The sequence below is a fragment of the Type-F symbiont of Plautia stali genome, from assembly GCF_059731105.1.
The window spans coordinates 2,965,635-3,021,255 of the sequence record NZ_AP035909.1 but is presented as its reverse complement, the minus strand read 5'-3'; the positions used below and the strand labels follow the sequence as shown (position 1 = coordinate 3,021,255).

At 57.1% G+C, this 55,621-nt stretch carries 54 protein-coding genes and 6 tRNA genes (2 of these 60 only partly in view); 29 read left to right on the top strand and 31 right to left on the bottom strand.

Going from position 1 to position 55,621, the window contains the following annotated elements:
- Both AC6I7A_RS14370 and ypfH read left to right on the top strand, forming a co-directional pair.
- Window positions 1–1,528 carry the 3' portion of a tRNA(Met) cytidine acetyltransferase TmcA domain-containing protein gene (locus AC6I7A_RS14370; protein WP_058957418.1) on the top strand. 455 nt of this gene lie to the left of the window's left edge, so the window shows 1,528 of its 1,983 coding nt (coding positions 456–1,983); the start codon falls outside the window, past its left edge; it ends in the stop codon at window positions 1,526–1,528.
- Window positions 1,529–1,601: 73 nt separating this feature from the next.
- Complete coding sequence (gene ypfH / locus AC6I7A_RS14365; protein WP_009088803.1) at window positions 1,602–2,282, top strand: esterase; 681 nt, start codon at window positions 1,602–1,604, stop codon at window positions 2,280–2,282.
- A 30-nt stretch (window positions 2,283–2,312) separates the two neighbouring features.
- Here ypfH and AC6I7A_RS14360 read toward each other — a convergent pair whose 3' ends face one another.
- Genes AC6I7A_RS14360 through AC6I7A_RS14350 form a run of 3 tightly spaced genes read right to left on the bottom strand, consistent with a single transcriptional unit; the run spans window position 2,313 to window position 4,021 of the window.
- Complete coding sequence (locus AC6I7A_RS14360; protein ID WP_009088805.1) at window positions 2,313–2,501, bottom strand: YpfN family protein; 189 nt, start codon at window positions 2,499–2,501, stop codon at window positions 2,313–2,315.
- 22 nt (window positions 2,502–2,523) lie between these two features.
- On the bottom strand, window positions 2,524–3,651 hold the full coding sequence (gene dapE / locus AC6I7A_RS14355; RefSeq protein ID WP_009088806.1) for a succinyl-diaminopimelate desuccinylase: 1,128 nt from the start codon (window positions 3,649–3,651) through the stop codon (window positions 2,524–2,526).
- 1 nt (window position 3,652) lies between these two features.
- Window positions 3,653–4,021 (bottom strand): ArsC family reductase, encoded by a 369-nt coding sequence (locus AC6I7A_RS14350; protein WP_058957430.1) that lies wholly within the window; start codon window positions 4,019–4,021, stop codon window positions 3,653–3,655.
- A gap of 312 nt (window positions 4,022–4,333) precedes the next feature.
- On the opposite strand from AC6I7A_RS14350, the gene AC6I7A_RS14345 reads away from it, so the two are divergent.
- Window positions 4,334–4,495 carry a hypothetical protein gene (locus AC6I7A_RS14345; RefSeq protein WP_489753317.1) on the top strand — a complete coding sequence of 54 codons (162 nt, stop codon included), beginning with the start codon at window positions 4,334–4,336 and terminating at the stop codon, window positions 4,493–4,495.
- Between the two features lie 104 nt (window positions 4,496–4,599).
- Here AC6I7A_RS14345 and acrD read toward each other — a convergent pair whose 3' ends face one another.
- The 3 genes from acrD to narQ all read right to left on the bottom strand — a co-directional run bounded on the left by acrD (window position 4,600) and on the right by narQ (window position 10,270).
- Window positions 4,600–7,716, bottom strand: a complete 3,117-nt coding sequence (gene acrD / locus AC6I7A_RS14340) for a multidrug efflux RND transporter permease AcrD (protein WP_058957419.1) — start codon at window positions 7,714–7,716, stop codon at window positions 4,600–4,602.
- Between the two features lie 167 nt (window positions 7,717–7,883).
- The gene (locus AC6I7A_RS14335; RefSeq protein ID WP_058957420.1) at window positions 7,884–8,513 is read right to left on the bottom strand and encodes a response regulator; all 630 of its coding nucleotides are present in this window, start codon (window positions 8,511–8,513) and stop codon (window positions 7,884–7,886) included.
- A 68-nt stretch (window positions 8,514–8,581) separates the two neighbouring features.
- The gene (gene narQ, locus AC6I7A_RS14330) at window positions 8,582–10,270 is read right to left on the bottom strand and encodes a nitrate/nitrite two-component system sensor histidine kinase NarQ (RefSeq protein ID WP_009088812.1); all 1,689 of its coding nucleotides are present in this window, start codon (window positions 10,268–10,270) and stop codon (window positions 8,582–8,584) included.
- A 253-nt stretch (window positions 10,271–10,523) separates the two neighbouring features.
- Between narQ and AC6I7A_RS14325 the strand changes: the two genes are divergently transcribed.
- From AC6I7A_RS14325 to AC6I7A_RS14310, 4 genes are all read left to right on the top strand, one after another.
- Window positions 10,524–10,796, top strand: coding sequence for a YdgH/BhsA/McbA-like domain containing protein (locus AC6I7A_RS14325; RefSeq protein WP_058957421.1), 273 nt, complete (start codon window positions 10,524–10,526; stop codon window positions 10,794–10,796).
- Between the two features lie 280 nt (window positions 10,797–11,076).
- A complete protein-coding gene (gene ansP, locus AC6I7A_RS14320) occupies window positions 11,077–12,573 on the top strand; it encodes an L-asparagine permease (RefSeq protein WP_009088814.1) in 1,497 nt (498 codons plus the stop codon).
- Between the two features lie 135 nt (window positions 12,574–12,708).
- Window positions 12,709–13,287 (top strand): GDP-mannose pyrophosphatase NudK, encoded by a 579-nt coding sequence (gene nudK / locus AC6I7A_RS14315; RefSeq protein ID WP_046102349.1) that lies wholly within the window; start codon window positions 12,709–12,711, stop codon window positions 13,285–13,287.
- A 182-nt stretch (window positions 13,288–13,469) separates the two neighbouring features.
- Complete coding sequence (locus AC6I7A_RS14310) at window positions 13,470–14,543, top strand: DUF1176 domain-containing protein (protein ID WP_033736150.1); 1,074 nt, start codon at window positions 13,470–13,472, stop codon at window positions 14,541–14,543.
- On the opposite strand, the gene ampH is transcribed toward AC6I7A_RS14310, so the two are convergent.
- The gene (ampH, locus tag AC6I7A_RS14305; protein WP_046102347.1) at window positions 14,540–15,703 is read right to left on the bottom strand and encodes a D-alanyl-D-alanine-carboxypeptidase/endopeptidase AmpH; all 1,164 of its coding nucleotides are present in this window, start codon (window positions 15,701–15,703) and stop codon (window positions 14,540–14,542) included. The two genes, AC6I7A_RS14310 and ampH, sit on opposite strands and share 4 nt — an antisense overlap.
- On the opposite strand from ampH, the gene AC6I7A_RS14300 reads away from it, so the two are divergent.
- Window positions 15,702–15,881: a hypothetical protein gene (locus tag AC6I7A_RS14300; RefSeq protein WP_058957422.1), complete on the top strand. Its 180-nt coding sequence runs from the start codon at window positions 15,702–15,704 to the stop codon at window positions 15,879–15,881. The genes ampH and AC6I7A_RS14300 overlap by 2 nt on opposite strands.
- Window positions 15,882–15,961: 80 nt before the next feature.
- Here the strand turns inward: AC6I7A_RS14300 and tkt are convergent, their stop codons facing one another.
- The 4 genes from tkt to hemF all read right to left on the bottom strand — a co-directional run bounded on the left by tkt (window position 15,962) and on the right by hemF (window position 21,421).
- A complete protein-coding gene (gene tkt / locus AC6I7A_RS14295; RefSeq protein WP_009088825.1) occupies window positions 15,962–17,962 on the bottom strand; it encodes a transketolase in 2,001 nt (666 codons plus the stop codon).
- Between the two features lie 57 nt (window positions 17,963–18,019).
- Complete coding sequence (tal, locus tag AC6I7A_RS14290; RefSeq protein WP_009088826.1) at window positions 18,020–18,970, bottom strand: transaldolase; 951 nt, start codon at window positions 18,968–18,970, stop codon at window positions 18,020–18,022.
- Window positions 18,971–19,467: 497 nt separating this feature from the next.
- On the bottom strand, window positions 19,468–20,310 hold the full coding sequence (locus tag AC6I7A_RS14285) for a class I SAM-dependent methyltransferase (RefSeq protein WP_058957423.1): 843 nt from the start codon (window positions 20,308–20,310) through the stop codon (window positions 19,468–19,470).
- 196 nt (window positions 20,311–20,506) lie between these two features.
- Complete coding sequence (gene hemF / locus AC6I7A_RS14280; RefSeq protein ID WP_009088828.1) at window positions 20,507–21,421, bottom strand: oxygen-dependent coproporphyrinogen oxidase; 915 nt, start codon at window positions 21,419–21,421, stop codon at window positions 20,507–20,509.
- 183 nt (window positions 21,422–21,604) lie between these two features.
- On the opposite strand from hemF, the gene AC6I7A_RS14275 reads away from it, so the two are divergent.
- Entirely contained in the window at window positions 21,605–21,814 is a 210-nt protein-coding gene (locus AC6I7A_RS14275; protein WP_033736154.1) for a hypothetical protein, read from the top strand.
- 185 nt (window positions 21,815–21,999) lie between these two features.
- Here AC6I7A_RS14275 and amiA read toward each other — a convergent pair whose 3' ends face one another.
- On the bottom strand, window positions 22,000–22,848 hold the full coding sequence (gene amiA, locus AC6I7A_RS14270; protein WP_009088831.1) for an N-acetylmuramoyl-L-alanine amidase AmiA: 849 nt from the start codon (window positions 22,846–22,848) through the stop codon (window positions 22,000–22,002).
- 208 nt (window positions 22,849–23,056) lie between these two features.
- Between amiA and AC6I7A_RS14265 the strand changes: the two genes are divergently transcribed.
- The 10 genes from AC6I7A_RS14265 to AC6I7A_RS14220 all read left to right on the top strand — a co-directional run bounded on the left by AC6I7A_RS14265 (window position 23,057) and on the right by AC6I7A_RS14220 (window position 31,805).
- Complete coding sequence (locus AC6I7A_RS14265) at window positions 23,057–23,482, top strand: GNAT family acetyltransferase (RefSeq protein ID WP_009088832.1); 426 nt, start codon at window positions 23,057–23,059, stop codon at window positions 23,480–23,482.
- Window positions 23,472–23,939: a DUF2919 domain-containing protein gene (locus AC6I7A_RS14260; protein ID WP_009088833.1), complete on the top strand. Its 468-nt coding sequence runs from the start codon at window positions 23,472–23,474 to the stop codon at window positions 23,937–23,939. The genes AC6I7A_RS14265 and AC6I7A_RS14260 overlap by 11 nt, the downstream gene beginning before the upstream one ends.
- A gap of 64 nt (window positions 23,940–24,003) precedes the next feature.
- Complete coding sequence (locus tag AC6I7A_RS14255; RefSeq protein WP_009088834.1) at window positions 24,004–24,621, top strand: RpoE-regulated lipoprotein; 618 nt, start codon at window positions 24,004–24,006, stop codon at window positions 24,619–24,621.
- Between the two features lie 240 nt (window positions 24,622–24,861).
- The gene (locus AC6I7A_RS14250) at window positions 24,862–25,878 is read left to right on the top strand and encodes a sulfate ABC transporter substrate-binding protein (RefSeq protein ID WP_046102341.1); all 1,017 of its coding nucleotides are present in this window, start codon (window positions 24,862–24,864) and stop codon (window positions 25,876–25,878) included.
- Complete coding sequence (gene cysT / locus AC6I7A_RS14245) at window positions 25,878–26,711, top strand: sulfate/thiosulfate ABC transporter permease CysT (protein WP_009088836.1); 834 nt, start codon at window positions 25,878–25,880, stop codon at window positions 26,709–26,711. The genes AC6I7A_RS14250 and cysT overlap by 1 nt, the downstream gene beginning before the upstream one ends.
- Window positions 26,711–27,586, top strand: coding sequence for a sulfate/thiosulfate ABC transporter permease CysW (gene cysW, locus AC6I7A_RS14240; RefSeq protein ID WP_046102340.1), 876 nt, complete (start codon window positions 26,711–26,713; stop codon window positions 27,584–27,586). The genes cysT and cysW overlap by 1 nt, the downstream gene beginning before the upstream one ends.
- The gene (cysA, locus tag AC6I7A_RS14235) at window positions 27,576–28,664 is read left to right on the top strand and encodes a sulfate/thiosulfate ABC transporter ATP-binding protein CysA (protein ID WP_046102339.1); all 1,089 of its coding nucleotides are present in this window, start codon (window positions 27,576–27,578) and stop codon (window positions 28,662–28,664) included. Before cysW ends, cysA begins: the two co-directional genes overlap by 11 nt.
- An 81-nt stretch (window positions 28,665–28,745) precedes the next feature.
- Window positions 28,746–29,630, top strand: a complete 885-nt coding sequence (gene cysM / locus AC6I7A_RS14230; RefSeq protein ID WP_009088839.1) for a cysteine synthase CysM — start codon at window positions 28,746–28,748, stop codon at window positions 29,628–29,630.
- Between the two features lie 166 nt (window positions 29,631–29,796).
- Window positions 29,797–30,477, top strand: a complete 681-nt coding sequence (locus AC6I7A_RS14225; protein WP_009088840.1) for a response regulator transcription factor — start codon at window positions 29,797–29,799, stop codon at window positions 30,475–30,477.
- The gene (locus AC6I7A_RS14220) at window positions 30,474–31,805 is read left to right on the top strand and encodes a HAMP domain-containing sensor histidine kinase (protein WP_046102337.1); all 1,332 of its coding nucleotides are present in this window, start codon (window positions 30,474–30,476) and stop codon (window positions 31,803–31,805) included. The genes AC6I7A_RS14225 and AC6I7A_RS14220 overlap by 4 nt, the downstream gene beginning before the upstream one ends.
- 62 nt (window positions 31,806–31,867) lie before the next feature.
- Here the strand turns inward: AC6I7A_RS14220 and crr are convergent, their stop codons facing one another.
- The 6 genes from crr to cysZ form a co-directional block, all read right to left on the bottom strand.
- Window positions 31,868–32,368, bottom strand: a complete 501-nt coding sequence (gene crr / locus AC6I7A_RS14215; protein WP_009088842.1) for a PTS glucose transporter subunit IIA — start codon at window positions 32,366–32,368, stop codon at window positions 31,868–31,870.
- 42 nt (window positions 32,369–32,410) lie between these two features.
- Complete coding sequence (gene ptsI, locus AC6I7A_RS14210) at window positions 32,411–34,138, bottom strand: phosphoenolpyruvate-protein phosphotransferase PtsI (protein WP_009088845.1); 1,728 nt, start codon at window positions 34,136–34,138, stop codon at window positions 32,411–32,413.
- A 161-nt stretch (window positions 34,139–34,299) separates the two neighbouring features.
- Window positions 34,300–34,557: a phosphocarrier protein Hpr gene (gene ptsH, locus AC6I7A_RS14205; protein WP_003848868.1), complete on the bottom strand. Its 258-nt coding sequence runs from the start codon at window positions 34,555–34,557 to the stop codon at window positions 34,300–34,302.
- Window positions 34,558–34,729: 172 nt separating this feature from the next.
- A complete protein-coding gene (locus AC6I7A_RS14200) occupies window positions 34,730–34,924 on the bottom strand; it encodes a hypothetical protein (RefSeq protein WP_058957424.1) in 195 nt (64 codons plus the stop codon).
- Between the two features lie 20 nt (window positions 34,925–34,944).
- Window positions 34,945–35,913, bottom strand: coding sequence for a cysteine synthase A (cysK, locus tag AC6I7A_RS14195; protein WP_009088849.1), 969 nt, complete (start codon window positions 35,911–35,913; stop codon window positions 34,945–34,947).
- A gap of 141 nt (window positions 35,914–36,054) precedes the next feature.
- Entirely contained in the window at window positions 36,055–36,822 is a 768-nt protein-coding gene (gene cysZ, locus AC6I7A_RS14190) for a sulfate transporter CysZ (protein WP_046102335.1), read from the bottom strand.
- Window positions 36,823–37,040: 218 nt separating this feature from the next.
- Here cysZ and zipA point away from each other — a divergent pair, with 218 nt between their 5' ends.
- The 3 genes from zipA to AC6I7A_RS14175 all read left to right on the top strand — a co-directional run bounded on the left by zipA (window position 37,041) and on the right by AC6I7A_RS14175 (window position 40,368).
- The gene (gene zipA, locus AC6I7A_RS14185; RefSeq protein ID WP_033736157.1) at window positions 37,041–38,054 is read left to right on the top strand and encodes a cell division protein ZipA; all 1,014 of its coding nucleotides are present in this window, start codon (window positions 37,041–37,043) and stop codon (window positions 38,052–38,054) included.
- A gap of 75 nt (window positions 38,055–38,129) precedes the next feature.
- Window positions 38,130–40,148 (top strand): NAD-dependent DNA ligase LigA, encoded by a 2,019-nt coding sequence (gene ligA, locus AC6I7A_RS14180; protein WP_058957425.1) that lies wholly within the window; start codon window positions 38,130–38,132, stop codon window positions 40,146–40,148.
- Window position 40,149: 1 nt separating this feature from the next.
- Window positions 40,150–40,368: a DUF3820 family protein gene (locus tag AC6I7A_RS14175; RefSeq protein WP_009088854.1), complete on the top strand. Its 219-nt coding sequence runs from the start codon at window positions 40,150–40,152 to the stop codon at window positions 40,366–40,368.
- A 28-nt stretch (window positions 40,369–40,396) separates the two neighbouring features.
- Here the strand turns inward: AC6I7A_RS14175 and AC6I7A_RS14170 are convergent, their stop codons facing one another.
- Complete coding sequence (locus tag AC6I7A_RS14170; RefSeq protein ID WP_058957426.1) at window positions 40,397–41,407, bottom strand: bile acid:sodium symporter family protein; 1,011 nt, start codon at window positions 41,405–41,407, stop codon at window positions 40,397–40,399.
- Between the two features lie 94 nt (window positions 41,408–41,501).
- Between AC6I7A_RS14170 and AC6I7A_RS14165 the strand changes: the two genes are divergently transcribed.
- Window positions 41,502–42,422 (top strand): LysR family transcriptional regulator, encoded by a 921-nt coding sequence (locus AC6I7A_RS14165; RefSeq protein WP_058957427.1) that lies wholly within the window; start codon window positions 41,502–41,504, stop codon window positions 42,420–42,422.
- Here AC6I7A_RS14165 and AC6I7A_RS14160 read toward each other — a convergent pair.
- From AC6I7A_RS14160 to AC6I7A_RS14140, 5 genes are all read right to left on the bottom strand, one after another.
- Window positions 42,419–42,772: a FlxA-like family protein gene (locus tag AC6I7A_RS14160; protein ID WP_058957428.1), complete on the bottom strand. Its 354-nt coding sequence runs from the start codon at window positions 42,770–42,772 to the stop codon at window positions 42,419–42,421. The genes AC6I7A_RS14165 and AC6I7A_RS14160 overlap by 4 nt on opposite strands.
- Window positions 42,773–43,006: 234 nt before the next feature.
- A tRNA-Lys gene (locus AC6I7A_RS14155) sits at window positions 43,007–43,082 on the bottom strand.
- A 4-nt stretch (window positions 43,083–43,086) separates the two neighbouring features.
- Window positions 43,087–43,162 (bottom strand) — tRNA-Val (locus AC6I7A_RS14150).
- A gap of 34 nt (window positions 43,163–43,196) precedes the next feature.
- A tRNA-Val gene (locus AC6I7A_RS14145) sits at window positions 43,197–43,272 on the bottom strand.
- Window positions 43,273–43,312: 40 nt separating this feature from the next.
- Window positions 43,313–43,388 (bottom strand) — tRNA-Val (locus tag AC6I7A_RS14140).
- 271 nt (window positions 43,389–43,659) lie between these two features.
- On the opposite strand from AC6I7A_RS14140, the gene gltX reads away from it, so the two are divergent.
- On the top strand, window positions 43,660–45,075 hold the full coding sequence (gene gltX / locus AC6I7A_RS14135; RefSeq protein WP_058958166.1) for a glutamate--tRNA ligase: 1,416 nt from the start codon (window positions 43,660–43,662) through the stop codon (window positions 45,073–45,075).
- Between the two features lie 35 nt (window positions 45,076–45,110).
- On the opposite strand, the gene AC6I7A_RS14130 is transcribed toward gltX, so the two are convergent.
- Together AC6I7A_RS14130 and AC6I7A_RS14125 are read right to left on the bottom strand one after the other, a co-directional pair.
- On the bottom strand, window positions 45,111–45,464 hold the full coding sequence (locus tag AC6I7A_RS14130; protein WP_046102329.1) for a YfeC-like transcriptional regulator: 354 nt from the start codon (window positions 45,462–45,464) through the stop codon (window positions 45,111–45,113).
- 111 nt (window positions 45,465–45,575) lie between these two features.
- On the bottom strand, window positions 45,576–46,364 hold the full coding sequence (locus AC6I7A_RS14125; RefSeq protein WP_009088865.1) for a formate/nitrite transporter family protein: 789 nt from the start codon (window positions 46,362–46,364) through the stop codon (window positions 45,576–45,578).
- A gap of 360 nt (window positions 46,365–46,724) precedes the next feature.
- Between AC6I7A_RS14125 and AC6I7A_RS14120 the strand changes: the two genes are divergently transcribed.
- Together AC6I7A_RS14120 and AC6I7A_RS14115 are read left to right on the top strand one after the other, a co-directional pair.
- Window positions 46,725–46,800: transfer RNA gene (locus AC6I7A_RS14120), tRNA-Ala, on the top strand.
- Between the two features lie 44 nt (window positions 46,801–46,844).
- Window positions 46,845–46,920, top strand: a tRNA-Ala gene (locus AC6I7A_RS14115).
- Between the two features lie 281 nt (window positions 46,921–47,201).
- Here the strand turns inward: AC6I7A_RS14115 and AC6I7A_RS14110 are convergent.
- On the bottom strand, window positions 47,202–48,392 hold the full coding sequence (locus AC6I7A_RS14110; RefSeq protein WP_009088868.1) for a NupC/NupG family nucleoside CNT transporter: 1,191 nt from the start codon (window positions 48,390–48,392) through the stop codon (window positions 47,202–47,204).
- A 369-nt stretch (window positions 48,393–48,761) separates the two neighbouring features.
- On the opposite strand from AC6I7A_RS14110, the gene AC6I7A_RS14105 reads away from it, so the two are divergent.
- Complete coding sequence (locus AC6I7A_RS14105) at window positions 48,762–50,003, top strand: Nramp family divalent metal transporter (protein ID WP_009088870.1); 1,242 nt, start codon at window positions 48,762–48,764, stop codon at window positions 50,001–50,003.
- A 45-nt stretch (window positions 50,004–50,048) separates the two neighbouring features.
- Here AC6I7A_RS14105 and AC6I7A_RS14100 read toward each other — a convergent pair whose 3' ends face one another.
- Entirely contained in the window at window positions 50,049–50,453 is a 405-nt protein-coding gene (locus AC6I7A_RS14100; protein ID WP_009088875.1) for a DUF2502 domain-containing protein, read from the bottom strand.
- Between the two features lie 170 nt (window positions 50,454–50,623).
- A complete protein-coding gene (gene mgrA / locus AC6I7A_RS14095) occupies window positions 50,624–51,613 on the bottom strand; it encodes an L-glyceraldehyde 3-phosphate reductase (RefSeq protein WP_058958165.1) in 990 nt (329 codons plus the stop codon).
- A 219-nt stretch (window positions 51,614–51,832) separates the two neighbouring features.
- Here mgrA and ipdC point away from each other — a divergent pair, with 219 nt between their 5' ends.
- Both ipdC and glk read left to right on the top strand, forming a co-directional pair.
- Entirely contained in the window at window positions 51,833–53,485 is a 1,653-nt protein-coding gene (ipdC, locus tag AC6I7A_RS14090; protein WP_058958164.1) for an indolepyruvate decarboxylase, read from the top strand.
- A gap of 160 nt (window positions 53,486–53,645) precedes the next feature.
- A complete protein-coding gene (gene glk, locus AC6I7A_RS14085) occupies window positions 53,646–54,611 on the top strand; it encodes a glucokinase (RefSeq protein WP_009088878.1) in 966 nt (321 codons plus the stop codon).
- 122 nt (window positions 54,612–54,733) lie between these two features.
- On the opposite strand, the gene AC6I7A_RS14080 is transcribed toward glk, so the two are convergent.
- Together AC6I7A_RS14080 and AC6I7A_RS14075 are read right to left on the bottom strand one after the other, a co-directional pair.
- Window positions 54,734–55,462, bottom strand: a complete 729-nt coding sequence (locus tag AC6I7A_RS14080) for a LytR/AlgR family response regulator transcription factor (RefSeq protein WP_058958163.1) — start codon at window positions 55,460–55,462, stop codon at window positions 54,734–54,736.
- Window positions 55,459–55,621: the 3' portion of a sensor histidine kinase gene (locus AC6I7A_RS14075; protein WP_009088882.1), read on the bottom strand. Its footprint extends 1,508 nt past the window's final position; the window shows 163 of its 1,671 coding nt (coding positions 1,509–1,671); its start codon lies off the right edge, out of view — the gene reads right to left on this strand; the stop codon is at window positions 55,459–55,461. The genes AC6I7A_RS14080 and AC6I7A_RS14075 overlap by 4 nt, the downstream gene beginning before the upstream one ends.

The window sequence follows — 55,621 nt, the reverse complement described above, 5'->3', positions numbered from 1 at the left end:
GCTGCTGGTGCGTCAGCATCAGCCTGACCGTTTTCCGCCCCCACCGGACTGGCCGCACTGGCACTGTCAGGCACCGCAACAGCAGCAGACGATACTCGATCAGCTGGCGACGATGCCTTCTGGCGTCGCGGTCCTGACCGCCGCCCGCGGACGGGGCAAATCGGCGCTGGCGGGCATGCTGGCCCGGCAGAACGGGCAGTGTCTGGTGACCGCCCCGGCCAGAGCCTCCACGGAAGTGCTGGCGGCCTTTGCTGCTGAGGCTTTCCATTTTATGGCCCCGGATGCTCTGCTGGCGTCGGATCCCGTGCCAGGGGCGTCGTGGCTAATTGTGGATGAAGCGGCGGCCATCCCGGCTCCGCTGCTGCAGGCGCTGGTCAGCCGCTATCCCCGCGTCCTGCTGACTACCACCGTGCAGGGCTACGAGGGGAGCGGGCGCGGGTTTATCCTTAAATTCTGTGCCGGGCTGCCGCAGGCACGCTACTTCACGCTGGATGAGCCGCTGCGCTGGTCGCGTCACGATCCGCTGGAGCAGTGGCTGAATGCGGCGCTGCTGTTTGAGGATGCCGCTGCCACCACGCCCGCTTCTGCCGTGACGCCACACCCGGTCCCGCGTCACGATTTCTCCATGCTGGAGGCCGCCTATCGTCTGCTGACCAGCGCGCATTACCGCACCTCGCCGCTCGATCTGCGCCGCCTGCTGGATGCACCGGGTATGCAGCTGTGGCGGGCAGGGGAGCCGCCGGGTCTGCAGGGGGCGCTCTGGCTGGTGGAGGAGGGCGGGCTGGAGCCCGCCCTGGCGCAGGCGGTCTGGGCAGGCACCCGGCGACCGCGCGGCAATCTGGTGGCGCAGTCGCTGGCCGCACACGCGGGTCTGGCTGAGGCGGCGATCCTGCGCTCGCTGCGCATCAGCCGGATTGCCGTGGCGGCGGAGAGCCGCAGTCGGGGGATGGGACAGCAGCTCGTGGCCGCCGCCGCCCGCGCCGCCGCCGATCGCGACTACCTCTCGGTCAGCTTCGGCTACACTGAATCTCTCTGGTCATTCTGGCGCGCCTGTGGTTTTACGCTGGTACGGATTGGCAGTCAGCGTGAGGCCAGCAGCGGCTGTTATGCGGCGATGGCCATCCTGCCCTGTTCTGCAGCCGGCGAGGCATTGCAGCGTCGCGCGGCAGAACAGCTGGCGCGTGACTGGCCGCTGCTGCGTCAGCACATCGCGCTGGAGCTGCAGTTTGAGGCGAGGTGTGATGATGGATGGCGTGCGCAGGACATCCCGCTGGCCGCGGGTTTTGCCTGGGCGCAGCGCCCACTGGAAGCGAGCCTGCCGGTGTTGCAGCGTCTGGTGGCGGCCAGTGCGGCACCAGACTCACTGCTGGCCGCAGCGGTAAGCACACCGGATGCGTTAAGCGGGCTGGCACACCAGGCGGGCATAAGCGGACGCAAGGCGCTGATTTCGGTACTGCGTCAGCAGGCGGCAGCCGCCCTGGAAAGTCTGGGCATTCGGCAGGATGCGCTGCACCCGTCGTTGAAATAATTCGACCAGCGGGTTCAAATAATCCTCATATCATTCTTTGCCAGCTGGCGTAGAGTGAATAACGGAGGTCACTATGACACTGAAATATGTAATCGTTCAACAGCCTGCCACCACGGCTCAGCTGTTTCTGCTCTACCATGGCGTAGGCGATAACCCGGATTCTATGGGTGAGATTGGCAGCTGGTTTGCCCGGACATTTCCTGAGGCGCTGGTGGTTTCTGTTGGCTCGCCGGCTGCGGGCCGTCAGTGGTTCAGCGAGGCTGAACTGCACGATATGACGCTACAGCAGCGGGTTAACGCGGCGATGCCACAGTTTGTGGAATCTGTGCGTCACTGGCAGAAAAAAAGCGGTGTGCGCCCGGAAGCAACGGCGTTAATCGGTTTTTCCCAGGGCGGCAGTATGGTGCTGGAAGGGGTAAAAGCCCATTCCGATCTGGCCGGTCGCGCGGTGGTGTTCAACGGCCGGTTTATTACCCTGCCGGAGAAAGCCAGCACCCGTACCACGGTTCACCTGATCCACGGTGATTATGATGAGCAGATTCCGGTGTTTCATGCGCAGCAGGCGGAGCAGCGACTCACCGCCAGCGGGGGCGACGTCACGCTCGATATCGTCGACGATCTGGCGCACGCTATTGATGACCGCAGCATGACGCTGGCGCTGAATCATCTGCGCTACACGGTGCCAAAACGCTACTTCGATGAAGCGTTAAGCGGGGCAAAACCCGGTGACGATGATGTCATTGCGATGATGTAAAAATGCCCCTGCAGAGCAGGGGCATTTTCGTTACTTCTTCTTCGGCCAGTCGTCTTCGTCATCCCACTTATCGTTAAAGTCACGGTGGGGCGGCAGGTCAGGTTTGTTATCCATGAATTTTTTATGGTCGATCCGTTTCAGATCTTTATAGACATTCATCAGCACGCCAACCATCAGCAGGATCACCAGGATCCACCAGTAATCTTTGATAAATTCCATTTGCTGCTCCTTAACATCGCCATCAGGCGATCAGTTGTTCCATGATGCGTTGGTACATCCGGCTTAGCATCTGCAGGTCGGAAGCTTTCACACACTCATTGATTTTATGAATGGTGGCATTCACCGGCCCCAGTTCCACCACCTGCGCCCCCATCCGGGCGATAAACCGGCCATCGGAGGTGCCGCCCGTCGTCAGCAGCTGCGGCTTAATTTCATTATAGTGCGCTACCGCTTTCACGACGGCATCAACCAGCTTTCCGCGTGAGGTCAGGAAGGGCTGACCTGAAAGCTTCCACTCAATGGTGTAACGCAGCTGGTGACGATCCAGCAGTTCTGCGACCCGCTGGCGGATCATCTCATCGGTGAGTTCGGTGCTGAAGCGGAAGTTGAACTGCACAAACAGCTCGCCGGGGATCACATTGTTGCTGCCGGTGCCCGCCTGGACGTTGGCAATCTGCATACTGGTGGCCGGGAAGAACTCATTACCCTGATCCCACTCTGTCGCCACCAGCTCATTCAGGGCAGGCATCGCGCGGTGAACCGGGTTGTCAGCCAGATGCGGATAGGCAACGTGACCCTGCACGCCATGTACCATCAGGTTGGCGGTGATCGAGCCGCGTCGGCCATTTTTCACCACGTCACCCACTACTTCGGTGCTGGAAGGCTCACCGACCAGGCAGTAGTCGAGGCGTTCCCGGCGCGCCATCAGCCGTTCCACCACTTTGACCGTGCCGTTGGCACCGCTGGCCTCTTCGTCAGAGGTGATCAGAAAGGCGAGTCGCCCTCTGTGATGGGGACGGGCTGCCACAAAACGCTCGGCCGCGACGACCATGGCCGCCAGCGATCCTTTCATGTCGGCCGCACCGCGACCAAACAGCATGCCGTCGCGGATGGTAGGTTCAAACGGCGGGTTAATCCAGCGGCTGGCATCGCCCGGCGGCACCACATCGGTGTGACCGGCAAACGCCAGCGTTTCCCCTTCGCCACGGGTGGCCCAGAAGTTCAGGGTATCGTCGATGTTCATCGTCTCAATCTGAAAGCCAATGGCTTCAAGACGGGCGATCAGCAAAGCCTGACATCCGGCATCATCGGGGCTGAGAGAGGGACGACGAATAAGCTGCTGCGTCAGCTCAATGACCGGGCAAAACATATTATGGCTTCTCCTGAATAGCATTCTGATAGGTGGCTTCGTTGAAACCGGCGAGCAGGCTGCCATCCGGGGCGCGCAACAGCGGACGCTTAATCATGGCGGGATGCGCCAGCATCAGCGCTTTGGCACTGCGGGCATCGGTCACGGCGTCGCGGTCAGCCTCGGGCAGTTTACGCCAGGTGGTGCCGCGGGTATTGAGCAGGGCTTCGTAGCCCAGCGCATCGATAAATTCCTGCAGCAGTGCATCGCTCAGGCCATCGGCCCGGTAATCGTGAAAGTGATAATCAACGCCTGCATCTGTTAAAAAGCGCCGGGCTTTTTTTATGGTGTCGCAATTTTTTATCCCGAACATCACCCACTGCGTGCACATCGCCTGATCCTTATTGTTATGAAGCGCGTTAAGCTGAAAAAGCAGCCAAAGCGCGAGTTTAGCATAGTGTGATCCGTTGCGGCATCTGCCCTGACGGCTGATCGTGCGTAAAGCGAGCCTCAGGCAGAGGATCATTTCCCCCCGGGTAAACGCTATCAATTCAGCGGGCAATCATTACCCTGCTCATCATTTCGCGATTAAGAATTTCGCCATGTTGAAAAAATCGTCTACCGCTGGGTTAATCGCGAAATATTTCCTGCGTAGTTAGGAGGTTGCTGAAATGTGCGTCAGCTTACAAAATCCGCAATATTCATGTTTTCATCGCTGCTGCCGATAGTGATAACAGGTGTAAACGTATTCACCTGGCGAAAAAAAACGCGTAATATTGCCAGCACAATAAGAGAGGGCATTATGATTGACACTGAAATGGGAACCTGGAAAGAATTCATCGAAGCGATGTTACGCAACAAGTAACACGTGGAGATTAAAGCAGGACATTCCCGCTTGCTGACATTCTTACCACACACAGAAATAAGGCGGCCGCTGATCTCAGGGGCCGCTTTTTATTGGTTCCGCATTCAGTCATGCGGCTTCTCTTTCAGCGGGAAGCGACGGCGTACCAGCACAAAGAACAGCGGCACGAAATAGATCGCCAGCAGCGTCGCGGAGATCATGCCGCCCATCACGCCGGTTCCCACAGCATGCTGGCTGCCGGAGCCTGCTCCGCTGCTGATCGCCATAGGCAGCACGCCAAAGATAAAGGCCAGTGACGTCATGATGATGGGCCGCAGGCGCTGACGCGACGCCTCCAGCGTAGACTCCACCAGCTCACGCCCTTTACTGTTCATCTCACTGGCAAACTCGACAATCAGGATGGCGTTTTTCGCCGACAGGCCGATCACCGTCAGCAGGCCCACCTGAAAATAGACATCATTTTCCAGCCCGCGCAGCCAGGTGGCGATCAGCGCTCCGACGACGCCGAGCGGTACCACCAGCATCACCGAGAAAGGAATCGACCAGCTCTCATAGAGCGCGGCCAGGCAGAGAAAGACCACCAGCAGCGAAATGGCATAGAGCGCCGGGGCCTGTGAGCCGGAGAGGCGCTCCTGATAAGAGGCGCCACTCCACTGGAAGCCGACACCCAGCGGCAGGGCGTTAACCAGCTTCTCCATCTCATCCATGGCAGCGCCGCTGCTCACGCCACTGGCGGCTTCGCCCACGATCTCCAGCGAGGAGTAGCCGTTATAACGCTCAAGGCGTGGCGAACCGGTCTCCCAGCGGCTGGTGGCAAAGGCGGAGAAGGGCACCATTTTGCCGCTGCTGTTGCGGACATACCATTTGTCAATGTCGTCCGGCAGCATGCGGAACGGAGCGGCGGCCTGAACATAGACCTTTTTCACCCGGCCGCGATCCAGAAAATCGTTGACATAGCTGGAGCCCCACGCGGTGGTCAGGGTGTCGTTGATGGTATCCAGTGACACGCCCAGCGCCTGCGCTTTGCGCGCATCCACATCGATCTGCAACTGCGGGCTGTCATCCAGGCCATTGTGCCGCACCCGCGACAGCGCCTTATCGTTGCCCGCCATCTCCAGCAGCCTGTCACGCATCGCCATCAGCTGGGTATGACCGATGCCACCGTGATCCTGCAGCTGCAGGTCAAAGCCGGAACTGCTGCCCATACCGGTAATCGCGGGGGGACTGCTGGCTATCACCCGGCCCTCTTTGATCTGCTGAAAAGCTCTGGTCGCGCGCTCGATAATCGCAAAGGAGGTGCGATCGTCACCGGGCCGCTCCTCCCAGTTTTTCAGCCGCACAAACAGACGCGCGACGTTCTGTCCGTTGCCGCCCGGGCCTGCACCGATGGTGGAGAAGACCGACAGTACGTTCGCTTTCTCCTGAGTCAGATAGTAGTGCTCCACCCTGGCGACCACGCGAGCGGTCTGCTCCAGCGTCGAGCCCGCCGGCAGCTGCACCTGCGTCAGGAATACGCCGCGATCTTCCAGCGGCAGAAACGAGGTGGGCAGGCGCAGAAACAGAAAGGCCATCAGGCCGATAAGGCCGAGATAGAGCAGCAGCCAGCGACCGCCGCGGCGCAGAATCGCCGCGACCCCGCGCTCATAGCGCTCAGCATTGCGGTTGAAGTGACGATTGAACCAGCCAAAAAAGCCGCGCGCCGCATGCTGTTCGCCCTGTGCCACCGGCCTGAGCAGCGTGGCGCAGAGTGCCGGCGTCAGGATCATCGCCACCAGCACCGACAGCACCATCGCCGACACGATGGTGATGGAGAACTGACGGTAAATCGCGCCGACGGTTCCGCCAAAAAATGCCATCGGCACAAACACGGCTGACAGCACCAGCGCGATACCGACCAGCGCGCCCTGAATCTGGCCCATCGATTTCCCGGTGGCGGCCCGCGGCGAGAGTCCCTCTTCGCGCATGATACGTTCCACGTTTTCCACCACCACGATGGCATCATCCACCAGTAACCCGATCGCCAGCACCATGGCAAACATGGTCAGGGTGTTGATGCTGAATCCGCAGGCGTAGAGCACGCTGAAGGTGCCAAACAGCACCACCGGCACTGCAATGGTCGGAATGAGGGTGGCGCGAAAATTCTGCATGAACAGATACATCACGCCAAACACCAGCACGATCGCCTCCAGCAGCGTCTTCACCACATCGGTAATTGACGCTTTAACGAACGGCGAAGTTTCATAGGCCACTTTTGCTTCCAGCCCGTGCGGGAAGTAGTGCGACAGCTCCTCAATGCGCGCCCGCACCAGCTTATCGGTGTTCATCTCGTTGGCGCCGGAGGCGAGCTTTACCCCCAGCCCCGAGGCGGGCTGACCATTGTAGCGGCTCAGATAATCATATTTCTCCGCCCCCAGCGCCACGCTGGCGACATCGCCCAGCGTCACCACGGAACCGTCAGGATTGTTCTTCAGGGTGATGGCCCGGAACTGCTCCGGGGTCTGCAGCATCGACTGCGCATTGACCGTGGCGTTCAGCGCCTGCTTCTCCACCGAGGGCAGGCCTCCGACCTGACCCACGGCAACCTGGGTGTTCTGCGACTGAATAGCGCTGACCACATCCCCGGTGGTCAGGGCATAGGCGATCAGCTTGTTGGGATCGAGCCAGATGCGCATGGCATATTGCGAGCCGTAGGCGTCCACCTGGCCGACGCCATCAATGCGGCTCAGGGGGTCCTGAATGTTGCTGGCGACATAGTCTGCAATATCCTGCTTATCCATGCTGCCGTCGGTGGAGACGAAAGCCACCATCAGAATGTTACTGTCACCGGTTTTGTTCACCGTGACGCCCTGTGACTGCACCGCCTGTGGCAATTTGCGCAGCGCAGACTGCAACTGGTTCTGCACCTGCTGACGCGCTTCATCAGGATCGGTTCCGGCGGTAAAGGTGAGGGTGATTTGCGCCTGGCCGGTGTTGCTGCTGTTGGAGGACATGTACATCAGGTTATCGATGCCGGTCATGTTCTGCTCGATCACCTGGGTGACCGTATTTTCCAGCGTCTGGGCCGATGCGCCCGGATAGTTAGCGGTAATGCGGACATTGGGCGGGGCCAGGTCGGGGTACTGCTCAATGGGCAGTGACCTGATCGACAGCGTGCCGCACAGGCACAGCAGAATCGCCAGCACCCAGGCAAAGATGGGGCGGTCGATAAAGAAATTCGACATTAAACCGACACTCCTCACGACAGTTAAAATCGACCAGGCCTGCCCGCTACGGGCGCACTGACAGACAAATCGGATGTGCTTTGCCACGATTCGCCGCCGCCATTCACTCTACGTGCGGCAGCGGGGGAAATCGTGGAGAAATTGAGGAGAAAGTGTAAATTCGTTGGCTATTTGCGGCTTTCCAGCCACATCACCGTGGCGGCGACGCGCGAACGCACATCCAGCTTGCGCAGCAGATTACGGATATGCACTTTTACCGTCTCTTCCGAGATGTGCAGAATAGCGGCAATCTCTTTGTTCGACAGGCCGCGCGCGACCTCCTGCAGCACATCCCGCTCGCGATCGGTGAGCTGACGCAGCGGATCGGCGCTGTGCTGGCGATTCGTCAGATAGCTGGCGACGCCTTCACTGAAGACTTTTTCGCCACGCGAAGCCTGCAGAATATGCGCCAGCAGGATCTCCGGTTCGCTGTCCTTGAGCAGATAGCCATCGGCACCGGCATCCACCATCGCAAAAATGTCACTGCGGGCATCAGAAACGGTCAGCACCAGAATGCGGGCGCTGATCCCTTCATGGCGCAGCGCCTTCAGCGTGTCCAGCCCGGACATGCCTTTCATATTCAGGTCGAGCAGAATGATGTCGGGCTCCTGACGGCGCGCCTCGGCCAGCGCCTCTGTGCCGTTATTCGCTTCGGCGACCACCGTCAGTTGCGGCTCCAGCGCCAGCAGCTGACGAATACCGCGACGCATCAGCGGGTGGTCATCCACAATCATCAGGGTTAATGCGGGTTGTTGCATAGTCTCTCCGTTTATCGGTTCAGTGAAACCGACAGTCTGTTCTGGCGAGTAAACCAGGCGGCGGCCCGTTACTCCAGCGGGCGGGCAGGCTGCGGCGGAAAGCGCAGTTCGACCCGGGTGCCCCGCGGTTGCGCGTGGATGGTCAGGTTGCCGCCCAGGCGCTGAGCGCGTTCCGCCATAATGGTCAGGCCATAGTGGCCGGGGGGTTCGTCGGTGCTGTTCATGCCCACACCGTCGTCCGTAATCGTCAGTAAGTGCTCACCTTTTTCACTGTGCTGATACTCCACCCGGATGACCTCTGCGCTGGCGTGACGTATCGCGTTCAGCAGCGCCTCTCGGGCGATCTGCAATACATGCACCTGCTGCTGCGCTTCCAGACTCAGCAGCCCGGTCTGATAGTGAAACTGTATCTCTGCGCCACTCTTCTCCTGCAGCGAGGCGATCATCGCCTGCATCGCCGCGACCAGATCTGCCTGCTCAATGGTCAGGCGGAAGGTGGTCAGCAGTTCACGCAGCTGCCGGTAGGCATCAGCCAGCGCCCGATCGAAGTCGGCAATGATAGTGTGCGCTGCGCTATCCTCTTTATCGACGGTGCGGCGCAGCAGGGTCAGCTGAATGCGTAAAAAGGAGAGCGACTGCGCCAGCGAATCATGCAGTTCACGGGCGATGGTGGTGCGCTCTTCGATCAGCAGCATCTGCTGATACTGCTGCTGCGCCTGCCAGATCCAGATAGCGCGTCCGAGCATCGCCGCGAGGCTGCGCATCAGCTCATCCGGGGGAGAGGCACCGGCTGTCTGCCAGCGCAGCTCGCCCATCGGCTGGTCGGCCTGCCGGACCGGCAGCCGCTGCCACTGACCCCCGGCCTCTTCATCACCGGCGCAGAACTGAAACTGATCGCTGTCGAGCCGGATAGCCGTCAGTTTTTCACGCGTCAGCACGCGGCTCAGGACGGCTTCAAACAGGGCCGGATGCAGCGGGCTGGCCGTCAGCATCTGTGAGCTGTCATAGAGCAGAGACAGGGTGCGGTTCGCCTGGGTTAAATCTTCGGTCTTTTCACGCACCGTACTTTCCAGCAGCTTATAGTGCGAGTGCAGGCGTGCCGCCATGCCGCTAAAGGCGTGAGACAGTACCCGCAGCTCATTCTGCTGTTCGACCTGCAGCGGCGGAAAAGCAAAATTGCCGCTCTCAACGTAGCGACTGGCGGTGACCAGCGCATTGAGAGGCCGTACCACCTGCAGGCGGGTAAAGCGAATCGTCATCAGCGCCAGTGCCACAATCGCAATCACCCCCACCAGGCTGCTGCCCGCCACCAGATGCATTTTCAGCTCGGTGTAACGCTGTAAGCCCAGCACAAAGCGGTCGATCTCGGCGACGTAAACCGGGATCTGATGCTGCCAGGTGACGGTATCGCCCTGCAGCAGCTGCTGTTGCAGGTCGGGCCAGGCGGCGCGCAGACGTTGATAGCGAGTGCTGACTTCACGCGGAACCCAGGGGCGATCCAGCTTCTGAAACACCGGGGAGTCGAGCGTCTGCTGATAGAGCGCCAGATGTTGCGGCAGATTCTGCGGCTGACGGCTGGCATCCCAGGCCATGCGGTAACTCTGCATACGCAGTGAACCGGCCAGATTGATTGCCTCTGCGTCGCGCTGACTGCTGAGCAGCGTGACCAGGGCCAGACCTGTTGTGAGCAGCGACAGCAGGACAATTGCACTGAGCGCCTGCGCGATGCTTTGAGTTACGGAACGTTTAACAATCACATGAATGGCCCTGTGGTGAGTGCGGGATTATAAAAGAGCAATCCCCTGACGCAAATGATCCTGCTGCGGTTTATCGCACCCGTCGTGTCGGACAGAACAAAAAATGACCGCAACTGACAGTTCCCAGGATCGACGACGGTTCTGTGGTCAAAAAACAAACAGCTTTACACCACCCCGATGTTGCTTTTCATTGCAGCGCTAATAATTCTTCCAGTCACTGACTTACCCCCGATTACAGATTAAGGAGCATCCCATGAAAAAACTGAATGCTGTTCTGGCGGGCGCCTTACTGACTACCGCCTCATTTACCACTTTCGCTGCTGCACCGGTCGATCAGGCCCAGGCGCAGAACCTGCAGAGCATCGGCAGCGTCTCGGTCTCCGGCGTGCGAGGCTCGCTGGATGATGCCAGCCGCCATCTGTCGCAAAAAGCGGAAGAGATGGGCGCCAGCCACTACCGTGTTATCGGCGTAGATAACCCAGGCGACTCCAGCCTGTGGAGCGGCACCGCAGAGATTTATCGCTAGCTATACCCTCCTGTTTCCATCCCTGTAGCTCTTACCGGCCTGAAAATGGCCGGTTTTTTTATTTTTGTGCATCATGACGGATTCTTACAAATCAGCCTGTGCATCCGCCCGGTATATTTTGCTTCGTTCCTGCATAACGGGTAGGATTCATCGCCGTAAATTCCCGCCTTGCCTGGCACTCACTCACAGGCAAGCGCACAGAGGAAAATACCCCATAACTCAGGGCATGACACCTGCATGGGGGAAGCGACGACTGATGGTCAGGACAAACAGGAAAGCTATGAAATCTAAAAAGAAAACCCCAGGCGAGTTGCGCGCTGCGAAACGACGCTGGCTCAATTCTCATGACGCTGGCTACCAGAAGGCTATGGGTAACCGGCACGTACAGATGATCGCAATCGGTGGTGCCATCGGCACCGGTTTGTTCCTGGGCGCAGGTGGCCGTTTGCAGGCTGCGGGCCCCGCCTTAGCCATCATCTATCTGGTGTGTGGCATTTTCTCCTTCTTTATTCTGCGTGCACTGGGTGAGCTGGTGTTACACCGTCCCAGCAGCGGCAGCTTTGTCTCTTATGCCCGTGAGTTCCTCGGCGAGAAAGCCTCCTATGTGGCGGGCTGGATGTATTTCGTCAACTGGGCCATGACCGGTATCGTGGATATCACCGCCGTCGCGCTCTATATGCACTACTGGGGCGCGTTTGGTGATGTGCCGCAGTGGGTCTTCGCCCTGGGTGCGCTGGCGATTGTTGGCACCATGAACATGATCGGCGTGAAGTGGTTTGCCGAAATGGAGTTCTGGTTCGCGCTGGTGAAAGTGCTGGCCATCGTGGTCTTCCTCGTGGTGGGCGTGGTGTTCCTTGGCACCGGCAAACCGCTGGATGGCAACAGCACCGGCTTCCATCTGATTACCGACAACGGCGGTATCTTCCCGCACGGCTTACTGCCTGCGCTGGTGCTGATTCAGGGGGTAGTGTTCGCCTTTGCCTCGATCGAACTCGTCGGAACGGCGGCGGGCGAATGTAAAGATCCGCAGACCATGCTGCCGAAAGCCATTAACAGCGTGATCTGGCGTATCGGTCTGTTCTACGTCGGTTCGGTGGTCCTGCTGGTGCTGCTGCTGCCGTGGAACGCCTATCAGGCCGGTCAGAGTCCGTTCGTGACCTTCTTCTCAAAGCTGGGTGTACCTTACATCGGCAGCATCATGAACATCGTGGTGCTGAGCGCGGCGCTCTCCAGCCTGAACTCCGGACTCTATTCGACCGGACGTATCCTGCGTTCCATGTCGATGGGCGGTTCTGCACCGAAGTTCATGTCTAAGATGAACGGTCAGCAGGTGCCGTATGCCGGGATTCTGGTCACCATCGGCGTTTATGTCATTGGCGTAGTGCTTAACTACTACGTGCCGTCACAGGTGTTTGAGATCGTCCTGAACGTCGCCTCACTGGGCATTATCTCCTCCTGGGCCTTTATCGTGGTCTGCCAGCTGCGTCTGCGTAAGGCGATCAAAGAGGGCAAGGCGGATGATGTGAGCTTCAAGCTGCCGGGCGCGCCGTTTACGTCCTGGCTGACCCTGCTGTTCCTGTTCAGCGTGCTGGTGCTGATGGCGTTCGACTACCCGAACGGCACCTATACCATCGCCTCTATTCCGCTGATTGCCGTGGTGCTGGTGCTGGGATGGTTTGGCGTGCGTAAGCGCGTTAACGCTATCGCCGAAACCGAGCATGATCATCATGAAGAGGAGGCAAAGCCGACCCAGCTGGCGGATGAATCCTCCCGCTGATCGCCATTGCCGTCATCAGGCCAGCCTTCGGGCTGGCTTTTTTTTGGGCGCAAACCGGCGCCGTGAATTAGGATAGTTTTCCCGCCTCCTTGCCCCTATGATGAAAGGCTCCCTTTATGCGGTAGCGGAGTCTGCATGTCGTTTAAGATCAACATCATCAAAGATAAACTCCTGTCTGAAAACTGGTTTGTGCTGCGTAACTACACCTATGAGATAACCGACCGTCAGGGTGAGGTGATCCGCCACAAGCGTGAAGTCTATGACCGCGGCAACGGGGCGACCATCCTGCTCTATAACCGTGAAAAAAACAGTGTGGTGCTGACGCGCCAGTTTCGCATCGCCACCTACGTCAACGGTAATGACAGCGGCATGCTGATCGAAGCCTGCGCGGGTTTGCTGGATGATGACACGCCGGAAGATTGCATCCGCAAAGAGGCCATCGAAGAGACCGGCTACGCCGTGGGTGAGGTGGAAAAACTTTATAGCTGCTACATGTCACCGGGCGGCGTGACCGAGCTGATTCACTTTTTCGCGGCGGAATATCACGACGCGCTGCGTGACAATGCGGGCGGGGGCGTTGATGATGAGTCGATTGATGTACTGGAGCTTCGCTTCCCGGATGCGCTGGCGATGGTCGCCGATGGCCGCATTCGCGACGGTAAAACTATTATGCTGCTGCAGCATGCCCGTATCGCAGGCTGGCTGACGCCATAATCGTGCCCTGAACGGCCCGCCGCGCGACAGCCCGGGATGCAATGCGGACACTGTCTCCAGGTTATGCACGCTTTTTAAGCAGTTAACTGCGCTTTTTGCACGGGTTCACAGAATGCGAACCCTGTCTGGCCCATTGATGCGCTATCCTCTCCACTCTGGGTTTTTGGGGATCGATTTTCTTAATGTCGTACTGGATGAAATCGCTGTGGCTGTCGACGTCTCTATGGGTGACCTGTGTTCAGGCGGAACCGTTGCAAAAGTCATTCAACGACTGGCAAATCACCTGCAACAATGAAGCCTTCTGCGTGGCCCGCAATATCCCCGGCGATAAAGGGCTGGTGATGACGATTTCGCGCCATGCGGGCGTTAACGATCGCCCCTTACTCCGCATCGACTACGGCAGTGCCTATACCGGCGCGCTGCCTGGCGGCCCGCTGCAGGATAATCTGCTGCTCGACCAGCGGCGTCTGAAACCGGACCTCAAACACTGGACGGCAGAACCGCACCATCTCGCCACCAGCAATGCTATCGCCATTGATGAATTTCTTGATCTGGTGATGGAAGCCAAAACCCTGCAACTCACCTACGATGCCAGTGCCGCGATCTCCCTGCGCGGTATGAAAGCTGCACTGCTGCTGATGGATGACAGGCAGGGGCGGGTGAACAGCATGAGCGCGTGGATTAAACGTGGCGACCGCGCCAGCTGGGAGGTTCCGCCGCCGCCGGCATTGCCACAGCTGCCTCCCGCCGTGAGGCCGCCTGCGCCCCTGACGCGCGAAGAGACCAGCGGATTAATCGATTACGGCACCTGGCGCATCAATACCGACTCCTGCTCACTCGACCCGCTGCGGCGTGAGGTCAGCGTTGCGCCTCTCACCGATCAGCATGCGCTGTTGCTGGTCAGTTGTGAAATGGGGGCATATAACGTCATCGATCTGGCGTTTGAAGTGACGCGCAGCCCGCCCTACGTGGCCCGGGGCATCACGCTGACGCTGCCCTTTACCCCGCCGCGGGCGAGTGACCGCCAGCTTGAGCTGATTAACGCCGAGTATGATGCGGCCAGCGGCCAGCTTTATACATTTGGCAAGGGGCGGGGACTCGGTGACTGCGGCAGTGCCACACGCTGGCAGTTTGATGGCACCCGCTTTGTGCTGGCGGAATATGCGGAGGAGTCGACCTGCGATGCCTGGCACAGCAGTGATGACTGGCCAACCCTGTGGGTCAGCCAGTCAGACGGTGGCGTCCAGCAGCGTTAGCGGATGACCTGCACCATCATCGGAGAGCCGGTCTGGTTGCCGACCAGCTCAGCCAGCATGTTGTTTACGCCGTCGCTCATTGGCGTAAAGCGGGTCAGCGGCGAGCGCGTCACCACGACAAACACGCCCACGTTATGCTGCGGCACCATCGCCATATAGGTAATGAAACCCCCGCCACCGCCGGTTTTCTGAATAATCCCGGGACGACCATTCTTTGGTCCCATGTAGACCCAACCCATCCCCAGCGCATCCGCTTTCCCTGGCACATCCATGCCTTCCACGCGGGTCAGCTGATCGCGGCGATAGATCAGCGTTTGCAGCCGATCGATCTGCGGGGTGCGATGGTTAACCGACGAGTTAAGGAACTGCTGCATCCAGCGGCCCATATCATCTGGAGTGGAGTAAACGCCGCCGCTGCCAATCGCCGCCAGGGTGTTGTTGCAGGGGCTGGCCCCTTTTTCAGCCACCATCAGGCGACCACACTGCTCCGGCGAAGGCGTAAAGGTGGTGTCTTTCATACCCAGCGGACGGGTGATCAACTGCTGAAACAGGGCCGGGTAGGGCGTGCCCGCCGCGCGCGACAGCGCATCGCCCAGCAGATCGTAACCCAGGTTGGAGTAGGCGGCACTGCTGCCCGGTGCGGCTTTGAGGTTCGCCCGTGACAGCCACGTCCAGCGTTCACTGCGCGTCGGCCAGACAAACACCGGCCGCTGCGCCTTGCCGCCAGGCTGTTCACGCGGCAGTCCGCTGGTATGGGTGGAGAGGTTGATCAGACGAATGGGCTGTCCGTTATAAGCAGGCACGCGGGTGCCCGGCGGCGCATATTTACTCAGCGGATCGTCGAGGCGAATCTGTCCGCGCTCCGCCAGCTTGACCATCACTTCACTGGTCATCAGCTTACTCAGCGAAGCGATACGAATCAGCGAATCTTTTTGCGGGCGCACATTGTTGCCTGGCCGGGTTTCACCAAAGCTGGCGAAGACCCGCTGATTGCCATCAATCGCGACCAGTGCCATACCGGTTGCACCGCTGCCATAAAAGATATGCTCCGCATAGCGGTCAACAATCTGAGAGGCGAGCAGCGGATCGGGCGCGACCTGCGCCATGCTTTTTAATGGAAGCAGTGAAACCATCAGGGCCAGTAAATAGGGTGTGCGCATGTTCAACGGAAATGGCTTCGCTATAGAGATCGGAGGAGATCTGCCTTCACGCATCGGACAGACGCGGGCAGCACATCGCGTTATTCCGGCAGAACAGCAGCAGGAACAGGCGGGCAGCCAGGGCGCAGGCAGCATTAACTATGACGGCTCTATAGTAATCAGTTTGTGCGGGGCGTGAAGAGGGGAGACGAGATTTTTTTCTGTTTCGGGCTATGTGATGAAATGGCCCTTCCCGGTGCACCGGGAAGGGCAAAAGCATTACACCGGCTTGAGTAATGCTTCAGCGTGACTGACGATATTCTCTACCGTGAAGCCAAACTCCGGGAACAGCTTGCCGGCTGGCGCTGATTCACCAAAGGTGGTCATACCGACAATCGCGCCTTCCAGACCCACATACTTGAACCAGTAGTCGGCGATTCCGGCTTCCACCGCCACGCGCGCCTTCACGCCGACAGGCAGAACGGATTCGCGGTAGGCAGCATCCTGCGCATCAAACAGGTCGGTTGAAGGCAGTGAAACCACCCGCACCTTGTGACCGCCTGAAGTGAGCTTATCGGCTGCACCCAGGGTGATCTCAATTTCTGAACCGGTGGCAATCAGGATCACTTCGGGGGTGCCGTCGCAATCTTTCAGCACATAGCCGCCGCGTTTGATGTTCTCGATCTGCTCCGGGGTACGTTCCGGCTGCAGCAGATTCTGACGGGAGAGGATCAGCGCAGTCGGGCCATGATGGCGTTCGATAGCCGCTTTCCACGCCACAGCCGTTTCCACCTGATCGCACGGACGCCATACGCTCATGTTGGGGGTCAGACGCAGGCTGGCGATCTGCTCAACCGGCTGGTGGGTCGGGCCATCTTCGCCCAGACCGATGGAGTCATGGGTGTAGACCAGAATCTGTCGCGCCTTCATCAGCGCTGCCATGCGTGCTGCGTTACGCGCATATTCGACAAACATCAGGAAGGTGGCCGTGTAGGGGACGAAACCGCCATGGTGCGCGATACCGTTACCAATCGCCGTCATCCCGAACTCACGCACGCCGTAGTGAATGTAGTTACCGGCCGGATCTTCTTTGATCGATTTGGAGCCAGACCAGATCGTCAGGTTACTGGGCGCCAGGTCTGCAGAACCGCCGAGGAACTCCGGCAGTAATTTGCCGTAGGCTTCCAGCGAGTTTTGTGAGGCTTTGCGGCTGGCAATTTTCTGCGGGTTAGCCTGCAGCTCCTGAATGAAACGGGTGGCTTCGCTTTCCCACGTTGACGGCATCTCGCCATTCATGCGGCGTTCATACTCTTTCGCCAGCTCAGGATGTGCCTCTTTATAGGCCGCAAATTTTGCATCCCAGGCTTTTTCCCGTTCCGCACCGGCGGCTTTGGCGTCCCACTGCTGGTAGATTTCAGCCGGGATCTCAAACGCCGGATAGTTCCAGCCGAGTTGCTTGCGGGTCAGGGCGACTTCTTCCTCACCCAGCGCTGCGCCGTGCGACTCCTCTTTACCGGCTTTGTTCGGGGAACCGAATCCGATAATGGTGCGGCAGATAATCAGCGAAGGCTTATCGGTAACGCTCTGCGCCTCTTTGATCGCCTCGCGAATGGCGTCCGCGTCATGGCCGTCGATGTCGCCGATGACGTGCCAGTTGTAAGACTCGAAGCGCTTATGGGTGTCGTCGGTAAACCAGCCTTCGGTTTCACCATCGATCGAGATACCGTTATGGTCATAGAAGCCGATCAGTTTGCCGAGACCCAGGGTGCCCGCCAGGGAGCAGACTTCGTGCGAAATCCCTTCCATCAGACAGCCATCGCCCATGAAGACATAGGTATGGTGGTCAACAATCTCATGATCCGGACGGTTAAACTGCGCGGCCAGCGTGCGCTCTGCAATCGCCAGACCAACGGCGTTCGCCAGACCCTGACCCAGCGGGCCGGTCGTCGTTTCCACACCAGGCGTGTAGCCGATTTCCGGGTGGCCCGGCGTCTTGGAGTGCAGCTGACGGAAGTTTTTCAGCTCTTCAATCGGCAGGTCGTAGCCACTCAGGTGCAGCAGGCTGTAGAGCAGCATTGAGCCGTGGCCGTTAGAGAGGATAAAGCGGTCGCGATCAAGCCAGGCGGGATTGGTCGGATTGTGCTGGAGGAAGTCGCGCCACAACACTTCGGCGATATCGGCCATTCCCATGGGCGCACCGGGGTGGCCGGAATTTGCCTTCTGAACCGCATCCATGCTCAGTGCACGAATCGCGTTTGCCAACTCTCTGCGTGAGGACATAAAGTTCTCCCTTGTTATGCATCAGGGCGGGAAAGTCCCGCCCGACTAAAATGAGGACTACAGACGTGCGGCCAGTACATCTTCCAGCTTCTGCTGGTCAACAGCGAACTGGCGGATACCATCAGACAGTTTCTCAACCGCCATCGGATCCTGATTATGCTCCCAGCGGAACTCCGCCTCGGAGAGCGGTGATGGCTGATGGAAGCCTTCGGTAGACGGCTCCAGCTTGCGCTCCAGCGGCGCGTCGCTGTTCTGCAGCTCTTCCAGCAGGTTAGGGGAGAGCGTCAGGCGATCGCAGCCCGCCAGCGCCACAATCTGCTCCACTTTACGGAAGCTGGCACCCATGATGATGGTGCTGTAGCGGTGCTTTTTGTAGTAATCGTAGATGCGACGCACGGATTTCACGCCCGGATCTTCATCCGCCACGTAGGGTTCCATCGGCTTGCGTGAGTTATACCAGTCGTAGATGCGACCCACGAACGGCGAGATCAGGAACACGCCCGCTTCCGCGCAGGCACGCGCCTGCGCGAAGGAGAAGAGCAGAGTCAGGTTGCAGTGGATACCATTCTTCTCCAGCTCTTCCGCAGCGCGGATACCTTCCCAGGTTGAAGCCAGCTTGATCAGTACGCGCGAGCGGTCGATACCCTGCTCTTCGTACATCCGAATCAGTTTTTCTGCTTTGGTCACACACATGCCACGATCGAAGGAGAGGCGCGCATCCACTTCGGTCGAAACACGGCCCGGTATGCTTTTAAGGATTTCCATACCGAGATTGATTGCCACTTTGTCGCTGGCGTTGATGATCTGAGTCTCTTTGCTGCCGCCCTGTTTTTTAGCGTACTCGATCGCGTCATCCATCAGGTGCTTGTACCCTTCGAGACCGGATGCTTTCAGAATGAGTGAAGGGTTGGTGGTGGCGTCTTCCGGGTGGTAATGACGAATCGATTCGATATCGCCACTGTCCGCCACCACGGTGGTGAACTGTTTTAGGGCTTCTAGCTGGTTCATCTCTAAACTCCTTGAAAAGAAAAATGAAAGCGAACAGGGATCACCTCAGGCCTCGCAGCCGGTCTGTGGCATGTGCTGCTAGCGGGAACGCGAACCCATAACATTGCAACAGACACTTTCTGATGAAAATGCGGTTTCTCTGATTGTTGCGCTGCGAGGCGGTGCGAAGGAGCCGTCATGCGGTGTAACCCGAGGGGTGCGCCATATTCCATCCTTAAGCATAGCAGTCGGGGAAAATGACGCAGGCAACACTGTAGCAATCCGTGCCCTCTCCGCATCAAAGCGGCGTGACGACACTCACTCTCGTCATACGCCGGGAGCAGAAAACGGTGCGGTGAATCGGCAAGTAAAAACGCGGGGACGGGAAAAGCGCTGCCACAGTGAAATGTGGCGGGGCAGGCTGAATGCTAAACAGGAGGGATGTCTGAGCCTCCCAGGGAGAGGCGTTTTAAAACAGGCCGCGATGAGAGTACAGGCGGCCCGAATCACGCGCTGCGCTATTGCCGCTCAAAAAATTGCGCCAGCGTTATTTTGGGGTGCGGGTAGTAAAATTTATTATGCGCCAGCGGGATATACATCCCTTCGGGTTCACCCGGCATAAAATAGTTGCCCTGCCAGCGGTTCGGTTCACAAACCGGCCCGTCGTTATAGACGGTACCCAGCGGCGCATAAGTGACATCCCGACCGAAAATAGAATAGACGGCGGCATCGACAAAATTGAAAGATTCCGGAACGCCACGCAGATGGGTATCCTGAATGAGTAAGCTGTGCAGTTTATCTTTGATATAAAAGAGGCTGCCGAGGTCACAGATCACCTGTTCGAAATCGTGCGCGCCATCATGATGAATGATGACGTTTCCGCCTTCTTCTTTCATCAGCACATCCCTGACATACTCCGGAAGGGTGCCATGGTACATTCTGACCCGGCTTTCGACGGTCTCCGGATAGGCTCTTCTTGCGCGCTCTCTGGCGAACTGTAAATGGTCCGGGCTGATGTCGATCAAATCGAGTTCAATACCCAGATAGTGTGCACAGCCAGCCAGAACAGAGGTGCTGCCTCCCATAAAGACGCCCACTTCAACGATTCTGCTGACTTCACCCAGTGCCGACTTAATGGTATTAAAAATATCAAAGTAATATTTCCCGGAGCATTGATCTTCGTAGTGACCTTCAGTCGCCGCTCTCTTTGCGATGATGTCGTCGAAGATAATATTTCTGCCCAGCCAGGGAGAAAGGTCGGGTTTGAAACCACTGTATATTTCGATGTTGAGCCGTTCCGCTATCTCCGCAAAACTCAGTGTTTCAAGGTTTTTATCGGGGGCTGTGAATGAAGCCATCATTGGTGTCCTTATCCTGAATATGGCCTAGTGTATCAATGAAATTCAGGGCACTAATGAATGAGAAACAAACGGAACTGAACCCTTTTTATGGGTTATCAGGTCGGGTGGGAGCGGCAGGAAGATGAACGGTTTCAGGCGGTTGAGACAGCGTAATGAACCGCAACGCAGGCAGAGAGCCACGTTGCGGTCCGGGGGATTATGACGGCAGATTGAGCCAGTTCTTCACCGGCAGGAAGTCGCGATAGAGGGCCGCTTCAGGCGAGTCTGGTTCAGGCTGATAATCATATTCCCAGCGCACCAGCGGCGGCATCGACATCAGGATCGATTCCGTGCGGCCGCCGGTCTGCAGGCCAAACAGGGTGCCACGGTCCCACACCAGATTGAACTCCACATAACGCCCGCGGCGGTAGAGCTGGAACTGGCGCTCGCGATCGCCCCATGGATGATCTTTGCGGCGTGCCACAATCGGCCGGTAGGCATCAATAAAGCCGCGTCCCACCGCCTGCATAAAGCTGAAGCTCTGCTCAAAATCGGGCGTGTTGAGATCGTCAAAAAACAGGCCGCCAATGCCGCGCTGCTCATCGCGGTGTTTCAGATAGAAATAGTCGTCGCACCACTTTTTATATCGCGGATAAACGTCGTCGCCAAAAGGCTGACAGAGGTCGGCGGCAGTCTGATGCCAGTGCAGTGCATCTTCTTCGAAGCCGTAGAACGGCGTGAGATCAAACCCGCCGCCAAACCACCACACCGGATCGGCACCGGGTTTCTCCGCGATAAAAAAGCGCACGTTGGCGTGGCTGGTGGGCACATAGGGATTGTTCGGGTGGATGACCAGCGACACGCCCATCGCTTCAAAGCTGCGGCCCGCCAGTTCCGGACGGTGCGCCGTAGCCGAAGCCGGCATCTTATCGCCATGCACGTGCGAAAAGTTTACGCCCGCCTGTTCAAACACCGCACCGTTTCGCAGTACGCGGCTCTGACCGCCGCCGCCGCCCGGACGCTGCCAGCTATCTTCTGCGAACGCTGCGCCGCCATCTTCAGCCGCCAGCTGGTTACAAATCTCATCCTGCAGAGCGAGCAGGAATGCTTTTACGCGGGAAATATCAGCCATCTTTTCGCTTATCGTCGGTTTTAATTTAGGGCGATTATACGCAAAATCGGCCTGCTTGCATGAGTGCGGCTATCCAGGCAGGCATACAATGGGAAATTTTCATGTCTGAAGAACCCTTGCAGAATTTTATAAAAATGGGTGAAGCGCTGCGCAAAAATCCATCGGCCGCGGAGGAGTTTATTAATGCTATCGAAAACTATCAGGCTGATCCGTAAGCTGATAGCCGAGGTGTCAGGCGGACTTGTGCTTATGGCGATAGTGATTGGCATATTTCTGACCGCAACGCTGAATGAAGGGGCGATGCGTATTGTCGGGCCGCTGCTGGTGCTTGTTGCTGGTCTGGTGATTTATGGGCTGACTTATCTTATCGCGGATAAGTCTGACCGCCGATAACCCTCTGCCACGATTAACTTCCGGCAGAGAGGCAGACAGAAGGCCGTTAATACGGCCTTACTTAAAACATAATTCAGGATGGTCTCCGCCGCTCGCTTCGCCTGAACGTTACGTCGGATGGAGCATTTCTCAGGTTCACATGCGTTTATTCAAGCTTCTGCACTGAGTCATTGTTACTTTCCGCATCAGGCATTACGGCGATCAAACTCATCAAAGTAGTTGACGATGCCGCTGGCAATGGCGGCGGCAATTTTCTGACGAAACGCCGTGGTGCCGAGCAACTGCTCTTCGTGCGGATTGGTAATAAAGGAGGTTTCAACCAGCACCGAAGGAATGGAGGGCGACTTCAGGACCGCGAAAGCAGCCTGTTCCGTGTGCTGGCTATGCAGATGATGAACCGGGCGAATCTGATCCAGCACATGTTTGCCCAGCGTCAGGCTGTTTTTGATGGTGTCGGTCTGAACCAGATCGAACAGGATCTGCTGCAGATAGTGATCCTGCTGCTGCGCCTTCACGCCGCCCAGTTTGTCCGCATCGTTCTCACGCTGAGAGAGATAACGCGCCATTGAACTACTGGCACCGCGATTGGAGAGCGCAAATACCGAGGCGCCGCTGGCATCGGGGCTGGTAAAGCCGTCGGCATGGATCGACATGAACAGATGCGCGCCATGCTGATGAGCAATCTCCACCCGCTGGTAGAGCGGAATAAAATGGTCGCTGTCACGGGTCAGACGCACTTCAATGCGCGGATGGCTCTGCAGTTGCCGTTTCACGTTACCGGCAATCTCCAGCACGATGTGCTTCTCTTCTGAACCCTCCTCGCCGACCGCGCCGGAGTCGATGCCCCCGTGGCCGGGATCAATCATCACAATGCGCTTTCCGTTACTGGCTGGCGGAGCAGGGCGTGCATGGCGGCCTGTTCCTGTAAGCGCTGAAGGCTCTCTGGCCTGAACCGCGCGCGGCGATAAAACGGCCAGAGCCAGACCGGAAAGGAGTAACTGACGGCGATGAATCAAACGTTTAAGCAGGTGCATGTGCGGGTCCGGTAACAGAAATCCTGCCGGTGTTATAGCCTAAGGCTCTGTTGTCTGCGATCACATAACCATTTCAGGGCATTACTTTGTATTGCAGGCCGCGAACAGAAAATTTGCGCTTTTTTATTTGCCGCCGTTCAGCCGAGGGTTGCGTGCGGCAGAGAATGCGTGATAATCAGCAAATTGTGCTTAATTGCAGGTGAAGAAGATGGAAATCCGCACCTTCCGCCAGGAAGATTTTGAAGAAGTGATCACCTTATGGGAACGTTGCGATTTGTTACGGCCCTGGAACGATCCGGAGCTGGATATCGAACGCAAAATGCATCACGACCCCGATCTCTTTCTGGTCGCTGAAGTCGGCGGCGTGGTCGTCGGCACCCTGATGGGGGGCTACGATGGTCATCGCGGTGCGGCCTATTATCTGGCGGTGCATCCTGACTATCAGGGACGCGGCTTTGCGAATGCGCTGATGAATCGTCTGGAGAAGAAGCTCATCGCTCGCGGCTGTCCGAAGCTGCATCTGATGATCCGCGAAGAGAACGATCAGGTGGTGGCCTTCTACGAGAAGCTCGATTATGAGCCGGTCGATGTGCTGCTGTTTGGCAAACGTCTGATCGAAGATCGTGAATACTAAACCGTCCCCTGACTATCAGCCGGACCACTATGACGCCAGAGGGCAGCTGCGGCTGCCGTTTCTTTTTTGGCTGATCCTGTTACTGCAGGCGCGCACCTGGCTACTGCTGGTTATGGCCGGGGCGTCACGGCAGCAGGGTAACGATCTGCTGGCGCTCTTCTATCCGGATCGCCAGGCGTTCTGGATCGGTCTTGCCCTGGGATTACCGGCGCTGGCAGGTCTGCTGCTGACCGGTTACCGGCTACGGCTGCCGCGACTCTGGCAGCACTGGCGCAGCGTGCTGTCGCTGTCATTTTTAGTGAATCTTATCTGGCAGGGGCTGCAGTTTGTGCAGGGTGATCTGCTCAGTTCGCCGCTGCCCTTGTTGCTGACGCTGTTTGACCTGCTGGCACTCATCTGGCTGCAGACTGACCGTCGCTGCCGCGACTGCTTTCTGCCTGAACATCATCTTAAATAAACTTTTTGGCGCTTTGCGACTCCAATCAGTTCCGCCTTCCGGCATCGTATTTACAGGAGTTCTCATGAAAGCTGTTCGTTCCACGCTACTGATCGCCGCCGTTGCACTGAGCGGCTGTGCCAGTTCGGGTTCCGGCACTGACAGCAGCCAGCAGGCCAGCTGGTGGAATCCGCTGACGTATCACTGGTCCTCGGCGCTGCCGTGGAACTGGTTCGGTTCATCGCTCACCGCGACGGAGCAGGGCGTAGGCGGACTGACCGCCTCGACGGCCATGAAAGAGGAGGCGATCAAAGCCGGCCTGAATGGGGATTACACCCTGCGCCAGGGCATGCGTGGCGAAAACGGTCAGGTGGTTGCGTTCTGGCAGGCGCTGGATGACGACAAGGTGAAGCTGGTGATTTACGGGCAGTCGCAGGTTGAACGCATTGAGGTGATGGACAGCCAGATTGCCAGCAGCGACGGCAGTAAAGTGGGCGATGCCTTCAGCAATAAGTTCACCAAAGCCTTCAGCAACTGCACCCTGGCCAGCGGAACGGATGCGCGAGACGTAGCATGCCGGGCCCCTGGCAGTCAGCATCTCACCTATCTCTACCATGGCGACTGGCATGGACCGGAAGGACTGATGCCTTCTGACGACACGCTGAAAACCTGGAAACTCAGCAAAATCGTCTGGCAGCGTTAACACTGCCTGCTAAACGCCATGCGCTGACGCGCCTGGTCACCCCCGCAGGCTGGTGCTCAGCGGGGGTTATCCTCTCTGCGGCTTTTGCTGATTTCTGCATAAACTCTGCCGCTGTCTTATGCTTTTTTCGACTTTGAAATCATCAAACGATATATAAAACCGTTACTGGTTTTCCCTGAGTTATAAATAAACTGATGTTTCAGCGGGTGAGATCCGCATCAAATTTTTTCAGGGTGCCAAATGACATTACAAGCGATGAAAAAAGTCGTGAGCGGTATCGCGTTGTCGCTGAGCCTTGCTGGCGCAGCCAATGCCACTGAACTTCTTAACAGCTCTTACGATGTGTCCCGGGAGCTGTTTGTTGCCCTGAATGCCCCTTTTGTTAAACAGTGGGATGCCAGCCATCCTGCCGACCCGCTGACCATCAAAATGTCCCATGCCGGTTCATCTAAACAGGCGCTGGCTATCCTGCAGGGACTGCGCGCCGATGTTGTCACTTACAACCAGGTGACGGATGTGCAGGTCCTGCATGATAAAGGCAACCTGATTGCCGCAGACTGGAAAAGCCGTCTGCCGAATAACAGTTCACCGTTCTATTCCACCATGGCGTTTCTGGTGCGCAAGGGAAACCCAAAGCAGATTCATGACTGGTCAGATTTGACCCGTAACGATGTGAAGCTGATTTTCCCCAACCCGAAAACGTCCGGCAATGGTCGCTATACCTATCTGGCCGCCTGGGGTGCTGCTGATAAAGCGGACGGTAACGATCAGGCTAAAACCCGTGCCTTTATGACGCAGTTTCTGAAAAACGTTGAAGTTTTCGATACCGGGGGCCGTGGTGCGACCACGACCTTCGCTGAGCGTGGTCTGGGCGACGTACTGATTAGCTTTGAGTCGGAAGTAAACAATATCCGCAACCAGTACGGCAAAGATGAGTATGAGGTGATCGTGCCGAAAACCAACATTCTGGCGGAGTTCCCGGTGGCGTGGGTAGATAAAAACGTTGCCGGTAACCACACCGCGGATGCGGCCAGCGCCTATCTTCGCTACCTCTACACACCGGAAGCGCAGACGATTATTACGCACTACTACTATCGCGTGAACAATCCGCAGCTGATGGCAGAGCAGAAGGATCGCTTCCCGCAGACCAGCCTGTTCCGGGTTGAAGAGGCCTTTGGCGGCTGGGACAACGTGATGAAAACGCATTTCGCCAGCGGCGGTGAGCTGGATAAATTGTTAGCGGCGGGGCGTGGATAATGTTTGCAGCAAGTCATAAACGCGTGTTGCCCGGCTTTGGACTGAGCCTGGGCACCAGCCTGCTTTTTACCTGCCTGATTCTGCTGCTGCCCATCAGCGCCGTGATCATGCAGCTGTCACAGATGACCCTTCAGCAGTACTGGGATGTGGTGACCAACCCGCAGCTGGTTGCGGCCTACAAGGTTACGCTGCTCTCCGCCGGTGTCGCCTCGCTGTTTAATGCGGTGTTCGGCATGCTGATGGCATGGATCCTGACCCGCTACCGCTTCCCGGGCCGCACGCTGCTGGATGGCCTGATGGATCTGCCGTTTGCGCTGCCGACCGCCGTCGCGGGCCTGACACTGGCCGGACTCTTTTCAGTCAACGGCTGGTATGGACAGTGGTTTGCCCATTTCGATATCAAAATCTCCTACACCTGGATCGGCATCGCCATCGCCATGGCCTTCACCAGCATCCCGTTTGTGGTGCGCACGGTACAGCCGGTGCTGGAGGAGTTAGGCCCGGAGTATGAAGAAGCCGCTGAAACGCTGGGTGCCACACCGTGGCAGAGCTTCCGTCGGGTTGTGTTACCGGAAGTCGCCCCGGCGCTGCTGGCGGGCACGGCGCTCTCCTTTACCCGCAGCCTGGGGGAGTTTGGAGCAGTGATCTTTATTGCCGGTAACATCGCGTGGAAAACGGAAGTGACCTCGCTGATGATTTTTGTCCGGTTGCAGGAATTTGACTATCCGGCCGCCAGCGCCATCGCCTCGGTGATCCTGGCCGCCTCGCTTATCCTGTTATTTGCGATTAACACCTTACAGAGCCGCTTTGGCCGTCGACTGGGAGGTCACTAATGGCTGAGGTCTCACAACTGAATCATGCGGATCGCCAGCCGGTGAACTGGGGAAAATGGCTGCTGATTGGTATCGGCGCGCTGCTCTCGATTCTGCTGCTGCTGGTGCCGATGGTCTCCATCTTCTGGGAGGCACTGAATCAGGGACTGCTGGTCTCCCTGAGCAACCTGGCTGACCCCGATATGCTGCACGCCATCTGGCTGACGGTGATGGTGGCGCTGATCACCGTTCCGGTTAACCTGGTGTTCGGCACGCTGCTCGCCTGGCTGGTGACCCGCTTTACCTTTCCGGGGCGTCAGCTGCTGCTGACCCTGTTTGATATTCCGTTTGCCGTGTCGCCGGTGGTGGCCGGTCTGATGTATCTGCTGTTCTGGGGCGTCAACGGGCCAGCTGGCGGCTGGCTGGATGCGCATAACATCCAGGTTATGTTCGCCTGGCCGGGCATGGTGCTGGCGACCGTGTTTGTGACCTGTCCGTTTGTGGTGCGCGAACTGGTGCCGGTGATGCTGAGCCAGGGCAGTCACGAAGATGAAGCGGCGGTGCTGCTGGGCGCTTCAGGCTGGCAGATGTTCCGTCGGGTGACATTGCCGAACATTCGCTGGGCGCTGCTATATGGCATCGTGCTGACCAACGCCCGTGCGATTGGTGAGTTTGGTGCGGTCTCGGTGGTATCGGGGTCGATTCGCGGTGAGACCTATACGCTGCCGCTTCAGGTTGAATTATTGCATCAGGATTACAATACGGTCGGCGCCTTCACCGCTGCCGCGCTGCTGACCCTGATGGCCATTGTAACGTTGTTTCTGAAAAGTATTGTGCAGTGGCGTCTGGAACAACAGCACAAGCACCTGCAACAGGAGGGAAATCATGAGCATTGAGATTAACAAGATCAACAAATCCTTTGGTCGCACCTCGGTGCTGAACGATATCTCTCTGGATATTGCCTCGGGTGAAATGGTGGCGCTGCTTGGCCCATCCGGCTCCGGTAAAACCACGCTGCTGCGCATTATTGCCGGGCTGGAGCATCAGAACAGCGGCCAGATCCGTTTTCATGGCAACGATGTGAGCCGTCTGCATGCGCGCGACCGTCAGGTTGGATTTGTTTTCCAGCACTATGCGCTGTTCCGCCATATGACGGTGTTCGACAACATCGCCTTTGGCCTGACGGTGCTGCCGCGTCGGGAACGTCCTTCTGCGGCCGAGATCAAACAGCGTGTTACCCGTCTGCTGGAGATGGTGCAGCTGGCCCATCTGGCGAACCGCTTCCCGTCTCAGCTTTCGGGCGGACAGAAACAGCGCGTGGCGCTGGCGCGTGCGTTAGCGGTAGAACCGCAAATCCTGCTGCTGGATGAACCATTTGGCGCGCTCGATGCGCAGGTGCGTAAAGAGCTGCGTCGCTGGCTGCGTCAGCTGCATGAAGAGCTGAAATTTACCAGCGTGTTTGTGACCCACGACCAGGAAGAGGCGATGGAAGTGGCAGACCGCGTGGTGGTGATGAGCCAGGGTAATATCGAGCAGGTCGGCACGCCAGATGACGTGTGGCGCGATCCGGCAACCCGCTTTGTGCTGGAGTTCCTGGGTGAAGTGAATCGCTTTGATGGTGAGATCCACGGGTCGCAGTTCCATGTCGGTGCGCATCACTGGCCGCTGGGGTATACCTCAGCACATCAGGGCCCGGTTGAGCTGTTCCTGCGTCCGTGGGAAATCGACGTGTCCCGCCACAGCAGCCTGGAAACCCCGCTGCCGGTGCAGGTGCTGGAAGTGAGTCCGCGTGGACACTTCTGGCAGCTGGTGGTGCAGCCCGCTGGCTGGCAGAGCGAGCCGTTTTCGCTGGTATTTGAAGGTGAACAGACCGCCCCGATTCGTGGCGAACGCCTGTTTGTTGGCCTGCAGCAGGCGCGTCTCTATAAGGGGGATACCCCGCTGCGCGCTGTTGCCTTTGCCCAGAGCGCCTGATATTTTCTGATCAACACCGGGCGGGAGTGTGACTCCCGCCTTTTTTTTGCCTTCTGTTTGCATTAAGCCAGGAACCTTACCGTGACGACTCTCGAAAATACCATCGGCAATACCCCGCTGGTCAGGTTACAGCGCCTGACGCCCGCTAACGGCAGTGAGGTCTGGCTTAAGCTGGAAGGCAACAATCCGGCGGGTTCGGTCAAGGATCGTGCGGCCTGGTCGATGATCAATCAGGCGGAGCTGCGCGGAGATATCACGCCCGGCGATCAGCTGATCGAAGCCACCAGTGGCAACACCGGCATTGCGCTGGCGATGATCGCCGCGATGAAAGGCTATCGTATGCGCCTGCTGATGCCGGACAACATGAGTCAGGAGCGGCAGGATGCGATGCGTGCCTATGGCGCAGAGCTGATACTGGTGCCGCGCGAGCAGGGAATGGAAGGGGCGCGCGATCTGGCGCAGGCGATGGCGGCACGCGGCGAGGGCCGGGTGCTGGATCAGTTCAACAATCCCGATAACCCGCTGGGCCACTATCAGACCACCGGCCCGGAGCTGTGGCAGCAGTCGAATCAGCGTATGACCCATTTTGTCTCCAGTATGGGCACCACCGGCACGATCACCGGCGTGGGACGCTACCTGAAAGAGCACAACACCGGCGTGCAGGTCATTGGCTTACAGCCCAGCGAGGGCAGCAGCATTCCGGGCATCCGTCGCTGGCCGCTGGCCTATCTGCCGGGGATCTACCGTCCCAATCTGGTGGATGACGTCATCGATATGACGCAGAAGGAAGCGGAGGAGACCATGCGGGCGCTGGCACGCCGTGAGGGCATCTTCTGTGGCGTCAGTTCAGGCGGCGCGGTGGCGGGTGCACTGCGCATCGCCGAGGCAAATCCGGGAAGCGTGGTGGTGGCGATCGCCTGCGATCGCGGCGATCGTTATCTCTCGACCGGTCTCTATCACGCGTAACCGCTGTAGATGCGAAACCTGGCCTGTGAAGCGTCTGCTGCCCACAGGCCTTTTTTTTGCCCGGTTTACTGTGCCAGCGAGTGTGAATCTGTAAGGATCACGTAAATCAGGCTGCGCCGATCGGCCGCACAGGTGAAAATAGCGCCCGTTCTCCGGAGAAATGACCATGAAAATTCTGCTTGTAGATGATGATGTAGAGCTGGGCACGATGTTAAGCCAGTACCTGATTGCGGAAGGCTTCGATGCTCAGCTGGTGCTGACCGGCAGCGCCGGGATTCAGGGCGCGCTCTCCGGCCAGTTCACCGCGATGATCCTGGACATCATGCTGCCCGACATGAGTGGCATTGACGTTCTGCGCCAGGTGCGTCAGAACAGCCGCATACCGGTGATTATGCTGACCGCCAAAGGCGATAACATTGACCGCGTAATCGGTCTGGAGATGGGGGCCGATGACTACATGCCCAAGCCCTGCTATCCGCGCGAGCTGGTGGCGCGTCTGCGGGCGGTGCTGCGGCGTTTCGAAGAGCAGGCTCCGCAGCCGGATAGCCAGGAGCCGCTGCGCTGGGGGGCGCTGACCCTCAATCCCGCCACCCGTATCAGTGAATGGCAGGAGAAAGCCTTCGATCTCACCGCCTCGGAATTTAATCTGCTGGAACTGCTGATGCGCGCCCCGGACAGGGTGGTATCAAAAGATGAGCTGTCGGAGAAGGGACTTGGTCGCCCGCGCGAGGCGTATGATCGCAGCGTCGATGTGCATATCAGCAACATCCGTCAGAAGCTCAGTGCCTTAACCGCTGACAGCATCACGATCGAAACCGTTCGCAGTATCGGTTATCGCATTCGATGAGGCACTACCGTGGACGCCTGTTCTGGAAGATCTTTATCGGCTTCTGGATCGTCTTTGTCATCATCAGTCAGCTTATCTGGCTCGGCTTTTCGCTCTCCGGTAGACGACACGAGCCGCCTGAACTGGTGGCGGTCCGTCGCGTGGCCGATCTGCAACTCACCTCGGCGGCGACGGTGCTGGCGCAGAACGGGCCTGAGGCGCTGAACGCGATGCTGTCGGGCTGGGACGAACGTGACCGGCAGTTTTTCCACATCCTGCCACAGGCGCAACCGTCGCCTGCACAGGCTAACCCGGATGGGGAGGCGCATCGGCCCGCCGAAAGTAAACGCTGGGTGCGCGGCGCCGATGGAAAAGGGTATCAGCTGCGCTATGACATCGATGGCATGCGAAAAGAGAGCATGATGAACAGCATGCCGCGCAAATTCCTCAATATCCCTGAACCGATGTTTGTTTTCGCCGGTTCGGTAGGATTACTCTTCAGCCTGCTGCTTGCCTGGAATCTGACGCGACCCATGCGTCAGCTGCGCGAAGGGTTCTCCCGGGTCGCAGAGGGCGATTTAAGCGTGCGGCTTTTTCCGGTGATGCGTAAACGGCATGATGAGATTTCTGATGTCGCCCGGGCCTTCGATACCATGGCTGAGCGGCTGGAGACCCTGGTCCGCGCGCGCGAAGAGCTGCTGCACGATATCTCACACGAGCTGCGTTCACCGCTGGCGCGCCTGCAGCTGGCGACCGGGCTGGCCAGGCAGACGCCAGAAAATGTGCACAGTTCGCTCGATCGTATCGACGAAGAGGCGCGCCGGCTGGATAAGATGATCGGTGAACTGCTGACGCTGTCGCGGGCTGAGCATGAAAGTATTCCGGATGAGCAGTACTTTGACCTCACCGGCCTGCTGGAGGCGGTGATCACCGATGTCCGCTATGAAGCGCAGCTCCCCGGCGTGCAGGTGGCGTTTCAGGTGGACGATCGGGCCGATTACACCGTGCGTGGCAATGCCGAACTGATACGGCGCGCCACCGAGAATGTGTTACGCAACGCGCTGCGCTTTTCCCTGCCAGGCCAGCGGATCGAGGTTGAACTGCGCACCGCGCAGCAGTGGCTGGAAATTCAGGTGCGCGATCAGGGGCCGGGTGTCGATGAAGAGAAACTCTCCAGCATCTTTGACCCGTTTGTGCGGGTCAACTCACCGCTGATGGGAAAGGGCTATGGCCTCGGGCTGGCGATCGTCCGCAAAGTGGTGCTGGCGCATCAGGGTGAAGTCGAGGCACGGAACCGGCCGGAAGGAGGGCTGGAACTGACGCTGCGGCTGCCGCACTGGCCCTCCTGAAAAGCGCAGAGAGCAGAAACGAAAACGGCACCCGAAGGTGCCGTCAGAGCAGGAACAAAGCCTTATTTTCTGATGCGAATCACCGGCGTTTCGCCGACGGTGACCTGGCCAGAGAGCTTAATCAGTTCCTTGATTTCATCCATGTTGGAGATAACAACCGGAGTCAGGGTTGATTTCGCTTTCTCTTCCAGCAATGGCAGATCGAACTCGATAACGACGTCGCCTTTTTTGACCTTCTGGCCTTCTTCAGCGATGCGTTTGAAGCCTTCACCTTTCAGTTCAACCGTATCGATACCGAAATGCACGAACAGCTCAATGCCGTTGTCCGATTCGATTGAAAAAGCATGGTTGGTTTCAAAAATCTTACCGATAGTGCCATCCACCGGCGCAACCATTTTGTTGCCAGTCGGTTTGATCGCGATACCGTCGCCCACGATTTTTTCTGCAAACACCACATCTGGTACGTCTTCAATATTCACAATTTCGCCTGACAGAGGCGCTACGATATCGATTGTCCCAGCGCTATCCGTTTTTTCGCCAAAAAGTTTAGAAAACAAACCCATGATCTTCTCCTAAGCAGTAATTTGGGGCCAGCATCATGCAGATTAGCAGAGCGTTTTTTCTTTAATGAACTTGTTCACCAGGTTCATTAAATCTTCCGCTGTCGGTTGAGCCAGTGCCTGCTCTGCCAATGCCTTCGCATCTTCAAAATTAGTATTACGAATGATTTTCTTGATGCCAGGGATAGAAATGGCACTCATGCTGAACTCGTCCAGCCCCATTCCCAGTAACAGTAGTGTAGCACGTTCATCACCTGCCAGCTCACCACACATGCCGGTCCATTTACCTTCAGCGTGAGATGCATCAATGACTTGCTTAATTAAGTTAAGCACAGACGGCGTCATTGGATTGTACAGGTGCGAAATCAAATCGTTACCACGATCGACCGCCAGAGTATACTGCGTCAGGTCGTTTGTCCCAATACTGAAGAAGTCGACTTCTTTCGCCAGATGACGTGCAATCACCGCTGACGCCGGGGTTTCCACCATAATACCGACTTCGATGGACTCGTCGAACGCTTTGCCTTCTTCACGCAGCTGCGCTTTCAGCAGTTCCAGTTCCGCTTTCAGCGAACGCACTTCTTCAACGGAAATGATCATCGGGAACATAATGCGCAGTTTGCCGAAGGAGGAGGCGCGCAGGATAGCACGCAGCTGCGCATGCAGAATCTCTTTGCGGTCCATGGCGATACGGATAGCGCGCCAGCCGAGGAAAGGGTTTTCCTCTTTCGGCAGGTTCATGTAAGGCAGATCTTTGTCACCGCCGATATCCATGGTACGGACGATAACGGCCTGTGAACCCATGGCTTCAGCGACGGCTTTATACGCCTGGAACTGCTCTTCTTCGGTCGGCAGCGCATCACGGTCCATGAACAGGAACTCGGTGCGGTAAAGTCCCACGCCTTCTGCGCCGTTGCGCTCTGCGCCGGCGACGTCGCGCACGGTGCCGATGTTGGCGCAGACTTCAACCTGATGACCATCCAGCGTGACCGCAGGCAGGTCTTTCAGCTTGGCTAATTCGTGTTTTTCCGACAGATACTGGTTCTGTACGGCTTTCAGCTCTTCCTGAACGGCGTCAGAAGGATTGACGTGAATCGCGTTGTTCACACCATCCAGAATCAGGAAGTCGCCGTTTTTAACCGTGACGGTGACATTGCCGGTGCCGACAATGGCTGGGATCTCCAGCGAGCGCGCCATGATTGAGGTATGTGAGGTACGGCCACCCAGATCGGTAATAAAGCCCAGCACTTTTTTCAGGTTCAGCTGTGCGGTTTCTGACGGCGTTAAATCTTTTGCTACCAGAATGGATTCATCCGGAATGGCGCTCAGGTCAACGATATGCAGACCGAGGATGTTTTGCAGCAGACGCTTACCGATGTCGCGCACGTCAGCCGCACGCTCTTTCAGATACTCATCGTCTAACTCTTCCAGCGCTTTCGCCTGACCATCGATAACCGAGTCGACAGCAGCATCGGCAGAGGCGTGATCTTTTTTGATCAGGTCGATGATTTCCTGCTCCAGCTCTTCATCTTCCAGCAACATAATGTGGCCTTCGAAGATCGCAGCTTTCTCTTCACCGAGGGTTTCACCCGCTTTGACGCGAATCGCTTCCAGTTGCTGTGCCGCTTTACCGCGACCATCGAGGAAGCGCTGAACTTCCTGCTCAACCTGGTCATCAGAAATTTTTTTACGGTTGATGACGATCTCGTCTTCTTTCAGCAGCAGTGCTTTGCCGAAAGCGATACCTGGTGATGCTAAAATGCCTGAAATCATAACGCTACCTTTTAATCACGATGGCTGATGGGACTCTTTGCGGTGCCATTGTCGCGGGACACGTACTCTACGAAAGCAATAACGCGGACAGATTGTCCGCGATCAAGATGTTTGCACTCAATGGCGCAGAGGAGTCGATTGGCTGGAGAGCTGAGCGGAGATTACTCCAGTTCAGCCATCAGTTTGACCAGATGCTCAACTGCTTTCTGTTCGTCTTCGCCTTCTGCTGACAGGGTCACAACGGTTCCCTGCGTTAAACCCAGTGTCTGCAGCTTGAACAGGCTCTTGGCGCTGGCAGATTTACCGTTAGAGGTCACAGTGATTTCTGACTGGAAAGCTTTGGCTTCTTTAACGAATTGCGCTGCTGGGCGAGTATGCAGACCGTTTGGTGCAGTAATGGTAACTTCTTGCTGGAACATTCTATTTCCCCAACGTTATCAGAATGAGTGTTATGGATCTAAAGTCTAGCCTGGAGCCTTCACTTTAGCCTGTGTCGGTGCGCGGGTATAGCTTCATGCTGACCCAGGACGCGCATGCGTCAAATCGACATTCCGTTGCGTCGTAAAACCGATTCTACACGTCACCGGTTAATTATGCCGTGATACGCCGTTTCACTGAATCCGTAAATCGATTCAGCTTGATCCACTTCAAACGCGGATTAATTTCAGGCATCGAAATAATTGGCAGTCTAAATACCAGAGCGGCGTCACTGAAATCAATCTGCCGGGTGGTGAAAGTGAGATCTGCGCCACAAAAAAGCACCCGGTCGGGTGCTTTTTGCGGCATTTTCAGACTTTCTGCCCCGACTACTGCAGCTCTTTTTCTGTAAAGAGATCGGCGAACAAAGCGGTACTCAGATAGCGTTCACCTGAGGAGGGGAGAATCACCACGATATTCTTGTTGGCGAAGGTTTCCTCTTCCTGCAACTTCAGTGCGGCGGCGACTGCAGCACCGGAGGAGATACCGGCCAGAATGCCTTCCTGCTCCATCAGCAGACGCGCAGTGCTGATCGCTTCCTCATTCGTGATAGCCACAACCCGATCAACCAGATTCAGCTCAAGGTTACCCGGAATAAAGCCTGCGCCGATCCCCTGGATTTTGTGAGGGCCAGGTTTGATCTCCGCTCCTGCCAGGGCCTGAGCAATGACCGGCGAATCGGTTGGCTCCACCGCGACGGTGATCAGATCTTTTTTACCTTTGGTGTTCTTGATGTAGCGGCTCACGCCGGTCAGCGTACCGCCGGTGCCGACACCAGCAATAAAGACATCCACTTCGCCGTCGGTATCTTCCCAGATTTCCGGGCCGGTGGTCTTTTCATGGATCTCCGGGTTAGCCGGGTTGCTGAACTGCTGCAGCAGGACATATTTATCCGGGTCGCTTGCAACAATCTCTTCAGCTTTGCCGATAGCCCCTTTCATGCCTTTGGCACCTTCAGTCAGGACCAGATTCGCGCCCAGTGCTTTCAGCAGTTTACGACGCTCAACGGACATCGTCTCAGGCATGGTCAGGGTCAGTTTATAACCGCGCGCGGCGGCCACATAGGCGAGGGCAATCCCGGTATTGCCGCTGGTCGGTTCAACCAGTTCAATACCCGGTTTCAGAATACCGCGTTTCTCTGCGTCCCAAATCATATTGGCACCGATACGGCATTTTACGCTGAAGCTCGGGTTACGGGATTCAACTTTCGCAAGGATGCGGCCGTTACCGATGCGGTTCAGTCGAACCAATGGCGTATGACCAATTGTCAAAGAGTTGTCTTCGTAGATCTTACTCATAGCCTGTCCTTAACTGTATGAATTATTGGGAACCCTATGAGCATACCTGTTCTGCCTGGGGGCGGAAGGAAAGAAATCGCATATCTATATGTCACCCGGCAATAAGCCTTGTTAAAAAGAGCATAAGGCGCGCTGATATATTCAGCGCACTTCCTGCCGCGCCAGTTGCTGCCGGTAGCGATCGACCCACATCGCTGTGGCCCCGCAGACGGCCACCGGCATGATGACCAGGTTCAGCACCGGGATCATGGTAAACAGACTGGTAAGCGCACCAAACTGCATATTGGCGGTTTTATGCCGACGCAGGGCGTTACGCATCTGCTGAAAAGGCACTTTGTGATTATCGAAGGGGTAGTCGCAATACTGGATCGCGAGCATCCAGGCGCTGAACAGGAACCACAGCACGGGCGCAACCGTCTGGCCGAAACCCGGGATAAAGTAGAGCAGCAGCAGTCCCACCGCACGTGGCAGGTAGTAGCCCAGCTTTTGCAGCTCGCGCTTCATGATGCGCGGCACATCTTTGATCAGACCCGCCCAGCCGCTGTCAGGCAGCGGTTTACCGGTCAGGCGTCCCTCAAGCTGCTCGGCCAGCAGGCCGCAAAACGGTGCGGCGATAAGGTTAGCGAGGGTGGAAAAGAAGTAGCTGAAGACCAGCACAATCGCAATCACCGACAGTGGCCATAACAGATAGCTGAGCCACTGCAGCCAGTCCGGAATCGAGGCCATCAGCCGCGGGATCCAGTCACCCAGACGATAGAAAAGCCAGATGAATGCGCCACCCAGCATCAGAATGTTGATCAGCAGCGGCATGACCACAAAGCGACGAATGCCAGGCAGACGCATCAGTTTCCAGCCCTGGCTGAAGTAGTGTATGCCGTTAAAATCTGAGACGGACTTCTCAAGGGCCATATAGGCAATTCTCCTGAAGGTAATAGGGCGGGCCCACTATAACCTGGCTTTTTCCCCAGGCCAGGTGCCGTTTGGGTAAAAAAACAGCGAAAAAGCGTGGGTTGCCTATCTTATTTGTTAGAAAATAGTGCACAGACTTGCACTTGTGTAGCAGGGCAAATACAGTTAGAGGATAAAGTTTGCCGCGGTGGCAAGGTATTGGAACAACAGAGAATACAATGATGCAGGATTTGCGTCTGATATTAATCGTTGTTGGCGCGATCGCCATAATAGCGCTCCTTCTTCACGGACTGTGGACCAGCCGTAAAGAGCGTTCGTCAGTGTTCCGCGATCGCCCGCACAAACGTCTGAAACAACGTGATGAACATGATGAACCGGACCTGATCGACGACGAAGATGATGGCGTCGGCGAGGTTCGTGTTCGCGCTGAGCGCAGCAACCATCAGGAACCGCGTTTCGATGATATTCGCGAATCCCAGCCGGTTGCGCCGCGTAAGCCCGCGCCTGCTGAGCCTGTACGTCAGCCTGCGCCACGACCTGCTCCGCAAGCCGAACCGGAAAGCGACCCGCTTTTCAGCCCCGCACCGCAGCCTGCTCCTCAGCCGCGTCCGGAACCGGCTCGTCAGCAGCAACAGCCTGCGCCTGCTTTTGTCGCACCGCCTGTGCAGGCCGATCCGCTGCTGGATCTGGACCCGCTGGAATCGGTGCAGCCCGCACCGCAGTACCAGGCTGAACCCGAGCCGCAGCCTGAAATCACTCAGGCGCCGGAACCGACTCCCGTTCCGCCGTCTGCACCTGCCGCACCGGCAGAGAAGCCGAAAGAAGCCGTGCTGGTTCTGCACGTTGCCGCACACTCGGGTGGCGAACTCAATGGTGAGGCTCTCCTCCAGGGGATTCTGCAGGCGGGCTTCCAGTTTGGTGAGATGAACATCTTCCATCGCCATCTCAGTCCGGCAGGCAGTGGTCCGGTCCTGTTCAGTCTGGCCAATATGGTCAAGCCTGGCTCGTTTAACCCTGACCTGATGACAGATTTCAGCACGCCGGGTATCTCCATCTTTATGATGGTGCCTTCCTATGGCGATGCGAATCAGAACTTCAAGCTGATGCTGCAGTCGGCACAGCGCATCGCTGATGATGTTGGCGGCGTAGTGCTGGATGATGAACGTCGCATGATGACGCCGCAGAAGCTGGAAACTTACAAGGCGCGTATTCGCGATGTGGTCGGTGTCTGACCACGGCGCAAACCGCTATCTGAACTGTTAAAACAAACCCCCGCATGTCGGGGGTTTTTTATCTGATGGGGCTTTATGAAATCCGTCCAGGATCACATCACCGAACTGCGCACTACGTTGCGTCATCACGAATACCTCTATCACGTCATGGATGCACCGGAAGTGCCGGATGCCGAATATGATCGCCTGATGCGTGAGCTGCGCCAGCTGGAAGCGGATCACCCCGATCTCATTACGCCGGACTCACCAACCCAGCGCGTCGGCGCTGCGCCGCTGACGGTGTTTGAACAGGTTCGCCATGAAGTCCCGATGCTGTCGCTGGATAACGCCTTCGATGAAGCGACCTTTATGGCCTTCAACAAGCGGGTGCGCGATCGGCTGAAAAGCAGTGAAGAGATTACCTACTGCTGTGAACTTAAACTCGATGGCTTAGCAGTCAGCCTGATGTATGAAAACGGGCTGCTGGTTCAGGCAGCCACGCGGGGAGACGGCACCACCGGCGAGAATATTACCGCCAACGTGCGCACCATTCGCGCTATTCCGCTGCGTCTTAAAGGTGACAACATTCCGGCGCGGCTGGAAGTGCGTGGCGAAGTCTTTATGACGCAGCGCGGCTTCGAAAAGCTGAATGAGGAAGCGCGCCGCACGGACGGCAAAGTCTTTGCTAACCCGCGCAACGCAGCGGCAGGTTCGCTGCGTCAGCTTGATCCGCGCATCACCGCAAAACGTCCGCTGACCTTCTTCTGCTACGGTTTCGGCCTGCTGGAAGGCGGCGAGATGCCGCACAGTCACATGGCACGCCTGCAGCAGTTCAAAGCCTGGGGGCTGCCGGTCAGCGACCGCATTAAGCTGGTGCATAATGCGGATGAGGCGCTGGCTTTTTATCACGACGTTGAGCAACAGCGCCCCAGTCTCGGATTTGATATCGATGGCGTGGTCATCAAAGTCGATTCACAGGCGCAGCAGGAACAGCTGGGCTTTGTGGCGCGTGCACCGCGCTGGGCGATAGCCTTTAAATTCCCGGCGCAGGAGCAGCTGACCTGGGTGCGGGATGTCGAGTTTCAGGTTGGCCGGACCGGGGCTATCACTCCTGTCGCCCGCCTGGAGCCGGTGCAGGTAGCGGGTGTGATTGTCAGCAACGCCACGCTGCATAACGCCGATGAAATCGCGCGGCTGGGACTGCGCATCGGGGACCGGGTCGTGATTCGCCGTGCAGGCGACGTGATCCCGCAGGTCGTGAATGTGGTCACCGCTGAACGTCCTGAAGAGACGCGTGAAGTGGTGTTTCCTGCTCACTGCCCGGTCTGTGGTTCTGAGGTGGAACGGGTCGAAGGTGAATCGGTCACGCGCTGCACCGGCGGTCTGATTTGCGGCGCGCAGCGAAAAGAGGCGCTGAAGCATTTTGTCTCGCGCCGGGCGCTCGATGTCGACGGCATGGGCGATAAGATTATCGACCAGCTGGTGGAGAAAGAGTATGTCTCGACCCCCGCCGATCTCTTCCGTCTCACGGCGGGTAAGCTGACGGGGCTGGATCGCATGGGGCCAAAATCGGCGCAGAACGTAGTGGATGCGCTGGAAAAAGCGAAGTCGACGACGCTGGCACGCTTCCTCTATGCACTGGGGATCCGTGAAGTGGGCGAAGCCACCGCCGCCAATCTGGCAAACCACTTTGGTGAGCTGCAGAAGGTGATGGATGCCGATCTGGATGCGCTGATTGCCGTGCCGGATGTGGGTAAGGTCGTCGCCGCGCACGTTCGCAACTTTATGGAAGAGGAGAGCAACCGCGAGGTCATCCGCCAGCTGACGGACGATATTGGTGTTCACTGGCCGGCTGTTGTGGTGGTGAAAGCCGAAGATATTGACAGTCCGTTTGCCGGGAAAACCGTGGTGCTGACCGGTTCGCTGTCGCAGATGAACCGCGACGATGCCAAAGCACAGCTGATCGCGCTGGGAGCTAAAGTCAGCGGCAGCGTGTCGAAGAAAACGGATCTGCTGATTGCCGGTGAAGCGGCGGGTTCCAAGCTGGCGAAAGCGCAGGAGCTGGGCATCGAGGTGATCGATGAAGCTGAAATGATCCGTCTGCTGGGTGCCTGAGATGGATAAGCATCAGCTGGTGGCGATAGCGAATACGGCGATGCCGTTTGGGAAATATAAAGGGCGGATGCTGATCGATCTGCCTGAACCCTACCTGCTGTGGTTTGCCCGCAGTGGCGACTTCCCCTCCGGCCAGCTGGGTGACCTGATGCAGCTCACGCTGACGATAAAAATCGAAGGTCTGGAGGGGCTGGTGAAGCCGCTTCAGACCCGGAAATAACGTGGCCCGCTTTGGCGGGCCATGCAGACTATTTCTGCGACTCCATCACGGAGGTTTTCACCTCTAAAGCCTGCTTTTTCTCACCGCTCTTCTTGTAGCGTCCGGCGATGAACGAACAGACCATCAGCTGAACCTGATGGAAGATCATCAGCGGCAGCACGATAATCCCCACGGTACTGGCCGGGAACAGGATATTTGCCATCGGTACCCCATTCGCCAGACTCTTCTTCGATCCACAAAACAGCACCACAATCTCATCGGCGCGTTTGAAGCGGAACAGGCGCGAAGCCAGCAGGTTGATAATCAGCACGGTGGCCAGCAGCACAATGGAGCCCGCCACAATCCAGAGCAGGGTAATCACGCCCACGCGATGCCAGATGCCGTTCACCACCGCCTCACTGAAGGCACTGTAGACCACCAGCAGAATCGAGGTCTGGTCAGTTTTGCCAATCAGGCTGCGGTGCTTTTCAACCCAGCCGCCGATCCAGCGGCGTGAAAGATGGCCCAGTATGAACGGCACCATCAGTTGCAGCATAATCTTACCGATCTGCTCCAGACCGTCAGTCGGCGCGCTGCTGTGGATATCCATCACCACATTTACCAGCAACGGGGAGATGAAGACCCCCAGCAGGCTGGATGCCGAGGCGCTGCACACGGCGGCCGCGACGTTACCGCCGGCCATCGAGGTAAATGCGATGGCGGACTGCACGGTGGCAGGCAGGATACAGAGATAGATAAAGCCGGTATAAATTTCCGGACCGACATCAACCGGATGCCACCAGACCAGCAGCATGCCCAGCGCCGGAAAGAGCACAAAGGTGCTGAACATGATCCAGAGATGCAGCTGCCAGTGGCTGCTTCCCGCAATGATCTTCTCCCGCGACAGCTTGGCACCGTGCATAAAGAACAGCAGTGCGATAGCCGCGGTGGCGAGGTAGCTGAAGATATCGACGTAGATCCCTCTGGCAGGCAGGAAGGTGGCCAGCAGCACGGTGATGATGAGCTTAACCATCATCGGATCAAGTTTTAAAAATCCCATTGTTAAATCCGGTAAATTTTTCAATAGGCCGATTGTGCGGGAATCATTTTTAGAAATAAAATTGATTTATTGCATTAATCTATGAGCGTAATCGATGAATTATACCCTGCGTCAATTGCGGACTTTCATTGCGGTGGCACATTACGGTGGTTTCAGTCAGGCGGGGCAGGCGATAGGCCTGAGCCAGTCGGCGGTGAGTCACAGCATCAAAGAGCTGGAGGCGGAAACCGGCGTGCGGCTGCTGGATCGCACCACGCGCGAGGTGATGCTGACCGAGGCAGGAAAACAGCTGGCATCCCGCATGGAACGTCTGCTGGAGGAGATTAATACCACGCTGCTGGATATACGCAGTTTTGGCGAACAGCGCAGCGGCACCGTGCGGGTGGCGGCCAGCCAGACGATTTCCGCGCATCTGATGCCTCAGTGTCTGGCGGCCAGCCAGCAGCACTTCCCCGACATTAAAGTGATACTGCACGACCGCGCGCAGCAGTGGGTGCTGCAAAGTGTGCGAAACGCCGAAGTCGATTTTGGCATCGTAATCGGGCCGCTGCGCGACAGCGATTTTGACACGATTGCCATTCTGGATGAGCCTTTCTTACTGTTGTGCCGGGATGATGATCCGCTGGCGCGGGTGGACAGGGCGGAATGGTCGATGCTGGATGGGCGCACGCTGGTGTTGCAGGATTATGCATCCGGCAGTCGGGTACTGATTGATGCAGCCATGCAGCAGCAGAATATTCAGGCAGAGGTGGTGCAGGAGATTGGTCATCCTGCCACGCTGTTTCCGATGGTGCAGGTAGGGATTGGTATCAGTATTCTGCCCGCGCTGGCATTACCCCTGCCGGCGGATCGCGCGCTCACCGTGCGGCGGCTTTATCCCGAGATCAATCGAAGTCTGACCCTCATTAAACGCAAAAACCGCTCGCTGACGCCCGCCGCCGAAGCCATCTGGCAGGAGGTGCGCCAGCAGGCGGCGCTGCTGGCGCAACAGCGGGCCATTACGCCCGCGTTTTAGATATAGACATCGACATTATTTTTGTCAGTCGGGCGGTTAATCCCGTTCGCCTTGCTTTCACTGACCGGATTAACACTGTCGCTTTTCTGCTGCGCCTTTTCGGCCTGCTCAGCCTGCTTCTTTTGCAGCTGAGCAATCTGCGCTTCCAGCATGGTGATCTGCGACTGGTACATCTGCGCTATTTTAGATTTCTGGTCTTCGTCAAGATCGTGGTTGTCGGCCAGCTCTTTGACTTTTTTCATCACGCTCTGAATCTGTTTATTCAGTGCGGCGATCTGCGAGGCGATACTGCCGCCGCCGCTGTCACCACCACCTTGCATAACTTTTAAAACTCCGGCTATTGAGGACATCATTTTCTCCCTGTAGTTCGTCTATAAGGTTATCGGCGCAGGCAGGAATAACTGAAGTGTCAAAAAGAGCAGGGGAGTAAAAAAGCAGATTCTTCTTCTGAAAGCCCCTTTCTGAGGGGAGTCGTCATTCAGGCTGAGCCTGGCGCAGTAAAATAAACGTGGTACTCAGGCAGCCAGAATAAGTAAAGGGGGGCAGAAACGAAAAAAGCGCCTGAAAGGCGCTTTTCTCTGAATTGGTGGGTCGTGCAGGATTCGAACCTGCGACCAATTGATTAAAAGTCAACTGCTCTACCAACTGAGCTAACGACCCGAAGTGGTGGGTGATGACGGGTTCGAACCGCCGACCCCCTCCTTGTAAGGGAGATGCTCTACCAACTGAGCTAATCACCCACTTCGTACTTCAGTAGTGCTAACAGGCAAGATATGGTGGGTGATGACGGGTTCGAACCGCCGACCCCCTCCTTGTAAGGGAGATGCTCTACCAACTGAGCTAATCACCCATATCTTCATACCTGTTCACTGCGGGCACCCTGTTAAGAGTGGTGGGTGATGACGGGTTCGAACCGCCGACCCCCTCCTTGTAAGGGAGATGCTCTACCAACTGAGCTAATCACCCCCGCTGTGTGGAGTCGCATTATAGGGATAGTTGATTTTGAGTCAACGCTTTTTAAAACATAAATGTTCGTTCGGTTTATTTTTAAACATCCTGTCGCGCTTTTAGCCAATATGCTGGTTTTACTGGCAGAAAAGCGCCTTTTCACGGCCGGCAACCGGCCTGCATCCATTGAGGATTCATGGGCAGATGCTAGAATGTGCCCACTGTTTTTCGCGTCTAACCTGTTTTTTGTCATCCAGACAACGAACCCGCGCATCTAAGGCAATACTCAATGAAAATCAAAACACGCTTCGCGCCCAGCCCGACCGGCTACTTACATGTCGGTGGCGCTCGTACCGCACTATACTCCTGGCTTTTTGCCCGTCACAACCAGGGCGAGTTTGTGCTGCGCATCGAAGACACCGATCTGGAGCGCTCCACGCCGGAAGCCATTGAAGCCATCATGGATGGGATGAACTGGCTGAGCCTCGACTGGAATGAAGGCCCTTACTACCAGACTAAACGTTTTGATCGCTACAACGCGGTCATTGATGAAATGCTGGAAGCGGGCACCGCCTATAAATGCTACTGCTCTAAAGAGCGTCTGGAAGCGCTGCGTGAAGCGCAGATGGCCAATAATGAAAAGCCGCGTTATGACGGCCGCTGCCGTGACAGCCATGAACATCATGCCGATGATGAGCCCTGCGTCGTGCGCTTCCGCAATCCGCAGGAAGGCTCGGTCATCTTTGACGACCAGATCCGTGGCCCGATTGAGTTCAGCAACCAGGAGCTGGATGACCTGATCATCCGTCGTACCGACGGGTCGCCAACTTACAACTTCTGCGTCGTCGTGGATGACTGGGATATGGGTATCACCCACGTTATTCGCGGTGAAGACCACATCAACAACACGCCACGCCAGATCAACATCCTTAAAGCGATTGGTGCACAGGTTCCGGTCTATGCGCACGTTTCGATGATCCTGGGCGATGACGGTAAAAAACTCTCCAAACGTCACGGTGCGGTAGGGGTTATGCAGTATCGTGATGATGGCTACCTGCCGGAAGCGCTGCTGAACTACCTGGTGCGTCTTGGCTGGTCACACGGCGATCAGGAAATTTTCAGCGTAGCTGAAATGACCGAGCTGTTTACCCTGGATGCGGTCAGCAAGTCTGCCAGTGCGTTCAACACTGAGAAACTGCAGTGGCTGAACCATCACTATATTAACGCGCTGCCGCCTGAATATGTGGCGACCCATCTGCAGTGGCATATTGAACAGCAGAACATTGATACCCGCACCGGCCCGGAACTGGCGAAGCTGGTTGGCCTGCTGGGCGAACGCTGCAAGACGCTGAAAGAGATGGCGGAATCGTGCCGCTACTTCTATGAAGACTTTGCCGAATTTGATGCGGATGCCGCGAAGAAACATCTTCGCCCGGTGGCGCGACAGCCGCTGGAAGTGGTGCGCGATAAGCTGGCCGCAATCGCTGAATGGAATGCTGAGAACGTGCATCAGGCTATTCAGAGTACGGCAGATGAGCTGGAAGTCGGGATGGGCAAAGTCGGCATGCCGCTGCGTGTTGCGGTGACCGGTGCTGGTCAGTCTCCGGGTCTGGATGTCACCGTGGAGGCGATTGGCCGCAGCCGCAGCGTGGCACGCATTGAGCAGGCTCTGGCCTTTATCAGTGAGCGGGAAGCGCAGGCTTAATTCACACAGCCGGAAGCATCACGCTTCCGGTTTCTTTACCCCTGGCTGATGCCCAGTCGCTGCAGAACGCCTTTTATCCCTTCACGTAAGATTAACGCAGTGAACTGATCCTGCTCTTCCTGACTCATTTGCTGGACGGAACTTATTAATAACGCAGGTAACGAATTGGCTGCGGCACCGTAGGTTGCCACCGGTTCGTGGAGATTGCGGGTAGACTGAATAAAACTTTTCACACGCTCATCAATATGGATGAGACGCGCTTTGCCGCCTTGCACACCGGGCTTCGGTGTCGTCGTCCAGTTCTCACGCTTAATCCATTTATTCACCGTTTGCCGACTGTAACCCGTTTCTGCAGCCAGCTCTTCGGGAGTAAGCCATTCCTTTTTCACGATGCTATCCCTGTTAAATACATTAGCGGTACATATTACAGCAAAACCTAACGCGTGAAAGTAACTGAAGCAGAAATTGCCTTTTGTCGCTCGACAAAAGGCAAAAGAGGATTATTGCGGGTTGCTGGCAGGTTCAGCGGCAGGACGGAAGGCAAGGAAGTAGGCCAGGCCGACGAAGACGGCGCCCCCTACGGCATTGCCTGCGAAGACGGCAACGAAGTTGGGGAAGTATTCCGCCCAGCTCAGCTGACCGGCAAAAATGGCGGCCGGAATAATGAACATGTTCGCGACGACGTGCTGGAAGCCGATGGCCACAAACGCCATGATCGGGAACCACATGCCAAAGATTTTGCCCACCACATCTTTACTGGCAAACGCCAGCCAGACTGCCAGGCAGACCAGCCAGTTGCAGCCGATGCCGGAAATAAAGGCGTGCAGGAAATCGGCGTGAACTTTTGCCGAGGCGATGGCCACGGTCTTCTTCAGATAATCGCCTTCGGTCATGCCCAGGATGTGGCCAAAGAACCAGGCGACAGCCACGCTGCCGAGGAAGTTAGCCAGGGTTACCCAGAACCAGTTGCGCGCAACGCTCATAAAGCTGATGCGACGGGCGAACCAGGCGACAGGCAGGGTCATCATATTACCGGTCAGCAGCTCACCACCGGCCAGCACGGTCAGAATCAAACCGACCGGGAAAACGGCTGCGCCGAGCAGGCCGCCAAAGGAGCCCCAGTCTGCAGGCAGGGAGTTAATGACATGAAGATCCAGCAGGAAGCCGGTCGCGATAAACGCGCCCGCCAAAAAGCCGAGAATCAGAAGGATGCTGACAGGCACACGGCTTTTAGCCACGCCTGCCTGGATCGCCAGTTGTGCGATTTCTTTAGGTGTATGCAGCGACATAGTATCTCAGTAGTTTTTTTATGAATAATGGGACGATAAACGCCTGGTGGACGCGCGGCGCGCGGGAGAGGGTCCCGGCATCCGCTAAATTAGCGGGCTAAGTTTTGCATGCGTAAAAGATGAAGACAAGAAAATTCCTATAACATATTTAACCATGAATTAACCTGACCTCAGGGTAAATAACAGCCGTTGTCCCCGTATGAGGTCAGCATCACGGTTTTCCGCTGCGCCATGCTGCTGAAACTTCGCAGGTTGCCGCCTTTTTCAGCGATCAAACCGAGAATGTGATTTTGCCGTTGACACCCCGGGGGCGGTTTCATATTATGCCGTCCGTCGCTTAACACGACAGTTTTTCGGTTCGGGGCTATAGCTCAGCTGGGAGAGCGCCTGCATGGCATGCAGGAGGTCAGCGGTTCGATCCCGCTTAGCTCCACCAAACTTCTTCCCAAAAGTTTGGTACTGAAAAATAATTCCAGATGTGGGGGTATAGCTCAGCTGGGAGAGCGCTTGCATGGCATGCAAGAGGTCAGCGGTTCGATCCCGCTTATCTCCACCATTTTCTGACACATCGCTGTCAACATCCTTTCTGTAGTACGTATTCTTCGCCTTTTCTGCGAGTCTCATTTTCTGTTCCTGTTTCTCCCGCTTTGCCCTCGTTAACGCTTTCCGCCATCAGGGTTGGTTTACGCCATGCTGCTGCCTCAGCACGGCTGTTAAACGAAGAGAACAGGCCTGAGCAGCCAGGCGGAAGGCGAACGAAGGGGATAAGTTAAAGCGATGCAGGGAAGAGAAGGGTAAAGCAGAAGAGAAGGGCGAGATCGGCTCGCCCTCCGAAACTTAAAACGCCAGCACCAGCCCGGCGATAGCGGCGGAGAGCACGCTGACCAGCGTAGAGCCGTACAGCAGCTTCAGGCCAAAGCGGGAGACCACGTTGCCCTGTTCTTCGTTCAGACCTTTAATCGCACCGGCCACGATGCCGATGGATGAGAAGTTAGCAAACGACACCAGGAACACCGACAGAATACCTTCTGAGTTTGGCGACAGCTGACCCGCAATTTTCTGCAGATCCATCATGGCAACAAACTCATTGGAGACCAGCTTGGTCGCCATAATACTGCCAACCTGCAACGCTTCGCCGGACGGCACGCCCATCATCCACGCAAACGGATAGAAGACAAAGCCAAGCACGCCCTGGAAAGTGACGCCGAAGATGAGGTCAAACAGCGCATTCAGGCCTGAAATCAGCGCGATAAAACCAATCAGCATGGCCGCAACGATAATCGCGACGCGGAAACCCGCCAGAATATATTCACCCAGCATCTCAAAGAAGCTCTGACCCTTGTGCAGATCCTGCAACTGGAGGTCTTCTTCGTTCTCAACGCGATAAGGGTTAATCAGCGACAGCACAATGAAGGTGCTGAACATGTTGAGCACCAGCGCCGCGACCACATACTTTGGCTGCAGCATGGTCATGTAGGCACCGACGATAGACATCGAGACGGTCGACATCGCGGTTGCTGCCATGGTGTACATGCGGCGGTTAGACATCTTGCCGAGGATATCTTTATAGGCGATGAAGTTTTCTGACTGTCCCAGAATCAGAGAACTCACGGCGTTGAAAGATTCCAGTTTTCCCATGCCGTTCACTTTCGACAGCACGGTGCCGATACCGCGAATCACCCACGGCAGGATACGGAAATGCTGCAGAATGCCGATCAGCGCCGAGATAAAGACGATAGGGCAGAGGACGTTCAGGAAGAAGAAGGCCAGACCTTTGTCGTTCATGTTGCCAAAGACAAAGTTGGTGCCCTGGGCAGCATACTTCAGCAGATGGTCAAAGAAGCCTGCGAAACCTTTAACGAAGCCCAGTCCCGCTTCTGAGTTCAGGAAGAACCATGCGAGGACTATTTCAATCACAAGTAGCTGTATGATGTAGCGGATGCGAATGCTTTTACGATCGTGACTGACCAGCAGGGAGAGTATCCCGACCACCACCAGTGCTAAAATAAACTGCAAAATATGGGACATAGTTGCTCCAAATTTGAGGAGGATTGTATTTTGCTGCGTATTCTATGTAACGCGTTACTTAAAAACGAGATCTGAACCACAATATAAGTATTCGCTATCGCTATATTTTCCAGAAAAGTTTCCGTGATCACGTCCTGTTTACAAATCATTTACCTCTTATAACCACATAATTATTGTCTATATTTTACACAGAGCGTAAAGTGACATGCTTGCTCACATTTTTAGCAGTCACTTCCTTTGCTGTAATGTATAGCAATGGCTATACTTTATAGCAGTATCTATTACACCGATAACAATAAACGAATTTCACTTGCTCATGCCAACCCCTAAGCTGCCGGGGCAGGCACATGTTCAGACAGGGTACCGGATATGTTTGAAAGTCGTACCGCCGAGCGCGCCGCTCGCGGAGTCAGAAAAGTCAAACTCGCACTGCTGGGGCCCGCCTTTATCGCCGCTATCGGCTATATCGATCCGGGCAACTTTGCGACTAATATTCAGGCGGGCGCCGCTTACGGCTATAAGCTGCTGTGGGTCGTGGTGTGGGCAAACGTCATGGCCATGCTGATCCAGCTGATGTCCGCCAAGCTGGGTATCGCCACGGGTAAAAACCTCGCTGAACATATCCGCGATCGTTTTCCCCGGCCCGCCGTCTGGTTCTACTGGGTGCAGGCAGAAATTATCGCGATGGCGACCGACCTGGCGGAGTTTATCGGGGCCGCGCTGGGGTTCAAACTGCTGCTCGGCATCTCGCTGATGCAGGGCGCGGTGCTGACCGGTGTCGCCACGTTCCTGATCCTGATGCTGCAGAGCCGGGGGCAAAAGCCGCTGGAGCTGGTGATAGGAGGGCTGCTGCTGTTTGTGGCGGCGGCCTATATCGTTGAACTCTTCTTCTCTCAGCCTGACGTCAAAGAGCTGGTGACCGGGATGGCACTGCCCGCGCTGCCGACATCCGATGCCGTCTTCCTGGCGGCCGGTGTGCTGGGCGCCACCATCATGCCGCACGTTATCTATCTGCACTCAGCCCTGACGCAGGGTAAAAGTGAGGACAGCAAAAGTCAGCGTTACTCCTCGACCAAGCTGGACGTGGCCATTGCGATGACGATTGCCGGATTCGTCAATCTGGCGATGATGGCGACTGCGGCAGCCGCCTTTCACTTCAGCGGTCACAGTAAAATTGCGGAACTCGATCAGGCCTACCTGACGCTGCAACCGCTGCTGGGTCAGGCAGCGGCGACGGTCTTCGGTCTGAGTCTGGTCGCCGCGGGATTATCCTCGACCGTGGTGGGCACCCTGGCGGGACAGGTGGTGATGCAGGGCTTTATCCGCTTCCATATTCCGCTCTGGTTACGCCGCACCATCACCATGCTGCCCTCGTTTATTGTCATCGCGGCAGGCTGGGACCCAACCCGGGTTCTGGTGATGAGTCAGGTGCTGCTGAGTTTCGGAATTGCACTGGCGCTGATCCCGCTGCTGGCTTTTACCGGCAATCGCGAGCTGATGGGGGAGGATATGGTTAACTCCCGCCTGATGCAGAACACCGGCCGCCTGATTGTGCTGCTGGTGATTACGCTGAACCTCTATTTGCTGGTGGGAGAGGCGCTGGGGCTGTAACGCGCCTGACTGACAAAAAACGCCCGGTTATGCCGGGCGTTTTGTTTAGTGACGATCGTGGCCGTGCGGGCCCGGTCCGTGAGGCCCGAACCCATGCGGCCCCGGACCACGACGGTCATGATGATCCCAGTCACGATCGCGGCGATGCTGATGTTCCCAGCGACGCTCACGGTCGCGCTCATGCCAGCGACGTTCACGCTCCCACTGCTGATGACGCCGCCACTCTTCGTGGCGCCACCAGCGGCGTTCATTATAAGAATAACGATCGTTCCACCAGCGCGGTTCACGCCAGCGACCGCCATCCCAGTAGTAGCCACGGCGATCGCGGTCACCCAGGTTCAGGGTTACGCCGGGGGCCAGTGTAATTGAGGCTCCAGAGGCCTGGGCGGTCTGGTGTGCCAGTGGCGACAACAGGGCCAGCAGGGCAGCAAATATCAGGGCTCTTTTCATTTTTTTCTCCTCATCAACAGTCTGATGCTGTTGCGGCGCAGTCTGTGCCTGCGGATTGCTGTTGTTACCCTATCATTGTGTCGGAAGATTGTGAGGAAATTGGGGAGAGAAAGGGGATTGAGACAATTCTGGCCCTGAAACTGCCCGGTGAGCACCGGGCAGGGCAGGGATCACATCAGGGCCGCGTCAATGGCTGCCAGCTCGTCATCGCTGAATTCACGGCGGGCCAGCATCGCCACGGCATCATCAATCTGCGCCGTTTTACTGGCACCAATCAGTACCGAGGTGACGCGCTCATCGCGCAGCACCCACGCCAGCGCCATCTGCGCCAGCTTCTGCCCGCGCTGCTGCGCCAGGGTATTTAGTCTGCGCACCCGCGCCATTTTCTCCTCCGTCAGCTGGTTCTCATTCAGGAAGCGGCTGCCGCTGGCCACACGCGAATCGGCCGGGATGCCCTGCAGATAGCGATCGGTGAGGACGCCACCCGCCAGCGGGGAAAAGGCGATACAGCCGACGCCCGCCTCGCCGAGCGTCTGAATAAGTCCCTGCTCCGGTGTGCGTTCAAACATCGAATAGCGCGGCTGGTGGATCAGACAGGGCGTGCCGAGATCGCGCAGGATCGCTATCGCGTCAGCCGCGAGCCCGGCCGGATAGTTCGAGAGGGCGGCGTAGAGCGCTTTGCCCTGACGCACCACATGATCCAGCGCGCGCATCGTCTCCTCCAGCGGGGTGTCCGGATCGGGGCGGTGATGATAGAAAATATCCACATACTCCAGTCCCATTCGTTTCAGGCTCTGGTCCAGACTGGCGACCAGATACTTACGCGATCCCCAGTCGCCATAAGGCCCCTGCCACATGGTGTAACCCGCTTTAGTGGAGATAATCAGCTCATCGCGATGCGCCCGAAAATCTTCCCGCAGAAGTCGGCCGAAGTTCTCCTCTGCCGAGCCGGGCGGCGGACCATAGTTATTCGCTAAGTCGAAGTGCGTAATGCCACGGTCAAAGGCATGGCGCAGCAGTTCACGGCTGTTATCGACGCGGGTGCTGTCACCAAAGTTATGCCACAGCCCCAGCGAAATGGCGGGCAGCTTAATGCCGCTGCGGCCACTGCGCCGGTATTCCATCTGCTGATAACGGTCGGGATGGGGGAAAGAGGACATTCAGCGCTCCTGAGTAAAAACGGGAAGATGTGCCAAAAGTCTATCAGTGTATACGGTTACACTTGGTGGCAATGCGCACCAGTTCGCAATTTTACAGAATATTCCGCCAGCGTAACGCCCGCTTTCCGCACATTGCGGCGGCTGAAAGCTACCCCTTTTCTCGCTAATTTCAACGGCTGTCAGATACTTAAGCCGACTCTTCCCTGAAAGGAATGCGCGATGTCTACATTTACCGTTGGCGATTACCTGCTAAGCCGTCTGCAGGAGATTGGTATAGAGCATCTGTTTGGTGTGCCGGGCGACTATAACCTCCAGTTTCTTGATCGGGTCATTGCCCATCCCACCCTCAGCTGGGTGGGGTGCGCCAATGAACTTAACGCAGCCTATGCGGCGGATGGTTATGCGCGCTGCAACGGCGCAGGGGCACTACTGACCACCTTTGGTGTCGGCGAGCTGAGCGCAATCAACGGCGTCGCAGGCAGCTATGCTGAATATCTGCCGGTCATCCACATCGTGGGTGCGCCTGCGACAGGGGCACAGTCGCAGGGCGACTGCGTTCACCATTCGCTGGGCGATGGCGATTTTCAGCATTTCATTCGCATGGCCGGGGAGGTCAGCGCCGCAACCGCCCGGCTTACCGCGGACAACGCCACGGCTGAGATTGACCGGGTGATAACCCATGCGCTGCAGGCTCGTCGTCCGGGTTATCTTTCGCTGGCGGTTGACGTCGCGGCGACGGAAGTCCCGCCACCCGCCCGGCCGCTGATTATCCGGCAAACCTCTTCGCCCGACGTCCGCCGTGCTTTCCGCGCTGCGGCGGAGCGGATGCTGGCTTCGGCGCAGCGCGTGTCACTGCTGGCGGATTTCCTTGCGCTGCGCTGGCAGCAGCAGGCAGCACTGGCCGCGCTGCGTGAACAGCGTGCGATACCCTGCGCCACGCTGCTGATGGGTAAAGGCGTACTGGATGAACAGCAGCCGGGTTACGTCGGCACCTATGCCGGTGAGGCGAGCGCCGGACAGGCGCGTGAACAGATTGAGCAGGTGGACGTGGCGATCTGCGTCGGCGTCCGTTTTACCGATACGATCACCGCGGGCTTCACGCAGCAGTTCGCCCCGGAGAAATGTATTGACCTGCAGCCGCACAGCGCCCGCGCAGGCTCGGAACAGTTTGCGCCGCTGTCGATGGCCGATGCGTTAAGCGAGCTCCAGTCGCTGTTCGCGCAATATGGGCAGCAGTGGCGGAGTAGTGACACGCCCACCGTCGCGCAGCCCGAAGCGCCAGCGGCGATCATCAGTCAGCAGGCGTTCTGGCAGGCCATGCAGTCATTCCTGCAACCCGGCGACCTGATTCTGGCCGAGCAGGGGACGGCAGCCTTTGGTGCAGCGGCCCTGCGACTGCCTTCACAGGCACAGCTGGTGGTGCAGCCATTGTGGGGCTCGATCGGCTATACTCTCCCGGCAGCCTTTGGCGCGCAGACGGCCGCGCCGGATCGCCGGGTTATCCTGATCATCGGTGACGGCTCGGCGCAGCTGACCATTCAGGAACTGGGCTCAATGCTGCGCGACCAACAGTCGCTGATTATCTTTCTGCTGAATAATGAAGGTTATACCGTCGAAAGAGCGATTCACGGCGCAACTCAGCGTTATAATGATATTGCACAGTGGAACTGGACCGCCTTACCGCACGCTTTCAGCCTGCAGGGCCAGGCGCAGAGCTGGCGCATCAGTGAAACGGTGCAGTTAAACGAGGTGATGGCGCGGCTCTCACGGCCTCAATGGCTGTCGCTGGTTGAGGTGGTGATGCCCAAAGACGATCTGCCGCCGCTGTTACGAAAAGTCACGGCCTGCCTGAATCAACGCAACGGCGGCTAAGATTCAGATAGTTGCCGCTGTGCAGGGTTGACTATCGCGGTTAGGCTGTAGCACACCTGAGTAAGACGCTCACCAATCGCACCGGTGAGCGTTGTTGTTTTATGGGCAGAATTTTATAGTGTCCTCCAACTCTTAAGACCCCAAGCGGAGCAACAGAAGAATGACAACCTATGCCTTGGTCGGCGATGTCGGCGGGACTAACGCGCGCCTCGCCCTGTGTGAGGTGGAAAGCGGCAGCATCTCCCAGGCCAAAACATTCTCAACATCAGACTACGACAGCCTCGAAGCTGTCATCCGCCACTATCTTGATGAACAACAGCAGGATGTTAAAGATGGCTGTATTGCCATTGCCTGCCCGATTACCGATGACTGGGTTGAAATGACCAACCATGACTGGGCGTTTTCGACGCGCAAGCTTAAAGAGAACATCGGTTTTGAACACCTGGAAATCATTAACGACTTCACGGCAGTCTCAATGGCGATCCCGATGCTGACCGCTGACAACGTGATTCAGTTCGGCGGAACTGAACCGGTAAAAGATAAACCTATTGCGATTTATGGTGCCGGTACCGGGTTAGGCGTCAGCCATCTGGTGCATGTGGACAAGCGCTGGGTAAGCCTGCCGGGCGAGGGCGGCCATGTCGATCTGGCGGCCAACAGCGAAGAAGAAGATCAGATTCTGGAAGTGCTGCGCGAAGAGCTCGGCCATGTTTCCGCCGAGCGCGTTTTGTCGGGTGCCGGTCTGGTTAACCTCTATCGCGCGATTGTTAAAGTGGACAAGCGCGTGCCGGAAAACCTGAAGCCGAAAGATGTCAGCCAGCGTGCGCTGGATGACAGCTGCACCGACTGCCGTCGTGCGCTGTCGATGTTTTGCGTCATCATGGGCCGTTTTGGCGGCAATCTGGCGCTGAATCTCGGTACCTTCGGGGGCGTTTACATCGCAGGGGGCATCGTGCCTCGCTTCCTGGAGTTCTTTAAGGCGTCCGGGTTCCGCGCCGCCTTCGAAGACAAAGGTCGTTTCCGCGACTATGTGGCCAGCATCCCGGTCTATATGATTACGCACGATCAGCCTGGCCTGCTGGGCGCGGGCGCGCATCTGCGTCAGACCCTGGGTCGCGAAATCTGATCCGGCTTCCGCTCGTGCACGGCATCTGACTGGGCACGAGCGGATTCCCGGCTTGATCGGGGCGGGCCCGGGCACGCCTTATCCGCCTTACGACTCCCTTCCCGGACACGCATTTCCCGGCGTCAGAGCCGCATTAACTGTCGAAACAGCTTGACCTTGCTGCGACTGACCGGCACCTGAAACTCCAGATCGCGCAGTTTCAGCAGATAGGTATTGTTAAACCAGGGTTCGATTTCGCGAATTTTGTTCAGGCTGACGCAGTAAGAGCGATGGCAGCGGAAAAACTGCTGCTCCGGCAGGCGGGAACAGAACTCGGTAATGTTCATCGACATCACATAGGATTCACGCCGTGTGTAGACGAACGTCAGCTTCTCATGTGCCTCAACGTAGTAAATATCATTCACGTCCGTGACGATGATGCGATCATCTTTGACCAGATTGACCGTCTGCGGGGCGGGTGTGGCACTGAGGTGGCTGACCGCCTGCTGCGCCTGTGCCGTGGCTTCAAGCTTGTTCAGCATGGTGACAATCCGTGATTCCTGATAGGGCTTGAGAATGTAGTCAAACGCCTCCAGCTCAAACGCCTCCACCGCATGCTCTTTCCAGGCGGTAATGAAGACAATCAGCGGCTTGTGGGCAAACTGATGGATGTTCTGCGCCAGCAGCATGCCATCCAGTGAAGGAATGTTGATGTCGAGAAAGATCACATCCACCCGATGCTGTTGCAGATACTTCAGCACGTCGAGGCCATCATCAAAGCAGGCTTCAATTTCGATTTTGCTGTGATGCTGGATCATCCAGCTCAGTTCCTGCTGCGCCAGGAATTCATCTTCCACAATAATGGCTTTCATAACAGATTCTCCGCCAGACGCTGGCCGTTTTTACTGAGCGTAAAAGAGATTTCCGTGCCCGGCTCATGCCGCACAATGCACAATCCCTGACCCGACAGCAGTTTCACCCGGTGATGTACGTTGAGCAGGCCGATTTTATTGCCGGGCATGTCGTTGCGC

Excerpts from the sequence above, each read along its gene's own strand:
- AC6I7A_RS14220 (WP_046102337.1), top strand. The coding sequence starts at position 30,474 with ATGAGGCACTACCGTGGACGCCTGTTCTGGAAGATCTTTATCGGCTTC.
- AC6I7A_RS14100 (WP_009088875.1), bottom strand. The coding sequence starts at position 50,453 with ATGAAAAGAGCCCTGATATTTGCTGCCCTGCTGGCCCTGTTGTCGCCA.
- tkt (WP_009088825.1), bottom strand. The coding sequence starts at position 17,962 with ATGTCCTCACGCAGAGAGTTGGCAAACGCGATTCGTGCACTGAGCATG.
- AC6I7A_RS14200 (WP_058957424.1), bottom strand. The coding sequence starts at position 34,924 with ATGCCGCAAAAAGCACCCGACCGGGTGCTTTTTTGTGGCGCAGATCTC.
- cysA (WP_046102339.1), top strand. The coding sequence starts at position 27,576 with ATGAGCATTGAGATTAACAAGATCAACAAATCCTTTGGTCGCACCTCG.
- gltX (WP_058958166.1), top strand. The coding sequence starts at position 43,660 with ATGAAAATCAAAACACGCTTCGCGCCCAGCCCGACCGGCTACTTACAT.
- AC6I7A_RS14160 (WP_058957428.1), bottom strand. The coding sequence starts at position 42,772 with ATGTCCTCAATAGCCGGAGTTTTAAAAGTTATGCAAGGTGGTGGTGAC.
- AC6I7A_RS14255 (WP_009088834.1), top strand. The coding sequence starts at position 24,004 with ATGAAAGCTGTTCGTTCCACGCTACTGATCGCCGCCGTTGCACTGAGC.
- AC6I7A_RS14360 (WP_009088805.1), bottom strand. The coding sequence starts at position 2,501 with ATGGAATTTATCAAAGATTACTGGTGGATCCTGGTGATCCTGCTGATG.
- cysW (WP_046102340.1), top strand. The coding sequence starts at position 26,711 with ATGGCTGAGGTCTCACAACTGAATCATGCGGATCGCCAGCCGGTGAAC.
- cysT (WP_009088836.1), top strand. The coding sequence starts at position 25,878 with ATGTTTGCAGCAAGTCATAAACGCGTGTTGCCCGGCTTTGGACTGAGC.
- ptsH (WP_003848868.1), bottom strand. The coding sequence starts at position 34,557 with ATGTTCCAGCAAGAAGTTACCATTACTGCACCAAACGGTCTGCATACT.
- AC6I7A_RS14275 (WP_033736154.1), top strand. The coding sequence starts at position 21,605 with ATGCTATCGAAAACTATCAGGCTGATCCGTAAGCTGATAGCCGAGGTG.
- AC6I7A_RS14175 (WP_009088854.1), top strand. The coding sequence starts at position 40,150 with ATGGATAAGCATCAGCTGGTGGCGATAGCGAATACGGCGATGCCGTTT.
- mgrA (WP_058958165.1), bottom strand. The coding sequence starts at position 51,613 with ATGTCCTCTTTCCCCCATCCCGACCGTTATCAGCAGATGGAATACCGG.
- dapE (WP_009088806.1), bottom strand. The coding sequence starts at position 3,651 with ATGTTTTGCCCGGTCATTGAGCTGACGCAGCAGCTTATTCGTCGTCCC.
- cysK (WP_009088849.1), bottom strand. The coding sequence starts at position 35,913 with ATGAGTAAGATCTACGAAGACAACTCTTTGACAATTGGTCATACGCCA.
- AC6I7A_RS14285 (WP_058957423.1), bottom strand. The coding sequence starts at position 20,310 with ATGATGGCTTCATTCACAGCCCCCGATAAAAACCTTGAAACACTGAGT.
- AC6I7A_RS14110 (WP_009088868.1), bottom strand. The coding sequence starts at position 48,392 with ATGTCCCATATTTTGCAGTTTATTTTAGCACTGGTGGTGGTCGGGATA.
- AC6I7A_RS14225 (WP_009088840.1), top strand. The coding sequence starts at position 29,797 with ATGAAAATTCTGCTTGTAGATGATGATGTAGAGCTGGGCACGATGTTA.
- AC6I7A_RS14300 (WP_058957422.1), top strand. The coding sequence starts at position 15,702 with ATGTTCAACGGAAATGGCTTCGCTATAGAGATCGGAGGAGATCTGCCT.
- AC6I7A_RS14265 (WP_009088832.1), top strand. The coding sequence starts at position 23,057 with ATGGAAATCCGCACCTTCCGCCAGGAAGATTTTGAAGAAGTGATCACC.
- ansP (WP_009088814.1), top strand. The coding sequence starts at position 11,077 with ATGAAATCTAAAAAGAAAACCCCAGGCGAGTTGCGCGCTGCGAAACGA.
- glk (WP_009088878.1), top strand. The coding sequence starts at position 53,646 with ATGACAACCTATGCCTTGGTCGGCGATGTCGGCGGGACTAACGCGCGC.
- AC6I7A_RS14165 (WP_058957427.1), top strand. The coding sequence starts at position 41,502 with ATGAATTATACCCTGCGTCAATTGCGGACTTTCATTGCGGTGGCACAT.
- ptsI (WP_009088845.1), bottom strand. The coding sequence starts at position 34,138 with ATGATTTCAGGCATTTTAGCATCACCAGGTATCGCTTTCGGCAAAGCA.
- amiA (WP_009088831.1), bottom strand. The coding sequence starts at position 22,848 with ATGCACCTGCTTAAACGTTTGATTCATCGCCGTCAGTTACTCCTTTCC.
- AC6I7A_RS14345 (WP_489753317.1), top strand. The coding sequence starts at position 4,334 with ATGTTTTCATCGCTGCTGCCGATAGTGATAACAGGTGTAAACGTATTC.
- AC6I7A_RS14335 (WP_058957420.1), bottom strand. The coding sequence starts at position 8,513 with ATGCAACAACCCGCATTAACCCTGATGATTGTGGATGACCACCCGCTG.
- AC6I7A_RS14105 (WP_009088870.1), top strand. The coding sequence starts at position 48,762 with ATGTTTGAAAGTCGTACCGCCGAGCGCGCCGCTCGCGGAGTCAGAAAA.
- AC6I7A_RS14350 (WP_058957430.1), bottom strand. The coding sequence starts at position 4,021 with ATGTGCACGCAGTGGGTGATGTTCGGGATAAAAAATTGCGACACCATA.
- AC6I7A_RS14125 (WP_009088865.1), bottom strand. The coding sequence starts at position 46,364 with ATGTCGCTGCATACACCTAAAGAAATCGCACAACTGGCGATCCAGGCA.
- ampH (WP_046102347.1), bottom strand. The coding sequence starts at position 15,703 with ATGCGCACACCCTATTTACTGGCCCTGATGGTTTCACTGCTTCCATTA.
- acrD (WP_058957419.1), bottom strand. The coding sequence starts at position 7,716 with ATGTCGAATTTCTTTATCGACCGCCCCATCTTTGCCTGGGTGCTGGCG.
- cysZ (WP_046102335.1), bottom strand. The coding sequence starts at position 36,822 with ATGGCCCTTGAGAAGTCCGTCTCAGATTTTAACGGCATACACTACTTC.
- hemF (WP_009088828.1), bottom strand. The coding sequence starts at position 21,421 with ATGGCTGATATTTCCCGCGTAAAAGCATTCCTGCTCGCTCTGCAGGAT.
- ipdC (WP_058958164.1), top strand. The coding sequence starts at position 51,833 with ATGTCTACATTTACCGTTGGCGATTACCTGCTAAGCCGTCTGCAGGAG.
- ligA (WP_058957425.1), top strand. The coding sequence starts at position 38,130 with ATGAAATCCGTCCAGGATCACATCACCGAACTGCGCACTACGTTGCGT.
- nudK (WP_046102349.1), top strand. The coding sequence starts at position 12,709 with ATGTCGTTTAAGATCAACATCATCAAAGATAAACTCCTGTCTGAAAAC.
- AC6I7A_RS14170 (WP_058957426.1), bottom strand. The coding sequence starts at position 41,407 with ATGGGATTTTTAAAACTTGATCCGATGATGGTTAAGCTCATCATCACC.
- tal (WP_009088826.1), bottom strand. The coding sequence starts at position 18,970 with ATGAACCAGCTAGAAGCCCTAAAACAGTTCACCACCGTGGTGGCGGAC.
- crr (WP_009088842.1), bottom strand. The coding sequence starts at position 32,368 with ATGGGTTTGTTTTCTAAACTTTTTGGCGAAAAAACGGATAGCGCTGGG.
- zipA (WP_033736157.1), top strand. The coding sequence starts at position 37,041 with ATGATGCAGGATTTGCGTCTGATATTAATCGTTGTTGGCGCGATCGCC.
- AC6I7A_RS14310 (WP_033736150.1), top strand. The coding sequence starts at position 13,470 with ATGTCGTACTGGATGAAATCGCTGTGGCTGTCGACGTCTCTATGGGTG.
- AC6I7A_RS14080 (WP_058958163.1), bottom strand. The coding sequence starts at position 55,462 with ATGAAAGCCATTATTGTGGAAGATGAATTCCTGGCGCAGCAGGAACTG.
- AC6I7A_RS14250 (WP_046102341.1), top strand. The coding sequence starts at position 24,862 with ATGACATTACAAGCGATGAAAAAAGTCGTGAGCGGTATCGCGTTGTCG.
- ypfH (WP_009088803.1), top strand. The coding sequence starts at position 1,602 with ATGACACTGAAATATGTAATCGTTCAACAGCCTGCCACCACGGCTCAG.
- AC6I7A_RS14325 (WP_058957421.1), top strand. The coding sequence starts at position 10,524 with ATGAAAAAACTGAATGCTGTTCTGGCGGGCGCCTTACTGACTACCGCC.